The 57,671-nt window shown below is 59.0% G+C and carries 47 protein-coding genes and 1 tRNA gene (2 of these 48 only partly in view); 14 read left to right on the top strand and 34 right to left on the bottom strand.

Annotated features, from left to right (window positions below; genetic code table 11):
- From pyk to G5221_RS04855, 3 genes are all read left to right on the top strand, one after another.
- A protein-coding gene (gene pyk / locus G5221_RS04865; RefSeq protein ID WP_266134250.1) for a pyruvate kinase crosses the window boundary here: on the top strand, positions 1-374 show its 3' portion. The gene continues 1,066 nt to the left of window position 1, outside the view; 374 of the gene's 1,440 nt are visible here — the last part of the coding sequence; its start codon lies beyond the left edge, outside the window; the stop codon is at positions 372-374.
- A gap of 203 nt (positions 375-577) precedes the next feature.
- Complete coding sequence (befA, locus tag G5221_RS04860; protein ID WP_005347598.1) at positions 578-1,354, top strand: beta cell expansion factor BefA; 777 nt, start codon at positions 578-580, stop codon at positions 1,352-1,354.
- A gap of 224 nt (positions 1,355-1,578) precedes the next feature.
- The gene (locus tag G5221_RS04855; RefSeq protein WP_421262913.1) at positions 1,579-3,915 is read left to right on the top strand and encodes a YgiQ family radical SAM protein; all 2,337 of its coding nucleotides are present in this window, start codon (positions 1,579-1,581) and stop codon (positions 3,913-3,915) included.
- A gap of 101 nt (positions 3,916-4,016) precedes the next feature.
- Here the strand turns inward: G5221_RS04855 and G5221_RS04850 are convergent, their stop codons facing one another.
- The 4 genes from G5221_RS04850 to G5221_RS04835 all read right to left on the bottom strand — a co-directional run bounded on the left by G5221_RS04850 (position 4,017) and on the right by G5221_RS04835 (position 11,077).
- Positions 4,017-7,283, bottom strand: coding sequence for a hypothetical protein (locus G5221_RS04850; RefSeq protein WP_421262912.1), 3,267 nt, complete (start codon positions 7,281-7,283; stop codon positions 4,017-4,019).
- Positions 7,284-7,680: 397 nt separating this feature from the next.
- Complete coding sequence (locus tag G5221_RS04845; RefSeq protein ID WP_421262911.1) at positions 7,681-9,180, bottom strand: histidine-type phosphatase; 1,500 nt, start codon at positions 9,178-9,180, stop codon at positions 7,681-7,683.
- A 286-nt stretch (positions 9,181-9,466) separates the two neighbouring features.
- On the bottom strand, positions 9,467-10,045 hold the full coding sequence (locus tag G5221_RS04840) for a hypothetical protein (protein ID WP_421262910.1): 579 nt from the start codon (positions 10,043-10,045) through the stop codon (positions 9,467-9,469).
- A gap of 423 nt (positions 10,046-10,468) precedes the next feature.
- The gene (locus G5221_RS04835) at positions 10,469-11,077 is read right to left on the bottom strand and encodes a short chain dehydrogenase (RefSeq protein WP_043818848.1); all 609 of its coding nucleotides are present in this window, start codon (positions 11,075-11,077) and stop codon (positions 10,469-10,471) included.
- Positions 11,078-11,182: 105 nt separating this feature from the next.
- Between G5221_RS04835 and G5221_RS04830 the strand changes: the two genes are divergently transcribed.
- A complete protein-coding gene (locus G5221_RS04830) occupies positions 11,183-12,064 on the top strand; it encodes a LysR family transcriptional regulator (RefSeq protein ID WP_376898777.1) in 882 nt (293 codons plus the stop codon).
- Positions 12,065-12,192: 128 nt separating this feature from the next.
- Positions 12,193-13,107, top strand: a complete 915-nt coding sequence (locus tag G5221_RS04825; RefSeq protein WP_421262909.1) for a Gfo/Idh/MocA family protein — start codon at positions 12,193-12,195, stop codon at positions 13,105-13,107.
- Positions 13,108-13,218: 111 nt separating this feature from the next.
- Here the strand turns inward: G5221_RS04825 and G5221_RS04820 are convergent, their stop codons facing one another.
- The 3 genes from G5221_RS04820 to G5221_RS04810 form a co-directional block, all read right to left on the bottom strand.
- Positions 13,219-13,569 (bottom strand): TusE/DsrC/DsvC family sulfur relay protein, encoded by a 351-nt coding sequence (locus G5221_RS04820; RefSeq protein ID WP_019446869.1) that lies wholly within the window; start codon positions 13,567-13,569, stop codon positions 13,219-13,221.
- A 24-nt stretch (positions 13,570-13,593) separates the two neighbouring features.
- On the bottom strand, positions 13,594-15,747 hold the full coding sequence (gene yccS, locus G5221_RS04815; protein ID WP_227342213.1) for a YccS family putative transporter: 2,154 nt from the start codon (positions 15,745-15,747) through the stop codon (positions 13,594-13,596).
- Positions 15,748-15,911: 164 nt separating this feature from the next.
- On the bottom strand, positions 15,912-16,568 hold the full coding sequence (locus G5221_RS04810) for a Bax inhibitor-1/YccA family protein (protein WP_005338308.1): 657 nt from the start codon (positions 16,566-16,568) through the stop codon (positions 15,912-15,914).
- Positions 16,569-16,776: 208 nt separating this feature from the next.
- On the opposite strand from G5221_RS04810, the gene G5221_RS04805 reads away from it, so the two are divergent.
- Positions 16,777-16,864 (top strand) — tRNA-Ser (locus G5221_RS04805).
- A gap of 139 nt (positions 16,865-17,003) precedes the next feature.
- Here the strand turns inward: G5221_RS04805 and exeN are convergent.
- From exeN to G5221_RS04715, 18 genes are all read right to left on the bottom strand, one after another.
- Positions 17,004-17,771 (bottom strand): GspN family type II secretion system protein ExeN, encoded by a 768-nt coding sequence (gene exeN / locus G5221_RS04800; RefSeq protein ID WP_266134242.1) that lies wholly within the window; start codon positions 17,769-17,771, stop codon positions 17,004-17,006.
- A complete protein-coding gene (exeM, locus tag G5221_RS04795; protein WP_005338305.1) occupies positions 17,768-18,259 on the bottom strand; it encodes a GspM family type II secretion system protein ExeM in 492 nt (163 codons plus the stop codon). Before exeM ends, exeN begins: the two co-directional genes overlap by 4 nt.
- Positions 18,256-19,440: a GspL family type II secretion system protein ExeL gene (gene exeL / locus G5221_RS04790; protein ID WP_266134241.1), complete on the bottom strand. Its 1,185-nt coding sequence runs from the start codon at positions 19,438-19,440 to the stop codon at positions 18,256-18,258. Before exeL ends, exeM begins: the two co-directional genes overlap by 4 nt.
- 122 nt (positions 19,441-19,562) lie before the next feature.
- Positions 19,563-20,564, bottom strand: a complete 1,002-nt coding sequence (gene exeK, locus G5221_RS04785) for a GspK family T2SS minor pseudopilin variant ExeK (protein WP_266134240.1) — start codon at positions 20,562-20,564, stop codon at positions 19,563-19,565.
- Positions 20,554-21,300, bottom strand: coding sequence for a type II secretion system minor pseudopilin GspJ (gspJ, locus tag G5221_RS04780; protein WP_266134239.1), 747 nt, complete (start codon positions 21,298-21,300; stop codon positions 20,554-20,556). Before gspJ ends, exeK begins: the two co-directional genes overlap by 11 nt.
- Positions 21,297-21,656 (bottom strand): GspI family T2SS minor pseudopilin variant ExeI, encoded by a 360-nt coding sequence (gene exeI, locus G5221_RS04775; RefSeq protein ID WP_257697135.1) that lies wholly within the window; start codon positions 21,654-21,656, stop codon positions 21,297-21,299. The genes gspJ and exeI overlap by 4 nt, the downstream gene beginning before the upstream one ends.
- Positions 21,657-21,738: 82 nt before the next feature.
- Entirely contained in the window at positions 21,739-22,299 is a 561-nt protein-coding gene (gene exeH / locus G5221_RS04770) for a GspH family T2SS minor pseudopilin variant ExeH (RefSeq protein ID WP_266134238.1), read from the bottom strand.
- Entirely contained in the window at positions 22,296-22,415 is a 120-nt protein-coding gene (locus G5221_RS04765) for a type II secretion system protein (RefSeq protein ID WP_083617148.1), read from the bottom strand. Before G5221_RS04765 ends, exeH begins: the two co-directional genes overlap by 4 nt.
- Positions 22,416-22,462: 47 nt before the next feature.
- Positions 22,463-22,894: a GspG family T2SS major pseudopilin variant ExeG gene (gene exeG, locus G5221_RS04760; RefSeq protein WP_005338297.1), complete on the bottom strand. Its 432-nt coding sequence runs from the start codon at positions 22,892-22,894 to the stop codon at positions 22,463-22,465.
- Positions 22,895-22,991: 97 nt separating this feature from the next.
- The gene (gene exeF / locus G5221_RS04755; protein ID WP_005338296.1) at positions 22,992-24,212 is read right to left on the bottom strand and encodes a GspF family T2SS innner membrane protein variant ExeF; all 1,221 of its coding nucleotides are present in this window, start codon (positions 24,210-24,212) and stop codon (positions 22,992-22,994) included.
- Between the two features lies 1 nt (position 24,213).
- Complete coding sequence (gene exeE, locus G5221_RS04750; protein ID WP_421262908.1) at positions 24,214-25,719, bottom strand: GspE family T2SS ATPase variant ExeE; 1,506 nt, start codon at positions 25,717-25,719, stop codon at positions 24,214-24,216.
- A complete protein-coding gene (exeD, locus tag G5221_RS04745; RefSeq protein ID WP_421262907.1) occupies positions 25,719-27,758 on the bottom strand; it encodes a GspD family T2SS secretin variant ExeD in 2,040 nt (679 codons plus the stop codon). Before exeD ends, exeE begins: the two co-directional genes overlap by 1 nt.
- A 21-nt stretch (positions 27,759-27,779) precedes the next feature.
- The gene (gene exeC / locus G5221_RS04740) at positions 27,780-28,622 is read right to left on the bottom strand and encodes a GspC family type II secretion system variant ExeC (RefSeq protein ID WP_421203080.1); all 843 of its coding nucleotides are present in this window, start codon (positions 28,620-28,622) and stop codon (positions 27,780-27,782) included.
- Positions 28,623-28,843: 221 nt separating this feature from the next.
- Positions 28,844-29,530 (bottom strand): type II secretion system assembly factor GspB, encoded by a 687-nt coding sequence (gspB, locus tag G5221_RS04735; protein WP_421262906.1) that lies wholly within the window; start codon positions 29,528-29,530, stop codon positions 28,844-28,846.
- Entirely contained in the window at positions 29,530-31,098 is a 1,569-nt protein-coding gene (locus G5221_RS04730; protein WP_216953162.1) for an ExeA family protein, read from the bottom strand. The genes gspB and G5221_RS04730 overlap by 1 nt, the downstream gene beginning before the upstream one ends.
- A gap of 377 nt (positions 31,099-31,475) precedes the next feature.
- The gene (locus G5221_RS04725) at positions 31,476-32,597 is read right to left on the bottom strand and encodes a beta-ketoacyl-ACP synthase III (protein WP_421221357.1); all 1,122 of its coding nucleotides are present in this window, start codon (positions 32,595-32,597) and stop codon (positions 31,476-31,478) included.
- 54 nt (positions 32,598-32,651) lie between these two features.
- Positions 32,652-33,815 (bottom strand): vWA domain-containing protein, encoded by a 1,164-nt coding sequence (locus G5221_RS04720; protein ID WP_421262905.1) that lies wholly within the window; start codon positions 33,813-33,815, stop codon positions 32,652-32,654.
- 3 nt (positions 33,816-33,818) lie between these two features.
- A complete protein-coding gene (locus G5221_RS04715; RefSeq protein WP_013723987.1) occupies positions 33,819-34,661 on the bottom strand; it encodes an AAA family ATPase in 843 nt (280 codons plus the stop codon).
- Positions 34,662-34,820: 159 nt separating this feature from the next.
- Here G5221_RS04715 and cysK point away from each other — a divergent pair, with 159 nt between their 5' ends.
- From cysK to crr, 4 genes are all read left to right on the top strand, one after another.
- Positions 34,821-35,789 carry a cysteine synthase A gene (gene cysK / locus G5221_RS04710; RefSeq protein WP_076495664.1) on the top strand — a complete coding sequence of 323 codons (969 nt, stop codon included), beginning with the start codon at positions 34,821-34,823 and terminating at the stop codon, positions 35,787-35,789.
- Positions 35,790-36,229: 440 nt separating this feature from the next.
- Positions 36,230-36,487, top strand: a complete 258-nt coding sequence (locus G5221_RS04705) for an HPr family phosphocarrier protein (protein ID WP_005338266.1) — start codon at positions 36,230-36,232, stop codon at positions 36,485-36,487.
- A 46-nt stretch (positions 36,488-36,533) separates the two neighbouring features.
- Positions 36,534-38,261 carry a phosphoenolpyruvate-protein phosphotransferase PtsI gene (ptsI, locus tag G5221_RS04700; RefSeq protein ID WP_266134235.1) on the top strand — a complete coding sequence of 576 codons (1,728 nt, stop codon included), beginning with the start codon at positions 36,534-36,536 and terminating at the stop codon, positions 38,259-38,261.
- 44 nt (positions 38,262-38,305) lie between these two features.
- Positions 38,306-38,815 (top strand): PTS glucose transporter subunit IIA, encoded by a 510-nt coding sequence (gene crr / locus G5221_RS04695; RefSeq protein ID WP_216953167.1) that lies wholly within the window; start codon positions 38,306-38,308, stop codon positions 38,813-38,815.
- A 99-nt stretch (positions 38,816-38,914) separates the two neighbouring features.
- On the opposite strand, the gene G5221_RS04690 is transcribed toward crr, so the two are convergent.
- From G5221_RS04690 to pykF, 3 genes are all read right to left on the bottom strand, one after another.
- Positions 38,915-39,847: a GGDEF domain-containing protein gene (locus tag G5221_RS04690; protein ID WP_266134234.1), complete on the bottom strand. Its 933-nt coding sequence runs from the start codon at positions 39,845-39,847 to the stop codon at positions 38,915-38,917.
- Between the two features lie 182 nt (positions 39,848-40,029).
- Positions 40,030-43,359, bottom strand: coding sequence for a mechanosensitive channel MscK (mscK, locus tag G5221_RS04685; protein ID WP_421262904.1), 3,330 nt, complete (start codon positions 43,357-43,359; stop codon positions 40,030-40,032).
- Between the two features lie 150 nt (positions 43,360-43,509).
- On the bottom strand, positions 43,510-44,922 hold the full coding sequence (gene pykF / locus G5221_RS04680; RefSeq protein WP_031227651.1) for a pyruvate kinase PykF: 1,413 nt from the start codon (positions 44,920-44,922) through the stop codon (positions 43,510-43,512).
- Positions 44,923-45,230: 308 nt separating this feature from the next.
- Between pykF and G5221_RS04675 the strand changes: the two genes are divergently transcribed.
- Both G5221_RS04675 and G5221_RS04670 read left to right on the top strand, forming a co-directional pair.
- Positions 45,231-45,473 carry a hypothetical protein gene (locus G5221_RS04675; protein WP_266134228.1) on the top strand — a complete coding sequence of 81 codons (243 nt, stop codon included), beginning with the start codon at positions 45,231-45,233 and terminating at the stop codon, positions 45,471-45,473.
- Between the two features lie 167 nt (positions 45,474-45,640).
- On the top strand, positions 45,641-46,405 hold the full coding sequence (locus G5221_RS04670; protein WP_266134227.1) for a DODA-type extradiol aromatic ring-opening family dioxygenase: 765 nt from the start codon (positions 45,641-45,643) through the stop codon (positions 46,403-46,405).
- A gap of 93 nt (positions 46,406-46,498) precedes the next feature.
- On the opposite strand, the gene G5221_RS04665 is transcribed toward G5221_RS04670, so the two are convergent.
- From G5221_RS04665 to G5221_RS04655, 3 genes are all read right to left on the bottom strand, one after another.
- Positions 46,499-50,251 (bottom strand): AAA family ATPase, encoded by a 3,753-nt coding sequence (locus tag G5221_RS04665; RefSeq protein ID WP_266134226.1) that lies wholly within the window; start codon positions 50,249-50,251, stop codon positions 46,499-46,501.
- Positions 50,248-51,474, bottom strand: a complete 1,227-nt coding sequence (locus tag G5221_RS04660) for an exonuclease SbcCD subunit D C-terminal domain-containing protein (protein ID WP_421262903.1) — start codon at positions 51,472-51,474, stop codon at positions 50,248-50,250. The genes G5221_RS04665 and G5221_RS04660 overlap by 4 nt, the downstream gene beginning before the upstream one ends.
- Positions 51,475-51,577: 103 nt before the next feature.
- Positions 51,578-52,006 carry a GNAT family N-acetyltransferase gene (locus G5221_RS04655; RefSeq protein ID WP_005338252.1) on the bottom strand — a complete coding sequence of 143 codons (429 nt, stop codon included), beginning with the start codon at positions 52,004-52,006 and terminating at the stop codon, positions 51,578-51,580.
- Between the two features lie 177 nt (positions 52,007-52,183).
- Between G5221_RS04655 and rdgC the strand changes: the two genes are divergently transcribed.
- Both rdgC and ggt read left to right on the top strand, forming a co-directional pair.
- Positions 52,184-53,095: a recombination-associated protein RdgC gene (rdgC, locus tag G5221_RS04650; protein WP_005347467.1), complete on the top strand. Its 912-nt coding sequence runs from the start codon at positions 52,184-52,186 to the stop codon at positions 53,093-53,095.
- A gap of 191 nt (positions 53,096-53,286) precedes the next feature.
- Positions 53,287-55,068 (top strand): gamma-glutamyltransferase, encoded by a 1,782-nt coding sequence (gene ggt / locus G5221_RS04645; protein WP_421262902.1) that lies wholly within the window; start codon positions 53,287-53,289, stop codon positions 55,066-55,068.
- A 54-nt stretch (positions 55,069-55,122) separates the two neighbouring features.
- Here the strand turns inward: ggt and G5221_RS04640 are convergent, their stop codons facing one another.
- From G5221_RS04640 to G5221_RS04630, 3 genes are all read right to left on the bottom strand, one after another.
- Positions 55,123-55,593: an FKBP-type peptidyl-prolyl cis-trans isomerase gene (locus G5221_RS04640; protein ID WP_005347462.1), complete on the bottom strand. Its 471-nt coding sequence runs from the start codon at positions 55,591-55,593 to the stop codon at positions 55,123-55,125.
- Positions 55,594-55,767: 174 nt separating this feature from the next.
- The gene (locus tag G5221_RS04635; protein ID WP_005359054.1) at positions 55,768-56,916 is read right to left on the bottom strand and encodes a sodium:phosphate symporter; all 1,149 of its coding nucleotides are present in this window, start codon (positions 56,914-56,916) and stop codon (positions 55,768-55,770) included.
- A 314-nt stretch (positions 56,917-57,230) separates the two neighbouring features.
- Positions 57,231-57,671, bottom strand: partial view of an APC family permease gene (locus tag G5221_RS04630; RefSeq protein WP_021230506.1) — the end only. The gene runs 906 nt beyond the window's last position; only the last 441 of its 1,347 coding nucleotides appear in the window; its start codon lies off the right edge, out of view; it ends in the stop codon at positions 57,231-57,233.

Here is a 57,671-nt window from a genome sequence, read left to right as displayed (position 1 = left end):
CCTCGGTGGAAGAGGCGGTTGCCATGTCCACCATGTACGCAGCCAACCACCTGGAAGGGGTCAAGGCGATCGTGGCGCTGACCGAATCGGGCACCACGCCGCTGCTGATGTCCCGTATCAGCTCCGGTCTGCCGATCTTCGCCATGTCCCCCCACAACAAGACCCTGGCCTGGGCCAACCTCTACCGTGGTGTGACCCCGGTGCTGTTCGACGGTGACGAGACCAAACCGGTCTACGAAGTGTGCCGCGACGCGCTGGCCGTGCTCAAGGATAAGGGGCTGCTGCAAAGCGGGGACATGGTACTGCTGACCCACGGTGACAAGATGGAAACCGTCGGCAGTACCAACACCTGCAAGGTGATGATGGTCGAATAAGCCCGTCCGGTTTTACAGTGTTCAACAAGGCTGCTCCTCTCTGATGAGCAGCCTTTTTATTTCGGGCTGTGGCGGGATAAACAGGACTCAATGATTGCTTAACCCGATTCCCCTTCCGATAATGCGGGAGTGGTTTTCACCGGGTAGCCTGTTGTAGGGGATCGCAGGATAACCCAGACACTCGACAATACGGGAGTGAAAAAATGAACAAGCGTAACTGGTTGCTGGCCCTGTCACTGACGTTGGTGGTGTCACCCAGCCATGCCGACTGGGAGAAACTGAAGGCTGCCGCCGCCGATCTCGGCACCGCCGTGAGTGAGACTGGCAAGGAGGTATGGCAGGATGTCAGCGACTTCTCCAAAAAGAGCTGGGCCTCCATCTCTGCCTGGGGTGAAGAGGCGTTCAACACCGCCGGGGTCTGGACCGACAAGAGCATCGCCACCGGCAAGGAGTGGCTGAAGGTAGCCGACAAGAAGCTCGACGAGATGCTGGAGCCCAAAACCCCGCAAGAGGCGCGGGTGGCGCTCAACACCATGGCCGACACGGCACTGGTGCGCCTGTTCAATGAACAGCCTTCAGCCAAGTTGCTGTTTGACAAGGCGTATGGCTACGCAGTATTCGATTCGCGCAAGTTCTCCCTGATGCTGCATACCAATCAGGGCGCCGGGGTGGCCATCAATCGCAAGAGTGGCAAACACACCTATATGAAGATGTTTGGCGCGGGGCTGGCGGCCGGTATCGGTGGCAAGTTCTATCAGCAGGTGATCCTGTTTGAAGACAAGGCCAGATTCGATGCCTTCGTGACCCAGGGGTGGGAGGCCACTTCCGAAGTGGGTGTGGTAGCTGGCAAGGAGAGCGCCGAGCTGACCGCCAAATACAACGGTGGCATGGCCATCTACCAGATCGGCGAGAAGGGATTGCTGTTCGATGCCAACATCTCCGGCTCCAAATACTGGATCGACAAGGATCTGAGTCAGTAACCATTCAGGCGGTGAGCCCCCCGCATTGGCCCGGCTCACCGTGCGGCAGTTGCAGTCAAAGATCGCCCGCACTCATCCTGCGGGCGTGCTTGTTTGTGGTGGCGTGATGCGGATGTTGGATGGCAAAGCGCCTTTTCCCGCGCGAATGCTGGGGACAAAAAGCCATCGCTCCCCTTGGCCGCAACCGGTATAATGCGCGACCCGAATTTTTCCAGGTGTTCAAAATGCAGCCGGTACCCAACCTTTTCTCCTATCCCCGCTATTGGGCCGAGTGCTACGGCACGGCGCCCTTCCTGCCCATGTCCCGCAAAGAGATGGACAAGCTGGGTTGGGACAGCTGCGACGTCATTCTGGTGACGGGGGATGCCTACGTGGATCACCCGAGCTTCGGCATGGCGGTCATCGGCCGCATGCTGGAGGCGCAGGGCTTTCGGGTCGGCATCATCGCCCAGCCGGACTGGTCATCTAAGGATGACTTTATGCGTCTGGGCAAACCGAACCTCTTCTTCGGGGTGACCGCGGGCAACATGGACTCCATGATCAACCGCTACACCTCCGACAAGAAGCTGCGCCACGACGACGCCTATACCCCGGGGGATGTGGGTGGCAAGCGGCCGGATCGCGCCACCCTGGTCTATACCCAGCGCTGCAAGGAGGCCTTCAAGGAGGTGCCCGTCGTTATCGGCGGCATCGAGGCATCCTTACGCCGTATCGCCCACTACGACTACTGGTCCGAGACCATCCGACGCTCCATCCTGCTCGATGCCAAGGCCGATATCCTGATCTACGGCAACGCCGAGCGGCCGCTGGTGGAAGTGGCTCACCGCATCGCTGCGGGGGAGACCATCGACACCATGCAGGATATTCGCGGCACTGCCGTCATCCGCAAGGAGCCGCTGCCGGGCTGGAAAGGGGTGGATTCGAGCAAGCTCGACCAGATTGGCCGCATCGATCCCATCATGAACCCTTATATGGAAGGGGCCCCATGCTCTGACGATGCGACCGAAGCGGCCCCTGCCGCGCAGGAAGCCCAGCCTGTGCTGGTGCAGCCGCCCAAGCCCAAGCCGTGGGAAAAAACCTATGTGAAGCTGCCGGCATTCGAGCGGGTGAAAGAGGACAAGGTGCTCTACGCCCACGCCTCGCGCATTCTGCACCACGAGACCAACCCCGGCTGTGCGCGCGCCCTGTCGCAGGCTCACGGCGATCGCATCGTCTGGGTCAACCCGCCTGCTTTCCCGCTGGAAACCGAGGAGATGGACGGCGTATTCGGCCTGCCCTACCAGCGGGTGCCGCATCCGGCCTATGGCAACGAGAAGATCCCCGCCTTCGAGATGATCAAGACCTCGGTCAACATCATGCGCGGCTGCTTTGGCGGCTGCTCCTTCTGCTCCATCACCGAGCACGAAGGGCGCATCATCCAGAGCCGCTCGGAAGAGTCGATCCTGAAAGAGATCGAAGATATCCGCGACAAGGTGCCGGGCTTTACCGGCGTCATCTCGGATCTCGGCGGCCCCACCGCCAACATGTACAAGCTGCGCTGCAAGAGCCCCAAGGCCGAGCAGACCTGCCGTCGCGCCTCCTGTGTCTGGCCCACCATCTGCCCGCACATGGACACCGACCACAGCCCGACCATCAACCTCTATCGCAAGGCGCGCGACCTCAAGGGGATCAAGAAGATCCTCATCGCCTCCGGCGTGCGTTACGACATCGCGGTGGAAGATCCCCGCTATATCAAGGAGCTGGCCAAGTACCACGTCGGCGGCTACCTCAAGATCGCGCCGGAACACACCGAGGAGGGGCCGCTCTCCAAGATGATGAAGCCGGGCATGGGCAGCTACTACCAGTTCAAGGAGCTGTTCGACAAATACTCCAAAGAGGCGGGCAAGCAGCAGTACCTGATCCCCTACTTTATCTCCGCCCACCCGGGCACCACAGATGAAGACATGGTCAATCTGGCGCTCTGGGTCAAAGAGAACCGCTTCAAGCTCGATCAGGTGCAGAACTTCTACCCGTCGCCGCTCGCCAACGCCACCACCATGTATTACACGGAGAAAAACCCGTTAAACAAGGTGAGCCGCGAGGGGGGCGATGTGTTTGTCGCCAAGGGCGAGCGCCGTCGCCGCCTGCACAAGGCGCTGCTGCGCTACCACGATCCGGCTGGCTGGCCGATGATCCGCGAAGCCCTGCTCGCCATGGGCAAGGGCCACCTGATTGGCAACGGCCCCGGCTGTCTGGTGCCGCCAGAAGGTAGGAATGAGCGGCGCAACGAGCGCACCGCCAGCGGCAAGGGGATGAAACCGGCCCTGACTCGCCATAGCAACATCAGTCACCAGCGTGGCAATGGCACAGGCAGCAAGCCGGTGGGTTCCCAGCTGCAGAAAGGCGCTGGCAACGGCAAACCGGCCGCACAGGGCGAAGGCAAGAATGCTGGTAAGGGTAAACCTGCCGGAAAACCCGCTCATAAGGGCAAGGCGCCAACCCGCGCAGGCTCTGCCAAACCCGCCGCTCAGGGCGGCAAGCCTGCGGCCAAAGGAAATGGAGCCAAGCGACCGGCACGGTAATATTCTCTGATTGGAAAGCGATAGAAAACAAAAAGGCGACCAGATGGTCGCCTTTTTATTAGGGGGAAATTTAAACGATAACTATCTAATAAATTATTCTCTTAAATACTTTTGATTTCTGTTTGGATAATTTCCAAATCATCTGAAAAAACAATGTCCATCCAATAATTTATAGATAAAACTCCAACATTCTCGACTTCAGATGATTCGTAATGTATTTCAACAAATTGTGATTCATCTACCTTCCCAAACTCGATACATTTGAATGAATTATGGGATGTCAGGAAACTGCAATTTAAATCCGAGAAATGAATGCTATATACAATAATGTTTCCTATATGGCATAAATAATCCATTCCATAACCATCAATAAATGAGATGCTAAATTCATCAGAGATTTCTTTATTATGCCTGGCTTCGAAAACTAAATTATTTAACTCTGCGCATCCTGAAAGCAATATGGGGTTATTAATGCTTTTGCTCTGTTTTATAATATATCTTATATTGTCATCTGCACTATCATAAGATATTGAGTTGGATATTTTGCATTGTAATATCTTTCTTAAGATATTGGTTTTTATATCATTATCAGTTAATGTTTTTAACCAATCTTCCTCATTCATTGCTCTGTTTGCATCGATGTTCTTAGCAATGTTTTCTTTTAAATAGCCATTTATATTCAATTTAAATAAGTTGTTATTTAAACGACTCCCATTGAAATTAACAGATTCAAATAAATTCATCGGGAATTCTGTGGTATAGTCTTTATGTATAATCACTTCGGAACAAACTAAACCAAATTTTATTAGCACTTCTTCATCAATTTCGGCTTCTGCGACAATTTTATTTTTGCGTTGGTTTATCTGAGAAATGACATTTTGAATTGAGACTTTAAAGTTGTCTAGATTTTTATTAAATTCTTCTTTAGATATAAGAAATGTTTTATCTATTGTATCGGAAATCCTAATCCACTCATTTAAGTCACGAACAAGAGAGTCTTTATCTTGATGGCGGAATATATTTGAAAAAACAACTTCAAAGAATTTATGACTGAGTTGCCATTGGTTATTTGAGAATGAAACGGCGATTTCTACATAAGCACTAGTCATGCTATTAACATCATCGCGCCCCCAGCCAGAATAGATACGACCTGATACTCTTCGTTGCTCATTCACGCGGCTAAAGAGTTCAAGGTTTTTAGAAAGCCATGATCCATAACTATCAACACCATAATTTGGATAGTCTCGATGTCTAATATAGGCCATAAGGATATCACTAGCACTAGATATTGACTTCTCCCTATTACGTATTGATCCTGTTGGATGAATAGGATCACCTGAAAGCAGTGCTTTGACAAAACCCCTTAATTTAATATCGTCATTCAAGTTTGGCTTGAGTAGTATATAACAAGCCGTGATGATTCTAAGGTCAAATGCTGCATTCTTAAGTGCGATGTAGAATGCTGACTGAAGATTAAAATCACGATTGTTCAAAATTGTTATCCATGGCTCTTCATCTTGGTTCTTAAATAAAAAATTGTGAGTAACCAATTCTGAGATCCACGTATACTCTAAATAGTTCTGATCATAAGATCTGACCGATAGCTTCTCATGCCAGTTGTTTAGCATATCAACGCCCCAGCCTGTAGCCTCAATATTGTTATATCTCAAAGCTGATATGATCGTATGAGCTGTGAATTCTAGGTGAGTAAGTAATAGGGGCAGTGTATCTTTGAGGTCATCGATATTTTTGTTTTTAGGCTCAAGATGATCAAGCCAGGACTCCCATGCTCCCACAAAATGAAAAAGTACATCCTCATACTTATTAGCTATTCTAATATCTAATGATGATGAACTGTATGATCGCCATTCCATTAATAGCGACCAAGTATAGTAACTTCCTTGAATTAAGGAATGGCCTTCACGATCAACTAATTTTTCTCGACCCCAGAATATACGTTTGTGTAGATAAATAATCTCATCAAAAAAATCTATGTTATCTGGTATTAACTCAACAGCTGACTTTGCGACCTCATAGTATTGAATCATTATTTCGTCTAGATAGCTTCTACTAAAAAAACTTGCCGTAGGTAATAATATCCAGTTGTCATCTTTATTATCATCATTAAAAAAACTTAAGGCAGAAGATATTTCTATATGCCATTTTACAATGTTTGATAATGAATCTTTAAATTCGCTAAAATTTTTTTCTCTAATTGAGTCATTTGTGCTGCCAACAAAACCAAGCATCATCGATGTAAGGCTTTTATCAAGGCTCTCATCGTGTTTTTTTGTTTTAAAACTGAATTTGATTAATGCTTTTGATAGCCATCCAACTTTTATTCCTGTATATCTAAAAAGAACAAGTTTTCTCTCATTCTTAGTAGTGAGGATAGGTTGCAGAACAAATTTTATTTCAACGTTTAAATCAATATCTGGCCAAGAGATACCAATATTATTTGTTAGCCATTTGCCAATGTGATGGTTTTTTATAAAGTGAGCAAGCTTTATTTTATAGTAATAGTATTGAATGATTTTATTTATTATTGAAAAATAGACATTGCTAACGTGGGCTTGATCTTTTGAAGACGATGTAATTTCACTATATTTATCACTATTATAGTCATACGTGCTAATTTTAAGGATTTTTTCATCGGGGTTTGCTAAGAGATCATTTTTAATGCTATTAATTAATAGCAAGGTACGCATTCTATTCCTAATATCAATTTCACATAACTCATGAATTGTGAATCGGATAACTAATCTGTCCCGTTTTGTTTCATCAAGCATTAGAAAAGTAGAGACGAAAAACCAACACGTTAACAGCAGATTGAACGTTAACCAAAGAGCTGTTGTTATACATATTGCTAGGTAGGTTGATGTATTAACACCAGCCTTTAAAAAATATCCAATAATAATAAAAATTGAGAGACTTAGCCCACTCAAACCGGCAAACATAAAACCAGAGTACATTTGGTATATAGGGAATAATATTTTTTTTGCCGATTTGTTTTGAAATAAAATGCCAATTAAACCTATAACAAGGGGATAAACAACACCAACAATTGTTAGCTGGCCAGCTAGGAATCCATCTTGCCATTCAATGAGCTCTGGCCAATTAGGGAGATAAATTATAGCAATTGGAGCAATCTTACTTTTCCAAAGGAATAAGCTTGCGGTCAATAAAATGGCAAGAATAAACATCAATAGAATATAGTAATTATGTCTTTTAGACCAACGTAATATATTATATTCTAAGAAACTCCATTTACTGGATAGAAAAGTTTTGTTTTTATAAATGGTTTCATTAATATTTTTATGTACTTGATACTCAAGTGAATTTAATAATCTCTCAATTTTCAAAAACACTTAAATACCTCCAGTACCAAATATGCCACATTGCACCAAACCATTAGCATTAAAAGAAATATGGGACACCCATCTTTCTGTGTGAGGCCTATCACAACCAATTTCCACGCTACCGCCAGTGGATTACAGCTTCCAATATGCTCCCTTGATCCGCGATAGCAGCAACCCATCGCAGCTCAACAGGTTCTGAATGGCCATGGTAAGCCAAACGAAACTGCCGAGGCGAGCCTTAAAATGACTTAACTATCAGAAATTAATCGTTTTTTGAGCTTGATCAGCAAATGGAGCCGGAAGGCGGCTTTATCGCCATATCTCGCTTTGACAAGCAGGGAAGGGGAGTGAATTGGGGCGACCCGCTGGTCGCCCCTGGTGATTGCCATATTTGGCGCGCTAGGGGTTAGCCGTTATAGCCGTAGCAGCGCTTGAGCTCCTCGAAGTCGTAGTAGTGGCTGCTGCTCTGGTAGGGCTGGCAGCCCGCTTTAAAGGCGATCTCCTTTTCGTTGTAGAGCATCTTGACCAGCACTTGCCGTTGCCCGTTCTGATAGATATCCCACTGAATATTGGCGGTATAGGGGGAGACCCAGCCGCCGCGCCACTCGTTGTTCTGCTGGCTGAACAGCTGATCCGGGCTGGCCCCCTGACGGCTCCCTTCCAGCTTCATCAGGGCGGCGAGGGGGATAATAGCCTCGGCGTGGGCAAAGCGCAGGGTGGCCCGTCGGCTCTGCTCGCCCTCCACTACCTGACGCTGCACCTCGCCAAACAGGCCGTCGAGCAGCGGCTGGGCAATGGCGTAGGGGGCGCTCTGGTTGGCAAAGCTCGGCCCCTTCTCGTAGAAATCTTCCGCATCGGAGAGGTAGGAGAACCAGGCAGACTCTTCCGGGGTGAGGAACTGCTCCAGCGCCCAAGGCTCGCTGCCCTGAGCCTGCGCTTCGCGGATCATGCCGGGGCCGATGATAAAGAGGTTGTAGAGCATCAGGGCGGCATCCACCTCGTCGTGCACATAGGTCATGCCGCCATCTTCCGGGTTGACGGCGACAAACTCGACGCCGCCCGCCAGATAGTCGACAAAGCCCTTGCTGTAGATACGCTCCAGCATGCTGCGAGCCATCTCTTTGGTCTTGCTCAGGTTTTTAAGCTGATCCAGCGCTCTCGCCAGCTCGGGGGCCGGGGCGATTGCGGCATCTTCGTCGCCGATAAAGCGCTGGTAGCTCTCATAGGCGGGCAGGTAGCGGGCGTAATCCCCCTCGGGCGTGGTCTTGTGGAAGTAGAGCTCGAATTTGTTGACCAGCTTTTTGTCGATCTTCGAGGGGTCATCTTGCTTGAGGTAGCACTGCGCCGAGTCACTGACATAGCTCACGTCGCGCTTGAGGCTCTCCATAAAGTAGAAGGCGCTTTCGTTGGCCCTGTCCTTGCCCGAGGTGACCACCTTGATGCAGTGGGGCTCGCTGCTGTTGAGCAGGGTCGGCAGCCGCGCCGCCAGTCGGGTGGCGAGATTGGCGTGCTCCTCCTTGCCCAGCGCCGAGAGCAGGCCATAGCCCAGTTTCTGGTTGGCGGCAGTCACCAGATCGACCTTGCCTCCCAGCCCCTGCCCGAGGGGGGTGAGCGCCCCCTGACGCTGCGCCTCTTCCCAGACCAGCTTGGTCAGCACGTCATATTTCGGGCTGGAGAGGGAGCGCGAGCCGTGGCGCGCCACCATTTCGGTAAAGACCGGGCTGAACCCCTGGGGCGCTGGCTCGTAGCTCTCCGCCTGCTGCTGCGGGCTGTAGACCGCTTTGGTGCTGTATTGATAGGCGGTTTTGCCCTGGCTGTCGGCAGACGATTCGTTCTCTGACTGGCAGCCGCCAAGCAAGACCAGCGAGACGGCCAAAGCCACATAAGAAGAGCGCGGGAAAGTCATGATGTTCCTTATCTATCCATATGAAAAGTAAGTGAAAAACTCTATGACTTGAAAATGACCGCGGGATGTCAGCCAGATGACAGGCTGATGACTTCTGATAAAGCAGTAAGCAAGGGGAGGGGCAGAGGATGGCTATAGGGAGGGCAATAGAGGCTCAACCAACCACTGCGCCGGTCACGGCTGAGTGGTCAGTGAGCGCGTTTGGGATGGGGGCTTATTGTCTTACCTCCTGCCCCGTCATCTTGAGCCAAAGGGGGGCAATTAAAGGTTGCCAATTAAGGGTTGCTCAATACCACGCCAATAAGGCATCGAACATGCGGGTATGGGTCACTTGCAGGTTTGCCGCCTTGGTAGAAATGGCTGCGCTATAGAGCTGGACGCCGGGTTCGTTATGACTCTGCACCAGATAGTTTTTATGGCGACAGGTCCCGTAGAGGGAGAGGCTTTTTCTCGCGCAGTGGCCAAGAAACAGTACCCCACCAAGGCCGAGCATAAGGCCACATATATCCAGCTGATTGATATCCATCAGATTGACGGCGGGCAGGGCAAATTGTGCCTCGGCCTGCTGCGCGAGTTCATAGAGTGACACGGCAAACATGGCGCCGCAGAGCAGCAGTTTGAGGCGGGCGAGGCTGGTGAGTTTGGTCTGCATTATTTCCGGCGAGATAAAATAGAGATTCTCCAGATGTCGCCTCTGTTCCTTGATAAGGATCCCGCGCACATTGACATCAACCTCGACCTGGGTTGATTCGCGATAGACCAATCCCTGCTTTTCCCACTCGTCCGCCAGCATGGCAACCAGCACCGGATAGACGACAATGGCCAGGCCGCAATAGATCGGCAGCGCATGATATCCGCTGGACATCAGTCCAACTGACAATATTGCGAATATATAGGGCGACAAGGCTTTGAGTGCAATTGATGATTTCATCGTTATACATCCATAAATAACGCGTTTTATAAGTGCCGATAGCGCACAGGTAATAGTGGCCGCTCCAATAAGCAGCGGCCAAACAGGGCGTTGGTCAGCGGTAATCCATTCCTGCAAATGGCCTGAAATAGTCCCTTTGCTCGGTAACAGGGAGAAGAGCGCCATAGTAAGCCAAACGAGGCCACTCTGACAGTGACCCGGATGACATAAATCTGTGTGCCGCCGTCGAAATGAAATCATATTCTGTCGCTACTCCGGTTCCTCTATGCAAAAAGCCCCGAGAGCAGGGCGCTTTCGGGGAAGAGGAAAAACATCGACAAGGAATTACAAAGGCATTGGGGTCAGGCCTGAAAAAGATCAGGCATCGACATAGAGCACCTGACCGCTAATAAAGCCATCGACGGAGCGCTCAAACGCCTTGCCGACCAAAGCGCCCGGCACCGGCTGGAAGCCCGGCATCATCTCGCCATATACGTCCCACGCCTCTTCCAGTACGGTCGGGTTGACCACATTGATGCGAATGCCACGGGGCAGCTCGTGGGCCACGCACTGGACAAAGGTATCGATGGCGCCGCTGGTGGTGGCATCGGCAATGGCCAGCGGGATCGGCTTGATATTGAGGATGCCGGAGATCAGGGTGAAGGAGCCCCCCTGATTGATGTAGTTGAGGCCGACATTGACCAGATTGATCTGCCCCATCAGCTTGCTCTGGATGGTGGTTTGCCACTGCTCGTCACTCATCTCGCCAAAGGGGGCGTATTCGCAATAGCCGGCGGTATTGACCACCGCATCGAAGGAGCCCACGTTTTGGTAGAGCCGCTCGATGGACTCTCTGCTGGTGATATCCACCTGAAAATCACACCCCTCGCCGGAGCGGCTGGCGGTAATGACCTTGTGCTTGCCCAGACCACTGAGGGCGGCTTGCCCCATTTTCCCCTGAGCACCAATCAGAATGACAGTTTTCATCGTTAACCTCGCTTTGCTGGAAGAGCTGCAAGGTTAGAGAGCCACTGATACAATGTAAATAATGGGTGGTTTGTATGTGATACAACTTTAATTGGTGAGGTAAGGGTGGAGAAGATCGATATCAGGCAGATGCGGGTGCTGGTGCTGCTGGTGAGATACAAGAGTGTGTCGCGGGTGGCCGAGCTGCTGGAGATCTCCCAACAGGGGGTGAGCAGCCATCTGAAAAAGCTGCGCGATATCTTTCCCGCCGAGCTCTTTATCCGCCAGAGCGCCGGGTTGCAGCCGACCGACTACGCTTGCGAGCTGGCTGACAAGTTCGAGCAGATCCTGGCCGATATCGACGGGGTCTTTGTGGCTGCCCCCTTCGATCCCGCCAGCAGCGAGCGCACCTTCAGGGTGATGGCCAACGAATATGCCCAGCTCGCCATTATCCCAAGGCTGGCGAGCGCCCTGCGCACTCAGGCGCCCTCCATCCGGCTCGATGTGGTGGATTTTCAGGCCGAACTCCATCTGGACGCGCTGGCCAGTGGCGAGGTCGATCTGGTGATTGGCTTTGATGCCTATCTCGACCCGGGGTTGCTGCGCGCCACCCTGCGCCGGGATCACTACTGCTGCGTGCTGCGCCGCGACTCCCGATATCTTCCGGACAATGCTCTGCAGGATCTGGCGGCCATCCCCTTTGTGCAGTTCGCCAACAGCGTCGGCAATTTCGAAGGGCAGATGAGCCCGCAGCAGGTTGCCAGCGCGGCGGTGGCGACGCTCCCCTGTTACACCTCGCTGCAAGCCTTTATGTCGGTCAATGACGTAGCGGCCTGCATCCCGTCAGCCATCGCCGCCCTCGGGGATTTTCGCACCGTGGAGCTGGCCGGGGCGCCCCAGCCGTTCGAGGTGGTGGTCGGCAGACACCGCAAAAGTCAGGGCAATTTGGCCATCGAGTGGCTGGCCGAGGTGATCAAGTCGGTCTGCGATCTTGCCATGCCCGGATAACGTCGCCGTTTGCACAGAGCGGCCGCCACCAGCCAGTGCGCTAACGGCAGGCTGGATCTGCGGGACAAATCCTGAGATGGTGCGGGCAGTTATCCGCTTGTCCCGTTATCGAGTGAAAAGGAGTTGAGATGCGCATTGCCATGATTGGTCTGGGGGATATCGCCCAAAAAGCCTATCTGCCGCTGCTGGCGAGCGATGAGCGGGTTACCCCGCTGCTCTGCACCCGCAATCCAGCGGTGCTGGAAAAGCTCGCCCGCCAGTATCGGGTCGCCGAGTGTTTTACCGATGTGGCGGCCATGCTGGCCAGCCGCCCCGACGCCGTGATGATCCACGCCGCTACCGCGGTGCATCGCGAGCTGGCCGAACAGTGTTTGCGCGCGGGTATCCCCACCTTTGTCGACAAGCCCCTGTGCGACAATCTGGCCGAGGCCGAGGCGCTGGCCAACCTCGCCATCGCGCAAGATTGCGCCCTCTTTACCGGCTTTAACCGCCGCTATCTGCCCGCCATGGTCGAGGTGCGCGCCCAGCCGCTCACCGAGCTGAACTGGCAGAAACACCGCTTCGCCCTGCCGGGCAAGGCGCGGGATTTTATGTTCGATGACTTTATCCATGTGCTCGACAGCCTCTGCTTCTATGGCGGCGTGCCGCAGGGGGAGTTCCATGCGGTATTGCGACCGGATACGAAGGACAACAGCCTGCTGGCCGGGGTAAGCGTCAGCTGGCAGAGCGGCGATCGCGCCATCAGCGGCAGCATGAACCGCAGCACCGGGATCACCGAGGAGCGCATCGATGCCTACGGCGACAATCTCTCCCTGCACCTTGAGAATTGCACCCGCGGCAGCATCGCCCGCGACAAGGCAGCGCAGATGCTTGGCCCCAACGACTGGCAGCCGGTGCTGGCCCAGCGCGGCTTTGCTGCCATGCTGGAGCACTGGTATCAGCAGATTGAATCGGGCAAGGCCGATAGCGAGCTGATCGCCTCCTACCTGCATGGTCACCGGCTGGCAGAGCAGCTGGTGGCGCTGGCTGACAAGCGGGGATAAGGCGGGCTGGAAGCCTGAGATATATGAATGGGAGGTGCGCGAAGATGGCGCACCAAACACAACGGGGGCCGCAGTTGCGGCCCCCGTTGTTATGGGATGAGATGCATGGGATCAGATGCACTTTACCGGTTTGGGCAGGCCGCCAATTTTGGTTGCCTGCTTGGCTGGGCCTTCCGGGAACAGCTTGTAGAGGTAGCGGCTGTTGCCCTTCTCGGGGCCGTACTGCTTCTCCATCGCCTTGACCAGCGCGCGGATGGCGGGGGAGGTGTTGAACTCCAGATAGAAGGCGCGCACAAAGCGCACCACTTCCCAGTGCGGCTCCTCAAGCGTGATCCCCTCCTGCGCGGCCAGCACCAGCGCCAGCTCCTCGCTCCAGTCGTTGCTGTTGAGCAGGTAGCCCTTGGCATCGGTCTCGATGAGTTGGCCGTTGAATTCCAGCTGATGTTTTTCGGACGCAGACATGAGGGCTCCTCGCTAATGGGGCTATCAGGATTGGGCGGGCATGGTAGCGCCTTGATCCCCGGTGAGCAACCGGCTCTCGTTGGCCAAATGCAGCAGCTGATCCGCCAGCTCGCTGATCAGGTTGAGCTGCTGGGTCAGCATCAGCTGCTCCTCGCTGCTGTCCGGACTTATAACCGGGCACTGACCTCCGATGGAGCTGGAGGGGTTGCCCGCCAGATGACCGGCGGCCTGCTCCAGGGTGTGGCAGATGTGGTGGCGTACTTCATCCAGCCCGCTGATGGCCTCCAGCTTGTCACGATGGGCCCCCAGCGCCGAGATGTAGGAGAGCAGGGCGTGGTTGCGCCAGGTGAGGGTAAAGCAGAGATCGAGGAAGCGGCGGCGCTTTTGCGGCTCCACCAGCATGCTCTGCCAGGCGGTAGCCAGCTCGCTGTCCGCCAGATGGGCGCTCTTGCGCGCCACCCGATAGTCGATGGACTCGTCCCGTTGCTGCTTGAGGCTCGCCAGCACCGCCGAGAGGTAGCGGGCGTTTGCAGACAGCGAATTGGCGATCAGGGTCGGCAGCCGCTTGTACTGCCAGTCCGGCCAGAGCCAGGCCACCAGCCCGTAGGAGATCAGGCAGCCGAGCAGGGTATCGAGCAGCCGCGGCCCGAGGATCGCAAAGCCGATGCCATCGAGCAGGTTGAACGCCATCAGCACGTAGAGGGTGATAAAGCAGACTGCGGCGCTGTAGTTGTTGCGCACCTGGGTAAAGAAGAGGAAAGCGGCCAGCCCCATCACCACCAGCTGGACGTGCAGCTCGGGAAACAGCCAGAGCACCGGAATGCCCACCAGTATGCCGGCGAAGGTGCCGAGCATCCGCTGCACCAGTCGGCGGCGGGTGGCGCTGTAGCTGGGCTGGCAGACAAACAGCACGGTCAGCAAAATCCAGTAGCCCTTATCCATATCAAAGGTTTGCAGTATGCCGTAGCCGATCACCAGTCCGAGCGACAAACGCAGCGCGTGGCGAAACACCATGGAGTGCAAGGTGAGGTGCTGCTTGAGCTGGGCTAGCAGCGGCAGGCGGGGGGGGCGCGCCAGCGCTGGCAGATCCTGCTCCGGCTGCTCGGGGTTTTGCAGCACTTCGGCGCTGCCCAGCAACTGGTTGATGCTGGCCAGATTGCGGCGCAGGAATTTCATCGGCGTCAGCAGGGTTTTCGGGTAGTGCTGCTTGAGATTGGTGAACTCCAGCTGATCGCCTAGGGCCTCCAGCGTCCAGTGGATGCGCTTGTTATGGGCGTAGGGCTTGTGCACCAGAATGGCGTAACCCAGCCGCTGGCATGCCTCGGAGAGTTGCAGGAACACCTCCTGAAATCCTTCCAGTACGATGCCTTGCTTGAGCTCCGCTTCCAACCGGCTGTAGGGATAGTGGCTGGAGGTGGCGCGCTCGTGAATCTCCAGCGCCAGAAGATAGAGGCGCAGCAGGCTGGCCAGCTCGGGGCTCGCCGGATGGCGGCGGCTCAGGCGGGCGTTGAGGGCCGACTTGGTGAGGGTCAGCGCGCTCACCAGATTGATGTTGAGCTGGGCCAGATTGTGGCGAATGGCCTGGGCGCCGTGCTCGTCCGCCGGGAAGAAGCGGGACTTTTCCAGCAGGTAGCGGCCAAGGGCGAAGTAGCTCTGGGCCAGTTGCTCGTGCAGGGTCTTGTAGGGCAGCAGCCAGAGCCAGATAAACGAGACCAGCCCGTACCAGAGGGCGCCGGCGCCGAGTGCCAGCGGCTGGTAGAAGAGATCCGGCGCCTTGGCGGCCCCCAGCATGGTGTAGATGGCGATCAGCAGCGAGCCAAAGCTGATGGTGGCGTAGCGGGCACCGAGGGCCCCCACCATCACAAAGATAAAGGTGGAGCTGGCCAGCCCGATGGCAAACAGCCAGGGGGTGGGGTAGAGATACTGCACACAGAGGGACGCGAACATGAAGCAGATGAGCGTCATGGCGAGGTTTTTAAGGCGTCCCCACAGGCTGTCGTCGGTTTCGGCAATGGCACCCGCCACGACCCCGAGGGAGAGCAGCACGGTGAGCTGGATATTGCCGGTGGCCAGGGTGAAGGCGAGCAGACCGAGAATGGCCAGCAGCACCTTGAGAGCGAAGTAGATGTGACTATCGGTCAGCAGTCGGCGCAGCAGGCCAGAGAGATCCATCGGCATGAGACAGGTGAAACCCTTGATCGAAACGAGAGCGAGATAGTAACCCGCCAAGCGCGAAGTGGCCCTGATCCAAATCAGGGCCACTTCGCTTCATATCCTTGATTTACAACTTATCCTGACAAAAATCGGCGCCAATAAAAACCCCGCCGAAGCGGGGTTTCTGATTAGTTGCGGTTGCCGCCAAGCAGGCTCAGCAGGCTCAGGAAGATGTTGTAGATGGAGACATACAGGGTGACGGTGGCAGAGATGTAGTTGGTCTCGCCACCGCGCACGATCTGCTGGGTAGTCAGCAGGATGGCGCCGGAGGAGAACAGCATGAACATGGCGGACAGAGCCAGGCTCAGGGCGCTCATCTGCAGGAAAATGTTGGCAATCATGGCTACCAGCAGTACCCAGAAACCGACGAACAGCATGCCGCCGATGAAAGAGAGGTCACGCTTGGTGGTCAGGGCATAGGCCGACAGACCGAAGAAGGTGAGCGCGGTGCCGCCAAGGGCGGTCATCACGATCTCGCCACCACCATTGTTCATGTACATGTTGATGATGGGGCCCAGGCTATAGCCCAGCAGACCGGTCAGGGCGAAGGTGAAGACCAGCCCCATGCCGTTGTTGCGATTCTTCTCAGTCAGGAACATCAGACCGTAGACACCGATCAGGAACACGGCCCAGTGCAGCGGCGGCATGTTCATCACGGTAGCGACCCCCGCCACCACGGCAGAGAAGCCCAGAGTGAGGGAGAGCAGCATATAGGTGTTACGCAGCACCTTGTTGGTATCGCGTACGGCACTTTGGGTGCCAGTGTAGATAGAACGGGTATCCATCTTGGGTGTCCTCTTGATGTCCGGGTGAGACGGCGAGCAGCCGCCTCGTGATCGCTGTTTGTTACTGCATGTTTACGCATTGTATGTAGAACAAATAGGGATGACGAGGAACAATTTCAAGCCACCTGCCATTTTGCTCCCGCACACTATCCCACAGGAAATATGTATTGCATATGAACAAGGGCTTAGCGTAGTATGCACGCCGTTCGGAGGGGTGGCAGAGCGGCTGAATGCACCGGTCTTGAAAACCGGCGATGGGCGACCATCCGTGGGTTCAAATCCCACCTCCTCCGCCATATTCAAAGAGAAAGCCCAAGTGATTCAATCGCTTGGGCTTTTTTGTATCTGTCGTATCTGGTATTTCAACTGACATGTCACATGGACGATAAAAATGGCTCGGGTTGTCCCTGAGCCATTTTCACCTTGAATGAGGGCTTAGATCCGCCCCTGATAGCGCAGGGGGAAGCGGCCCTGACTGTCGGGCTGGCCGAGGAAGGGGAGCCCCTGCTGCATCTGTGGCGGCAGTGCCGGGCCCGGCTTCAGGGTGCCCTGGAACAGGTATTGGCCGTTGGGTTGCAGCTCGAGGCGACCGCTGGTCTGCACCGCATCGGAGCCCTGCTTGAGTTCGGCCACCAGTTTGGAGTCGAGGCAGGTGAGTTTCACCTCGGGGTCGGCCAGATCCAGCTTGCCCGCCGGGGTATCGGCGCTGGCGTTGTACCAGTCGAGGTTGCCGTAGAGGTTGTCGCACCAGGGGTTGCCCTGGGCAAACTGCTCCACTTTAAGCTGCAGCTGGCCGCTGACGGTGATCGGGATCGGCAGGCGCATCGGCACCCGGCTCAGCAACCAGGGGGCGGGAGCGTTGAGGGTCAGGTCCCGGCCGAAGGCGGCGCCATTCCAGCCGACAACGCCCTGACCATTGAGGCCGTTGCGATCGCCAAAGCGTATGGCCACTTCGGGGGCGAAGCGCAGCAGCGACCAGCCGTTGAGATCCCAGCGCAGCTGGTTTAACGATTCGCTGGCATATTGCAGTCGGGCGATCTGGCCACTCCAGAGGGTGCCGCTCACCCCTTCCAGTTTCAGCAGGTTGGCAACATTGGCAGGCAGCGGCAGATGGCGAGCCACCAGTGCCGCGGGCAGGGTGGCCAGCAGGAAGACCAGATAGGCGGCCAGAAACAGGCTGGCAATCAGGATGCGTTTTTTCATTGTGGACGACTCAACTGCAAACGTCTGACCTTGACCAGACCCGGGGCCAGATCCTCGCGGGCGATCTCGATGATTTGAACCTGAATACCGTGCTGCTCCACCAGCGTGGAGAGCCAGAGTAGCAAGTCATCGAATTGGACCGTGTCGATCCACACTTGCAGCTCCTGCGCCTGGGGTTGCAGCCGGGCAATCTTGATCTTGTGGTTGAAGGCGGTGCGGTTGACCACCCCTTCCAGGGTGCCGCTGGTGTCGATCTGGCGACCCGAGCCCCCCTGCATGGCCAGCACCTCTTCCCCCTTCTCCTTGAGCCAGGCGAGGGTCTGCTGCTGGTTTTGCACCTGCCGCTCCCGCTCTGCGATGCGGTTGGCGATGGGCTGCCAGACGCTCCAGTAGAAGAGACCGACCAGCAGCAGAACGCCGCCTGCGACCACCAGCCGCTGTTCCCGTGCTGTGATGCCGTGCCACCAGCTCTGCAATTTTTCCATCATGATGATTTACCCTTGAGCACCAGTGCGCCCTCTACCTTGCCCTCGGTGCTGCGCACCTCGCCTTGCTGTACCTCGAATTGCTTGCCAGCCAGCTCACGGAACCGCTCGATCTCGGCAAAGCCTGGGGCAGTCACCTGCAGCCTCAGCTCGCGGCGACTGGCATCAAAGCGCATCACCTGCGGCTTGAGGCCGGGTACTTCGGCAAAGGTGGGGGCCAGCTCGGTGAGCATCAGCAGCACGCCGTTTTGCGGGGCTTGTCCCATTTGTTGCAGATGCTGGTTCATCTGGCTGCGCACGTTCACGATGCGGCTCTCACCCGGGAAGATGCGGGTATAGACGGCACGGATCTCCGCTTTCAGCGCCTTGTCCTGCTCGGTGAGCTGATAGAGCTGCACCCCGCGCTGGCCGAGGGCCACCAGCAGCAACAAGCCTGCGGTGATGGCCACCTTGCGCCACTGCAACCAGTAGCGGGCATATTCGGTCTGGGGTCGATAGGGACCGGTCAGCAGGTTGGCGCGGCAGGTGAGTGCCCCTTTGGCCAGCAGCAGCATGGGGAGTTCAGGCTCCGCCGGCTGCCAGTTGGCGGCGGCAATGGCGGGCACCGGGGTGTGGCTGTGGATGGTGACTGGCTCGACTTCGGTTGCCAGCAAGATGGCCAGCAGCGGCTCGTCGGCGACGATCCCCTGACAAGGGCCCTGGCGTACCAGCCACTCGCTGCCGAGTTGCAGGGCAGACCAGCCATCAGCGGCCTGTGGCAGCGCCAGCACATCGGGCAGCAGTTGCAGGCTCTTGAGGCCAGCGGCATCGAGCCAGCCGAGCCACTCGGCCATCTTCTGCCGATCCACCGCCATCAGATCCACCTGCTGGCCCGCGTGGGCCAGTACCACCAGATGGAGCTCGTCCACGTCGGAGGCGATCTGCTCCTCCAGCAGGTAGGGGAGGGCCGCTGCCGACTGGCGGTTGTAGCGACCCGGCAGGGTGACGCGCCGGAAGATCAGATCGCTGCCCGGCACTAGCGTGACCACTGGGCGGCCACCGGCCCGATCCTGCAGCTCGCTCAGGGCATCGGCCGAGGGCAGGGTGCCGGAGGCGATGATCTCCTGCTCCTGACCGGACCAGACCAGCCAGGCCACGGGTTGTTGTTTATTGGTCCCCAGTCGGATGACCAGACTTTCGCTCACGCATCTCTCTCCTGCGATACCGGTTTGCAAAGGGCGTTGTGCGCCCTGGCAACCGGTGCGCAGCCCGCAGGCTGCATCCAACATCTCTCGTACCCGCAGGCGATGGCCTGCAGGTGCGCTGTTTATTCGGCGCCGCTACTGAGGCGGCGCAGTATCACCAGTTTATTGTCCTTGCCCCGCTGGAACAGGGTTTCGAGCCAGGCCCGGTTGTCGCCGACCTCGGCCACGACCCGGGCTTCGAAGAAGTCGCTCTTGACCACCAGCGCCTCTTTCAGCCCTTTCACCGAATCGACCGGAGCGAGCATGTCTGTCATCAGCTTGCTCTCTTTCCACCCCTTCTGTGGCCGCTCATTCAGTACCCGCTTGGCATCATCCAGCCCGATAGTGCCCAGATAGAGGGCAACCAGCAGCTCGGGGCGCTGGGGGGCAAGGGTATTGATATTGATCTTCAACTTGTCGTTGGGCAGGGTGCAGACGTAGGGGGCCAGTCTGGCATAGACCCTGGCCGTCACCCCGCGCACCGCCCGCAGCTCATCCTTGCCCAACATCCACTGGTTGGCGGTCAGGTAGGGTGGCTTGAGCCCCTCGTAATAGGCGTCCTCTGCGCCAAGGCTGGAGACCAGCACCGTATCCTTGTCGGTCCAGTCACGAATGGCATCGGTGAGCTGGGCCGCCTCGTAATCATCCATTGCCAGCTCCTTGAGCAGTTCGCGAAACACCTGCACCGGATAGGGCTGCTGCGCCAGCTCCTCGCCGCTTCCCGCCTTGGAGGCCACGCTCAGGCTGTTGAGGTTGAAGCAGGATTGCAGGTCGGTCACCTCGCCCTTGAGCTGGCCATCATCCACTGGAAACACCGTGTTCTTGCGGGCCCAGTTCTGGCTGAGGTTAACCACCTCGGGGTTGTCCTTGAAATCCTGCGTCAGCACCTTGCTTACCAGCGCTTCCGCCGAGAGGGCATACCACCATGCCTGTTTGCCTGTGGTGATGTTGGCGGTGCGGCGCAGCTCAAGCTGCAGGCGGCCGCTCATATTGCTGGCGATGATCACCATCACCGAGAGGATCAGCAGCACCACCAGCAGCGCCATGCCGCGCTGGCGACCGGGGGCGGCGAGATTAGCCCGCATTGGCGCCCCCTCCGTTCTGGCTGTCACCATTACCGCCATTGGTATTGCCGTTGTTGTTGTTGCCACCTTGGTCGGGGTTGCTGCTCTGGCTGTTCTCTTCGGCGCGCTGGCCACCGGCGCCAATCAGGAACTGACGGCGAATGGTGCCGTAATCTTCCAGATCCAGCTCCACTGCCAGCCCGTGGGGCAGCACGCTGCGCTGGGTCCACTCCTCTTTCCAGTTGCCCTTGTCGAAGAAGTAGAGGCGAAACGCCGTGACCCCTGTCAGCACCGGCTGGATGCGCGGCTCGGTGCCGATCACCGGATCCGGATAGAGGTAGCTCAGGCGCTCCAGCTTCTGATCCTTGAGGCGCCAGCCGACCCGCTGCAGATGGGAGCGGGGCAGCATGCCGTCCGGGTTGAGCCAGCCGCTGCGCATAAAGGCCATGCCCCAGTCATCGCTCTGCTGGCCGAACCGGGAGGCCGCCAGCAGCACCTTGTTGTTCTCCCCCTCGATGCGACCGCTGCGCGGCACCATCTGGGTGATGTCTCGCTCCAGCAGGGTGAAGGCGAGTTGCAGTTCGTTGAGGCGGGCCTCCTTGCGCTTGGCCACCTCGTCGCTGGTGAGCACCCCCTGCAGCACCTGATAGGCACCCATGCTGAGAGTGGCGAAGATGGCGATGGCCACCAGCATCTCAAGCAGGGTAAAACCGGCGTGACGGACGGGGCGAGGCGTGCGGGCGGAGTGCTGGGTCATCGGCTGATATAGGTCCGCATCATGGCGACCGGGTTCTCGGCCTTGGCCTCGGTGCGCACTTCCATATCGAGTGCCCGGAAGTTGTTGTCGGCGGTGGCGACGCCGCGATAGCGCCAGTACCAGGTGCTGCCCGCCATCTGCTCATCCCCTTCCACCCAGCTGTCACCGGGCCACTTGTTCTCGAGCTTCTGCTGCACCAGCTGGTTCTCCACCACCCAGGTGGCCAAGGTCTTCTCTTCCAGATAGTTGAGGGCCGAGAGGTGTTCGCTGGCGGTTTTCATTACCGCCAGACCCGCGATGGCAAAGACTGCCAGCGCTACCATCACTTCGAGTAAGGTCATGCCACGCGCGTTCATCGTGTCACCTGTTGAGGGTGTGGTTGGCACAGAAGTAGCGCCACCATCACACCTTTCTCAAACAACGTCATGCCGCGGGCGTTCATTCGCTCACCTCTTCATCTTCATCGCCGGTGAGCAGGGTGAGGCGGCCGAACTCGTCCCCCTTGACGATGCGGGTGTAGCGCATCTCGTCATCCTGCTGGGTGAAGGTGAGCACGAACGGGCTCAGCTCGCCGCCCGGGAAGATCAGCAGCTGTGGTGTGCGCTCCTTCTCGTCGCGCTTCTGTTCGGTTTTCTCGTCGGAGTCCGGCTGCCAGCCAAATCCTTCCAGCTCCAGTGCCAGCGTCATGTTCTCGGCCAGTTGTACCGGCCCCAACTGCTTGTCGCCAGTCACGGCCAGCCACTTGCGATCCTTGGCCTGACGCTGCATAAACTGCCAGCCGTTATCCTCGATGCGAATGCCTACCAGCCGACCATCCATCACCGCATACTCCTGTGCCAGCTGCAGCGTCGCCATCAGGCGACGCGCCTGCTTGTCCAGCTCCCGATCTCCTCTGGCGCCTCCCATGCTGAGGGTGACGGCGGTGGCCACCAGCCCCATCAGCATGGCGACCAGCAACACTTCCAGCAGAGTAAAACCGGCCTGGCGACTCGGTTTCATGGCGCCAGCCTCAACTGCATAGCGGTAGCCTCAAGCCGACCCATCAACATGGCAACGAGCAGCACCTCCAGCAGGGTAAAGCCGGATTGGCGACGAGCAGATGGCGCAGCCCTCATTCAGGCTGCTCCAGCAAGGCGGAGTGAATGCGCTGGCGGCACATCACTTATTGGAAATCCTTCAGGTTCCAGTTGCCGATGTCGTCATCGGTACCGGCTTCACCATCCAGACCCATGGAGAAGATGTCGATCTTGCCGAACTGGCCCGGGCTCAGCAGCTGGTACGGGTTGCCCCAGGGATCTTGCGGCAGGCGCTTGATGTAGCCGCCATCGCGGTAGCTGCGCGGCGCCGGATCGATGGAGGGCTTGGTCACCAGTGCATCCAGACCCTGTTCGGTGGTCGGGTAGCGGTTGTTGTCCAGCTTGTACATGTCGAGGGCGTTTTCCAGCGCCACGATATCGGAGACCGCTTTCTGCTGGTCAGCTTTCTCCTTGTTGCCCATCAGGTTGGGCACCACCAGACTGGCCAGAATGCCGAGGATCACGATGACCACCATGACTTCCAGCAGGGTAAAACCGGATTGACGACGTTTGTTCATGAGTTGCTCCGTAACGAATGAGATGGGATGGCCCATCAGAGAGTGATCACTGGGTGGGTTCGACGGGCCGCCAGCGGCGCCACCAAACACCGGAAACTTACATATTCACCATATTGTTGAGCTCGAGGATCGGCTGCAGGATCGACATCACGATAAACAGCACCACCCCGGCCATGGAGACCACCAGCATGGGTTCGAACACCCCGAGGGCGATATTGACCTGAGATTCAAACTCCCGATCCTGGTTGTCTGCCGCCCGCTCCAGCATGCTGTCGAGCTCACCGCTCTGCTCGCCGGAGGCGATCATGTGCAGCATCATGGGCGGGAAAATCTTGGTCTCGGTCAGCGACTTGCGCAGACTGGTCCCCTCGCGCACCCGTTCGGCGGCCTCGAGAATGCGCATTCTGGCAAAGTCGTTGGAGAGCACTTCGCCGGAGATCTTCATCCCCTCCAGCAGCGGCACCGCGCTGGCGTTGAGGATGCTTAAAGTACGGGCGAAGCGGGCGGTGTTGAGACCGCGACTGACCCGGCCAATCACCGGCAGACCGAGCAGTACCTGATGCCAGCGTCGGCGACGCTTTTCATCGGTGAGCCACCAGCGCCAGACAAAGCTGCCAAGGAAGATCAGCAGCAGAAACCAGAGGCCGTAGGCTTGCATCAGCTCGCTGGTACCGATGAGAAAACGGGTGGTGCCCGGCAGTTGCTGGCCCATGTGTTCAAACTGGGCCACCACCTTGGGTACCACGGCGGTAAGCAGGATCGAGATAACCCCGATGGCGACACAGGTGAGCACTATGGGGTAGATCATCGCCTGCAGCAGCTTGGTGCGCATGTGCTGGCGCTGCTCGGTGTAGTCGGCGAGGCGGTTGAGCACTTTTTCCAGATGGCCCGATTTTTCACCGGCCGCCACCATGGAGCGAAACAGCTGGTCGAACACATGGGGAAAAGCCCCCAGCGAGTCGGCCAGCGAATAACCTTCCACTACCTTGCTGCGCACGGTTGCCACCAGAGAGCGCAAGTGGGCCTTTTCGCACTGCTCGGCCACCGCCTTGAGCGCCTCTTCGATGGTGAGACCGGCGCCCACCAGAGTGGCCAGCTGGCGAGTGATCAGGGCCAGCTCGGCAGTGCTGGCACCACGACGAAACAGGGCGAAGCGGGTCGCTTCCCGTTTCGCCTTCTCGGTGGTCTCGTTCACCTCGAGGGGGGTGAGCCCCTGTTCACGCAGCAGCTGGCGTACCTGACGGGCCGAGTCGCCCTCCATCACACCGCTCTTGCTGCGCCCCTTGTTGTCGAGGGCCTTGTATTCGAATGCCGCCATCTCAATCTTCCCGGGTCACGCGCAGTACCTCTTCGAGGCTGGTCTGCCCCTTGAGGACCTTGTCGATGCCGTCACGGCGGATGCTGGGGGTGTGGCCGCGGATCAGCCGCTCGATGGCGAGCTCGCCGCTGGCGCTGTGAATGGCTTCACGCACCGCTTCATCGATCACCACCAGCTCGTGGATGCCGGTCCGGCCACGGTAGCCGGTGTGGTTGCACAGCTCGCAGCCGACCGGACGCCACACCTGCTGATCGGGGGCCAGCTCGATGCCCATGGCGAGGCGCTCCTGCTCGGTAATGGGGCGCGGGGCACGGCAATCGGGGCAGAGGGTGCGCACCAGCCGCTGGGCCAGCACCGCCAAGAGCGACGAGGAGAGCAGGAAGGGCTCGATCCCCATGTCCCGCATCCGGGTGATGGCGCCGATGGCGGTGTTGGTGTGCAGGGTCGACATCACCAGGTGGCCGGTCAGCGACGCCTGCACCGCAATCTGGGCGGTTTCAAGGTCACGAATTTCCCCCACCATCACTACGTCCGGATCCTGGCGCAGAATGGCGCGCAGGCCGCGGGCGAAGGTCATGTCCACCTTGGTGTTGACCTGGGTCTGGCCCACCCCTTCGAGGTCATATTCGATGGGGTCTTCCACCGTCAGGATGTTGCGATCCCGCGAGTTGATTTCTGACAGCGCCGCATAGAGGGTGGTGGATTTACCGGAACCGGTCGGGCCGGTGACCAGAATAATGCCGTGGGGCTTGCGAATAAGCTCGCTGATGATGGTGCGGTTGGCCGCGGTCATCCCCAGCTGCTTGAGCTCGAGGCGCACGTTGTTCTTGTCGAGCAGACGTAGTACCACCCGCTCGCCGTAGCTGGACGGCATGGTGGAGACCCGCACGTCGACGGCGCGACCGCCGATACGCAACGAGATACGGCCATCTTGCGGCACCCGCTTCTCGGCGATATCCATCCGCGACATCACCTTGATCCGCGAGACCAGGAGTGAGGCTAGCTTGCGATGGGGGCGCAGGATCTCCCGCAGTACCCCATCGATGCGAAAACGGATCACCAGTGCCCGCTCGAAGGTCTCGATATGGATATCGGAGGCCTCCTCCTTGATCGCCTCGCTCAACATGGCGTTGATGAGGCGAATGATGGGGGCGTCGTCATCGGCGTCCAGCAGATCTTCGCTTTGCGGCAGCTCTTCGGCCAGGGCGAAGAAGTCCATCTCGTTGCCGAGATCTTCCATCAGCTGGCGTGCCTCGGAGGAGTCGCGCTGGTAGTGAGCCATCAGCAGCTCTTCGAAGGCCTCGTTGTCGAGTTGCTCCACCGCGAAGCTGCAACCCGCTACCCGCCGCACTTCCAGCAGGGCTTGCGGGGTGACGCCGGGGCGGCACTGCAATACTGGTGCCCCCTCCCGCTCAATCAGGATCACCCCGAAGTTGCGGGCAAAGGCGAAGGGCAGCTCCGGCAGCGGGGGCGGCAACTCGCCGCCGTCAAGATGGTAGGCACTCATCAGGGACGGCTCTGCACAAAGGGGGTGGTACTTTCTACAGTGCTCTGCTGGCGAACCTTCATCTGTTCAACCTGCTTCTGCACTTCCTTTTGCAGCTCGGGCGACACCATCACATCCTGGCCATAGGCAGGCAGCACCTGACGTTTGGGCGAGGTGAGATAGCCCTCTTGCGCTGCATTATCCAACTGCTGAGCGCGGAACAGGGAGTATTTGTTGCTGGAGATACCAGAGTAGACATCGGCATCGCGCAAGATTGTGGGCCGGATAAAGACCATCAGGTTGCGCTTGCTCACCGTATTGGAGGTGGAGCGAAACAGGTAGCCCAGCACCGGAATATCGCCGAGTAGCGGGACTTTGGATACCTGTTCCAGAGTCTGATCATCCATCAGGCCACCCAAAACTACGGTCTCGCCACTTTTAACCAATACTGCGTTTTTCACTGTACGGGTGTCAAAGGTTGGACCGAGATTGGCCGAGCCTGGAGCCTGCTTCTGTGCCACGCTGGAGACCTCTTGCTCGATGGTGAGTAGCACCGAATCCCCTTCGTTGATTTGCGGAGTAACGGTTAGCTTGGTTCCGACTGTCTTGCGCTCGATGGTGTTGAAGATGTTGTCACCGGAGGTAGAACTTTGGGAACCGGTCTGGACAGGTACTTCCTGACCCACGTTGAACGACGCCTCTTTGTTGTCCATGGTGACGATGCTCGGGGTAGAGAGAATATCGTTCTTGGTATTGGAGGCCAGCGCCGTGGCCAGCATGGCCCAATCACCGTGATAAAAACCGGCGGCCATGCCGTTGAATTCTTTCAGCAGAGCTGCTGCGGTATCAGTGTTACCGTTCTGGTAATCTTTACCCGCGGCGATGGCGCCGCCAAGTGGCAAACCTGTGTTGTTAAACTGGGTACCACCACCATTGGCATTGCCCCACTGGACGCCGAGGTTAAGGCCGTCGTTATCCTGCATCTCGACGATGATCGCCTCCACCAGTACTTGGGCACGGCGGATATCGAGCTTGGCGATGACCTGTTCAAGTTCTGCCATCACATCCGGCTGGGCGGTGATGACCAGGGCATTGGTGGTCTCGTCGGCAGAGATGGCCAGCTTGCCACCGCCGATGCTGGCGCCACCTGTGGTTGCGCCGCCGCCCTTCTTGTCGGCCTCGATGCTGGAGCTGACGCCCTTGAGCACCTCGACCATGTCTTTGGCCTTGCCATATTTGAGGTAGAAGACCCGGGTGTTGCCCTGACTCTGCAGGTCGCGGTCGAGCTGGCGAACCATCTGGATGATGCGGGCGCGCGCTTTCGGCTCACCGCTCACCACCACCGAGTTGGTACGCTCGTCGGCCACCACCTTGGGCGACAGCAACAGGGAGGCGGTGCCCCCTTGTGGATTGCCATCCTTGTTGAGGTTGGTCACCAGCCGCACCATCTCGCCGGCCGAGGCATATCTCAGCTTGATGATGTCCACATCCTGATCGCCTGCGCGGTCGACCCGGTTCACCACTTCCACCAGACGGTTGACCACGGCGGCGCGGCCGGTGATGAGCAGCACGTTTGATGGCTCGTAGTGCACCACGTTGCCCCCACCGGCGTTGTCGTTGAGCTGGCGCAGCAGGGGAGCCAGTTCACGCACCGAGACGTTGCGTACCGGCACGACTCTGGTCACCATCTCGTCGCCCACTCCCGGGTTATTGCCATCCACCACCGGAATGGCGGAGGTTTTGGCATCCCGCGAGCGGAGCACCTTGAGCACGCCGTTATTCATCGGCACCACGGCAAAGCCGTAGACATCGAGCACACTCAGGAAGAACTGGTAGTACTGCTCCTCGTTGAGCAGGTCGTAGCTGCGCACGTTGATCTTGCCGCGCACCGAGGGCTCTATGATGATGGTCTTGTTGAGGTTTTTGCCCACCGTATTGATGAACTCTTCGATGTCGGCGTTCTTGAAGCTGGCAGAGTACTCGGTGGCCCAGGCTGAGCCCGCCATCATCAGAGCCGCTGCGATAGTGGCCAGACGCCAGCCTTTCCCTTTAGTGGTCATTATTGGTACGACTCCAAATCATTATTCTGACAAGCGCACATAGATGTCGAACTGTTCGCCCTGCCGCTCGACGGTTACTGTCATTTCCGTTGCGCCAGCCAGCTGCTGCATCGCCTGCATGGCTTGCATGTTGTCACGCAGATCCAGTCCGTTGATGCTGATGGCCAGATCATTGGCCTGCAGCCCGCTTTGGTTGAAAAATTCCGGATTGTTGCCCGGGTTGAGGCGATAACCGGCCATGCGGCCATCCATCTGAACCGGTGAAATATTGAGGTAATCAGTGATCTTGCCCGGATCGGCCATCAGCTCGCTGCGCAGAGAGCCAAGGAGAGTGGTATTTGTTGTTTGCGGTAGCGGCTTGCCATACTCCTCGCCATCCAGCATCAGGGTCTCGTCGCGGCCATCCCGCTCTATGATGACCCGATCCGGATAGACCTGCCGGATCCGCGCCTGGGTGCCGTCAATCATGTCGCCAACCCCGTAGGAGTTCTGGATGCCGGACATGGCGATGATGGCGATGGATTTGGCCGGATCTGAGCTGGCCAACACCCCGTTGAGCTGGGCATTGAGCTGGGTGCGCGGCGCATTGGCGGCCACGGCGGTTTTTGCCTGCGCCTTGGGGATCGCCTTGCCAAACAGCGCCAGTCGGCTCACCTCGCCCAATTCAAGGCGCGGACTGCTCTGGCCGCTGACCGCCACGGTGGAGGGTTGCCACGGCTGGCTGGATTGCGGGTTTGCCAGAGTGAGCAAGCGCCAGGTGAGGGCTGCGCTCTGCTGGGCCAGCATCAGCAGCAGCGCCAGAAAGAACACTCCGGTGACGCGAGTCAAAGGAAGCTGCCGGCACCGGGCCAGCAGCAGGGTCAAGATGTCATCCCTGAATCGTAGCGTCATATTAATCAACAAATTCCAGGCTCTGGGGCGGCTGCGTATTGTGTACGGCTGCGTGCTGTGACACAACGGGTCGGGGCGCACCAAACCGTAAAAATGGATATTTCATCACACCGTAAACCTTTGAATGCTCATAAAAGTGGCACTCAGGCGAGGTGCATCCTGCTTGCCAGCGATTATCAGGGGAAGGTGTGTACTCACCCTTGCCAATCCTGCAACGCCTTGAGGGTTACGCTCTGGCCTCCGACATCCAGCACAATGTACTGCTGGTCGATGGTGGCGAGCACGACCCCGGGGGCTATTTCGCTCCCTTCCCGGTATTCGCGGCCATTGAGCACCACGGCCCGCTTGGCCGGATTGGATGAGAACACATGGGAGCCATAGCTGAATGCGGGCACTTGCTGGCGAACCGAAAGCGGAGCGGCATTCAGCGACATCAACTGGGCCGGCTGCACGCTTTGGGAAACTGTACCCGATTCCTGTTGCAGCGGTGTTTCGTTGAGGGCGCGCATCAGCTGTTCGGCCAAGGTTGGTCGACTGGCTGCCGGATTGCTGGCAGCCGCTGCGACCCTGGGCTGCTGCACTACAGGTTCCGGCAGGGGCGGGGGCAGCGGACGGGTCACCATCGCCTTGGGCTCAACCCGCACGAAGGGGGAGGCAATCACCTCTTTTACCTCCACCTTCTCCTTGATGGGACTCAGATGGATTAGATGCCAGCCATAGTTGGCACCCGCCCCCAGCAGCAGGGCAAGGGGCGCCAGCAACCAGCCGACGCGACGCGCGGGTTGCGCCTCCTCGCGGGCTATCGCCAACCCCATGGCGGGAATATGGCTCTGTTGCGAAGGCTGCTGGGCACGGCGCAGGGCATTGAGCAGGGTAGACATCAGGAGGTCTCCTCCAGTCTTGGCATGGGTTCGCCGGAGAGTGCGTTGAGCCGCAGCAGGGTGTTGCTGCCAGCGATGCCGTCAGGGGTGAGCCCCTGATCCCGCTGGAACTGCTGCAGTTTGTTCTTGAGCTCGCCATCGAAACGGCGCACCTTGCGTTCGGGTTGTTGCAATGCTCGGCTCAGAGCGTTGTCGAGCCACTGGATCTGGGTCTGTCCGGCATTGCTGGCGATCAGGCTGACGCCCCCTTTCGGCATGCGCCAGAGCAGGGTATAGCTGCCACCCCAGTTGTCGCTGAGCCACTGGCGATCCACTTGCCAGCTTTGGTTGCCGATCATCAGGCTGGCCTTGCTTGGCCCCAGATTGACCAGAGTCGCGTAGTAGAGGCCGCCAGTCTGGTCAGTGAGCGTGATCATGGCGGGATGCTGCAGGGCGCGCAGCTCCTCGAGGCTTGCCTCTCCCTCCTGGCAGCGCAGACCGGCGCGAGGGGCGTTGTCACAGGTGGCATCGAACGGTTCCGGTTCATAGCCCCAGACCCGATAGAGATTCTGCATGGCGCTCTCGGGGTCGAGGGCCTGATTGATCGCCTCGGTCAACTGTTCCTGTTGTTCGGCGGTCTCGTCAACGGTGACAGGCACCTCGACCTTGACCACAGGCCGTTCGGGGAATACGCCGAAAAATTGCCAACCCCACCAGCCTGCAGCTACCAGCAAGGCGCCAGCCAGTGTCACCATCAGACCGGAAAGCCAGCTCCCCTCATCACGGACGCCGCTCACCTCGAACGCTGCCTGGCTGATGTCGCCATGAACAATCTTGTAGCTGCCACGGGCGAAGGCGGCGAGCAGGGCGCGATCGCAGATGAGGTTGATCAGGCGCGGAATGCCGCCGGAGAGCCGATGCAGCGTCTGGATCGCTCTGGGGGTAAAAATGGGCTGCACACAACCGGCTACTTGCAGCCGGAAGCGGACGTAGGCATCCACATCGGTGGCGGAGAGGGGCAGCAGGTGGTAGCGGGCGGTGATGCGCTGGGCCAGTTGGCGCAACAGGGGCTGGCGCAGCATCTGTTGCAGTTCGGGTTGGCCGATCAGCACGATTTGCAGCAGTTTTTTCTCGTCGGTTTCCAGGTTGGTGAGCAGACGCAACTGCTCCAACACCCCGGGCAACAGATGTTGGGCCTCATCCACCAGTACCACGCTGCGCTTGCCTGCGGTCAGGTTGGCCAGCAGGTGGTCGCGGATCAGGTCGAACAGTTGCTTGATCCCGGCCTCGGCGGGGTAGGGGAGTTGAAACTCGTCGCAGATGGCTGCCAGCAGATCCCGTTCGGTCAGGGAGGGGTTGAGGATGTAGGCGATCTCGGTATCTGCTGGCAACTGCTGCAGCAGGCAACGGGAGACGGTGGTTTTGCCGGTGCCCACTTCGCCGGTCAGCAGCACAAAGCCGCCACCATCCTGCAATCCGTAGTTGAGGTGAGCAAGGGCTTCGCCGTGGCGCTCACTCATATAGAGGTATTTGGGATTGGGCGAGATGGAGAAAGGCGGTTCCGATAGGCCGAAGAACTGTGTGTACATGAGGGGATTCTTTTGTAGCCGGCGACAGATAAGAAATGTCTCCGGATGATAGCAAACCTCGAATTCATTGGAAGCCATCATTGGCAAAGGATGACAAATTGCAGCCTTTTCCTGTCATCTTGTGATCCAGATATCGCCCCGTTGCACCATGGTACTCAAAAATTGCAACCAATCTGAAAAATAAGTTTTTCATCAATGGCTTGTCGGTATGCGTTGTCACAGTAGTCCGGTGTTTTCGGATCAATAGTCATGGTCTGGCCACTATTTATGCCCGTTTTCTCCTCTCGTAAGGGTGAACCGAGAGAGGGGCTAGCGGCGAAACAGCGCCAAACCCCAATCAGAGTACAGGGCGCGGGCCACTCTCCCCGCGCACTCTGTTACTGTCGTTGTAGCAGCAGGCTACCGATGGAGTAGCCGGCGCCAAACGAGCAGAGGACGCCGCGCGCCCCCGCAGGAAGGTCGCGATTGTACAGATGAAACGCGATGATGGAACCCGCCGAGCTGGTATTACCATAGCTATCAAGAATGACCGGCGCCTCCTGCTGGCTGGCATCGTGGCCCAGCAGCTTGCGGCCGATGAACTGGTTCATGGTGAGGTTGGCCTGATGGAGCCAGAGCCGGTTCAGGCTCTCGGCGGGCCAGCCCTGCTCATCGAGCTGGTTGGCAATCTGGTCGCACACCAGTGGCAACACCTCCTTGAATACCTTGCGCCCCTGCTGGCGAAACAGCTTGTCGTCACTGTAGCGGGTACGCGGGCTCAGCCGGTTCAGAAAGCCGAAGTTGTTGCGGATGTTGTTGGAGTATTGGGTCACCAGCTTGCTGGCTACCAGCTGCCACGGATTGGCCACCTTGCAATCGGCCTCCCGCTCCAGCAGCACCGCGGTGCAGGCATCGCCGAAGATAAAGTGACTGTCTCTGTCCCGGAAATTGAGGTGTCCCGAGCAGATCTCCGGATTGACTACCAGCGCCAGTTTGGCGGTGCCTGCCGCCAGCATATCGGCGGCTGTCTTGATGCCGAAGGTGGCAGACGAGCAGGCCACGTTCATGTCAAAGGCCATGCCGCTCGCCCCCAGATAATGCTGCAGCTCGATGGCCAGCGCTGGGTAGGGGCGCGGCATGTTGGAGGCGGCGACGATGACCAAGTCGATCTCTCCCGGCTCGCGACCGGCGGCGATCAGTGCCTGCTCGGCGGCGGCCACCGCCATCTCCACCATGATGGAGGGCATCTCGTCGGGCCGCTCCGCCAGCAGCGGTTGCATGATATCGGGATTGAGTACTCCCTCGCGGCTCACCAGATAACGGCTCTTGATGCCGGATGCCTTCTCGATGAACTCGCAGCTGGAGTGCTGCTTGGCGGGAAGCTGGCCGGCATCGATGGCGGAGGCGTTCTCCTCGTTGTAGAGATCCACATACTGGTTGAAGGCGGCCACCAGCTCTTCATTGCTGACGGCAAAGGGTGGGGTATAGAGGCCTGAGCCACTGATCACGATAGAGGTCATCTTTGCTCCTCGCCGGGTGCGTTCCCGGCTTGTCGGTTTATAGGGTAGAGAGGGTTAGAGCTGGTTGATCGCCGCAGCGAGACCCGCCAGGGTCAGCGGATGCATCCGTCCGCCAACCACGTCATTCATCAGTTTGATGGAGGGATGCCAGAGCCACTCCCGCCGCGGGGTGGGATTGATCCACACCAGTTTGGGAAAGTGCTGCTGCAAGCGGGTGAGCCACACCTGACCCGACTCCTCGTTCCACTGCTCGACACTGCCGCCCGGCCAGGTGATCTCGTAGGGGCCCATGGTGGCATCCCCCACCAGGATCACCCGGTAGTCGCTGCCATAGGTGCGCAGCAGCCGCAGGGTATCGAACCGCTCCTCAAAGCGGCGGGCGTTATCCTTCCAGACGAAGTCGTAGAGGCAGTTGTGAAAATAGAAGTACTCCAGATGCTTGAACTCGTGGCGCAGGGCGGAGAAGAGGCGCTGCACCTCGGCCACGTGGGCATCCATGGAGCCTCCGACATCGAAAAAGACCAACAGTTTGACCCCGTTGTGGCGCTCGGGCCGCAGCTTCACATCGAGCCAGCCCTGGCGGGCAGAACTTTTTATGGTGTCGTCGAGATCCAGCTCGTCGGGATTGCCTTTGCGCACCCAGCGTCTTAGCTTGCGCAGCGCCAGCTGGATGGCGCGCTGGCCTAGCGGCGAGTCGTCGCTGAAGTTGCGATAGTGGCGGGCCTCCCACACCTTGGTCGCCTTGCCGTGCTGCCCTTCTCCACCCATGCGGATGCCCTCGGGGTGAAAACCGCCGTGGCCAAACGGGCTGCTGCCACCGGTTCCCACCCACTTGTTGCCACCGGCGTGGCGCTCTTTCTGCTCGCGTAATCGCTGGTTAAGGGTTTCCAGCAGCTTGTCGAGTCCGCCGAGGGATGTGAGCAGCGCCTTCTCCTCTGGGCTCAACAGCCGTTCGAACTCCTTGCGCAGCAACTCCTCGGGCAGGCTCTCTGGCAGCAGAGGAATGGCTTCCAGCCCTTCGTAGTATTCGGCGAAGGCGCGATCGAAGCGATCGTAGTGGGCCTCGTCTTTTACCAGCAGGCAGCGGGAGAGCTGGTAGAACTCGTCCATATCGACAGCGGCCAGCCGGGCTACCAGTGCGGCGTGCAAGTCCAGCAGCTCGCGCAGGCTGCAGGGGAGCTTGTGGCGGCGCAGGTGGGTAAAAAAGTCGATCAGCATGGGTCAGCTGCCGCGTCGGGCCAGAAAGGCGAGCTTCTCGAAGAGATGCAAATCCTGCTCGGTCTTGAGCAGAGCGCCATATAGCGCGGGCACCAGCTTGCCGGGCTCGCGGGCGCGCATCGCTTCGGGGGCGATATCGTCGGCCAAGAGCAGGCGGATCCAGTCCAGCAGCTCCGAGGTGGAGGGTTTCTTGCGCAGTCCCTCTACCTCGCGCAGCTCGAAGAAGAGATCCATTGCCTCGCCAAGCAGGCTCTCCTTGAGGTCGGGGTAGTGGAGTTTGACGATGGCCTGCATCTCGGCCTTGTCGGGGAAGCGGATGTAGTGGAAGAAACAGCGGCGCAGGAAGGCATCCGGCAGCTCTTTTTCGTTGTTGGAGGTGATGATGACCACCGGACGCTGGCGCGCCTTGACTCGCTCGCCGGTCTCGTAGACGTCGAACTCCATCCGGTCCAGCTCCAGCAGCAGATCGTTGGGGAATTCGATGTCGGCCTTGTCGATCTCGTCGATCAGCAGCACAGGTCGCTGCTCGGCGCTGAAGGCCTGCCACAACTTGCCTTTACGAATGTAGTGGCTGATATCGGCCACTCTGGGGTCGCCGAGCTGGGAGTCCCGCAGCCGGGCCACCGCATCATATTCGTAGAGTCCCTGCTGGGCCTTGGTGGTGGACTTGATATGCCAGGCAATGAGATCGGTGCCGAGATGGTCGGCGACCGCTTCCGCCAGCACCGTCTTGCCGGTGCCCGGCTCCCCTTTGATCAGCAGCGGTTTTTCGAGGGTGATGGCGGCATTGACCGCCATCTTCAATGCATCGGAGGCGAGATACTGGCTGCTTCCTGAAAATCCCATAACGTCGGTTCCTTTGACGATTGGCGCCCGGAGTCAGGGGCCAGAGAGAATAAGCTCTATATGTTGTAATACCATATGGTTATAACGAATAGTCACTTCTCATTCAGAAACCACAGGGTAATCTTGTTTCATCGTCGTAACAAACACAGGGATAGCACCATGAGCAAAATTTTTGAGGACAACAGCCAGACTATCGGTCACACCCCGCTGGTTCGTCTCAACCGTGTTACCAAAGGCCGCGTGCTGGCCAAGATCGAGAGCCGCAACCCCAGCTTCAGCGTCAAGTGCCGTATCGGTGCCAACCTGATCTGGGATGCCGAGAAGCGCGGTATCCTGACCAAGGGTAAGGAGATTATCGAGCCCACCAGCGGCAACACGGGTATTGCTCTGGCCTTTGTCGCGGCAGCTCGCGGCTATCCCATCACCCTGACCATGCCGGCCACCATGAGCCTGGAGCGCCGCAAGTTGCTCAAGGCGCTCGGTGCCAATCTGGTGCTGACCGAAGGGCCGCTCGGCATGAAAGGAGCCATTGCCAAGGCCAACGAGATCCTCGAATCCGAGCCGGGCAAGTATGTGTTGCTGCAACAGTTTGAAAACCCGGCTAACCCGGAGATCCACGAAAAGACCACCGGCCCCGAGATTTGGGATGCCACTGACGGCAAGGTGGATGTGTTCGTGGCCGGGGTCGGTACCGGTGGCACCATTACCGGTGTCTCCCGCTATCTGAAGCAGACTAAAGGCAAGGCGGTGGTCTCTGTTGCGGTCGAACCGGCCGAGTCGCCGGTCATCAGCCAGAAGCTGGCCGGGGAAGAGATCAAACCGGGCCCCCACAAGATCCAGGGGATCGGCGCCGGCTTTATCCCGGGCAACCTGGATCTCTCCCTCATCGATCGGGTGGAGAAGGTGACCAGCGATGAAGCCATCGAGATGGCTCGCCGCCTGATGGAGGAGGAGGGGATCCTGGCCGGTATCAGCTCCGGTGCTGCGGTGGTGGCTGCCAGCCGTCTGGCCGAGCTGCCGGAATTTGCGGGCAAAACCATTGTGGTCATCCTGCCGAGCGCGGCAGAGCGTTACCTCTCCAGCGCCCTGTTTGCCGGGGTGTTCAGCGAGCAGGAACTGCAGCAGTAACTGATCGGAATCTTTCAAAACAGCGGCGCTCCCAGGAGCGCCGCTTCTTTATGGGCTAGACTCAACCCCTGTTAGTGTCACTTGATCCTTATTTTTTGGGGTAAAATAACAAGTTCCGGAGTGAGAAAAAAAGCAGACATTCCGCTCTAAATCTCATATCCTGTGCGGCGTCACGCGGTGTTTGCTGGCTCGGTATCACAAAGTAACAAAGTGTTATTTTTCGTTATAAAATAATTTCAGGCCAGTCCTGATGCGGCTTGTAGCCCAATAACTGAAAATTGCCAACCAGCGCGCCGATTACTGCACAGAAACTTGACCTGGATTAAACCATTGCGGGTCTGCTTTCGTTACTTTACAACATATCCATACTGACACGGTGGGTCAGGTTGCTTCAAAAACGACCAATCCACCAAAAAATATCAATAATATGGGGTGAAACCATGTACGAGAAGTCTGTTGTTATTACTGCTGAAAACGGCCTGCACACCCGTCCGGCAGCTCAGTTCGTGAAAGAAGCCAAAGAATTCCAAAGCGAGATCACTGTGGTCTCCGGTGGCAAGTCCGCCAGCGCCAAGAGCCTGTTCAAGCTGCAGACCCTGGGCCTGACCAAGGGCACCAACGTAACCATCCAGGCTGACGGCCCGGATGCCCAGCAAGCTGTTGAGAAGCTGGTTGCCCTGATGGACGAGCTGGAGTAATCCAGCTTTAGATTCCTCCCCCACAGTCGTTTTAATAGGAAGGATTATGATATCTGGCATTCTTGCGTCCCCCGGTATCGCATTCGGTAAGGCGCTTCTTCTTAAAGAAGATGAAATCGTTATCAATCAGGGCAAAATCTCTGCTGATCAGATTGATGGCGAGATCAACCGTTTCCTCGAAGCTCGTACCAAGTCAGCTGCCCAGCTGGAAGCCATCAAAGAGATGGCCGGTCGCACCTTCGGTGAGGAAAAAGAGGCCATCTTCGAAGGCCACATCATGTTGCTCGAAGATGAGGAGCTGGAAGGGGATATCAAATCCTTCATCAAAGAGAACAAGGCTTCCGCTGACAAAGCCATCTATGAGGTGATCGAACAGTACGCCAAGATGATGGCCGAGCTGGATGACCCTTATCTGCGCGAACGCGCTACCGACTTCCGTGACATCGGTACCCGTCTGGTCAAGAACGTACTGGGCATCGCCGTTGTCAACCTGAGCACCATCGACGAAGAGGTGATCCTGGTCGCCAAAGACCTGACCCCGTCTGAAACCGCTCAAATCAACCTGAAATATGTGCTGGGTTTCGTCACCGACATCGGTGGCCGTACCTCTCACACCTCCATCATGGCCCGCTCCCTGGAGCTGCCGGCCGTGGTAGGCACCAACGACATCACCGAGCGCGTCAAGAACGGTGACATGCTGGTGCTGGATGCGATCAACAACCAGATCATCATCAATCCGACCGCTGAACAGCTGACCGAAGCCAAGAAGTTCCAGGCTCAGTTCCAGGCCGAGAAAGATGAGCTGGCCAAGCTGAAAGATCTGCCAGCCATCACGCTGGATGGTCACCAGGTCGAAGTGTGCGCCAACATCGGTACCGTCAAGGATACCGAAGGTGCCATACGCAATGGCGCCGAAGGCGTGGGCCTGTACCGTACCGAGTTCCTGTTCATGGATCGTGACGCGCTGCCGACCGAAGAAGAGCAGTTCAAAGCCTACAAAGAAGTGGCCGAAGCGATGCCGGATCAGCCGATCATCGTGCGCACCATGGACATTGGCGGCGACAAAGAGCTGCCGTACATGAATTTCCCGAAAGAGATGAACCCCTTCCTGGGCTGGCGTGCCGTGCGTATTTTCTTCGACCGCGAAGACATCATGCACGCTCAGCTGCGGGCAATTCTGCGTGCGTCTGCCTTCGGCAAACTGCGCATCATGTTCCCGATGATCATCTCTGTCGAAGAGTTCCGTAGCCTGAAAGTTACCGTAGAGACGCTGAAAGCCGAATTGCGTGCCGAAGGCAAAGCCTTTGATGAATCCATCGAAGTGGGTATCATGATCGAGACCCCGGCCGCTGCCGTGATGGCTCATCATCTGGCCAAGGAAGTGGATTTCTTCAGTATCGGTACCAACGACCTGACCCAGTACACCCTGGCTGTCGATCGTGGTAACGAGATGATCTCCGCTATGTACAACCCGCTGTCACCCTCCGTCCTGACCCTGATCAAGATGGTTATCGATGCGTCCCACGCCGAAGGCAAGTGGACCGGTATGTGTGGTGAACTGGCTGGTGACGAGCGCGCCACTCTGCTGCTGCTGGGTATGGGTCTGGATGAGTTCTCCATGAGCGCCATCTCTGTACCGCGTATCAAGAAGCTTATCCGCAACACCAGCTTCGAAGATGTGAAGGCAATGGCTGACCAGGCATTGAGCTTTGCCACCGCTGCTGAAATCGAAGCGTGCGTAGATAACTTTATCAAGCAGAAGGCAGTCTGCTAAGATCGGCTGCAAACAGCGACAAATCATCTTTAGGAGCTTTTACTATGGGTCTGTTCGACAAACTGAAGAAACTGGTGTCCGACGATAGCGCTGATACCGGCGGCATCGAAATCTTTGCTCCGCTGTCTGGCGAAATCGTGCCGATCGAAGATGTGCCTGACGTTGTCTTCGCCGAGAAGATCGTGGGTGACGGCATCGCTATCAAGCCGGCTGGCAACAAGATGGTTGCTCCGTGCGACGGCACCATCGGCAAAATCTTCGAGACCAACCATGCGTTCTCTCTGGAGTCCGACTCTGGTATCGAGCTGTTCGTTCACTTCGGTATCGACACCGTTGAACTGAAAGGCGAAGGCTTCAAGCGTATCGCTCAGGAAGGCCAGCAGGTCAAGCGCGGTGACACCATCATCGAATTCGATCTGGCCGTTCTGGAAGCAAAAGCCAAATCTACCCTGACTCCGGTGGTCATCTCCAACATGGACGAGATCAAAGAGCTGGTGAAGATGACTGGTGCCGTGACTGTGGGCGAGACTCCGGTTATCCGCATCAAGAAGTAATGGTCGGCTGGCCTATGCCAGTTGCCGCAGTAAAAAACCGAAGCCTGGTGCTTCGGTTTTTTTATGGTTGCGTGCGAGCTTCCCTTTCTGGCTATCAGGCTATTGTGCCGACATGACCACCCGGTTACGTCCCTGCTCCTTCGCCTGATAAAGGGCTCGGTCTGCCATCATCAGCAGATAGTCGATGCTCTCCTGACCCTTCATGCCGGCACACCCCAGACTGATGGTTAGCGCGATCTGTTCTCCTTGCCATGGCAAGCGGGTGGTACTGACATGCTGGCGCAGTTGCTCGGCACGTTGTGCCGCCTGCTCAATGCTGCAGTCTGGCAGGATCAACAGAAACTCCTCTCCACCCCAACGGGCCAGGCTTTCCCCGGGCAACAACTGGCCCGCCATGGCATGGGCGACGGCGCAGAGTGCGGCATCGCCCGCAGGATGGCCGTAGCGGTCGTTGACCTGCTTGAAATGGTCGATATCTCCCAACACCACCGAGAGGGGCTGGCCCTGCAACCAGAGAGCCTGCAGCTGTTGCTGGGCGCCACGCCGGTTGGTCAGTTCGGTGAGGGGATCGGTGCAGGAGAGGCGGCTCACCTCTTCTACCATGCATTGCAGGTCGTGGATATCGCGAAAGGTGACGATATGGCTATCCGGGATGGCATCTGCCCCCAGCTGGGCGGTGACGATAAACCAGCGAGAGTGGCCACTCTTGCATCGGATCAGCGCCGGCATCTCGGCGACCTCCAGTCCATGGTGCAGGCTCTGCTCTATCTGGTTATGCCAAGCCTGAATTACCGAGTTGCGATAGCTCTCATCGGGATAGGCGAGGTGAAACCAGCTCTCCATGTCCGGCAGATCCTGCAGCTCATAGCCCAGCTGTTCGCGAAAGGCCCTGTTGAGGAAGAGATGGCGACGCAGGGGGATCCGGTCGGGTGACATATGACCCTGGCTGGCTGTCGACTCGGACACCAGGATTGGGAGCGGGATCACATCAAAGGAGCGAAACAGAATGTGCTCTAGTTGTTGGTCATCCATGGGCGAAAACGCGGCTCCCTGCTCTCCCGTTCGTCAGCCTACATTAGGTGAGAGACCGCAGCGGGTAAACTCATTTATCACTCTCCGGCGGTTGCCTGAGTGGACGGTCGTGGCAACGGGAACATAAAAATGCCGCTCACCTGGGTGAGCGGCTGTTGTCATCAGATCAGTGCAGTTCGCTATCAGGCTGGCTGCTTGCCATCTTCCGCGGGCGGCGGCAGGGCGGCGGAGTTGGACTCCACCTTCTGCTCTTCGCCTTGCATGTTCTTGATGTAGACATCCATCTGGTTGAAGGCGATCTCGATGCCGTTCTCGCGGAACAGCTGGTCGATCTTGCGGTTCAACTCGTCCACCGCCGGGTTGCGATCCCCCAGTTCGCTCACGAAGAAGCGCAGCTCGTGATCCAGGGTGCTGGCGCCAAAGGTGAGGAAGTAGACGATGGGAGCCGGGTCTTTCAGTACCCGACTGTTTTCGTCGGCCGCCTGTTTGAGCAGGGTGCGGGTCAGTTCCAGATCCGAGCCATACGCCACGCCCACCCGCACGATCACCCGGGTGACGGTGTCACTCAGCGACCAGTTGATGAGCCGTTCTGTCATCAGCTGCTGGTTGGGGATGATCACCTCTTTGCGGTCGAAGTCGGTCAGGGTGGTGGCGCGAATACGGATCCGCGAGACGGTACCGGAGAAGGAGCCGATGGTGACGGTGTCACCGATCCGCACCGGACGCTCGAACAGGATGATGATGCCGGAGACGAAGTTGGAGAGGATCTCCTTCATGCCGAAACCGATACCGACTGACAGACCACCCGCTACCCACTGCAGCTTGTCCCACTGAACACCCATCATGGAGAGAGCGGTGAGGGAACCAAAGCCGATCAGTACGTAGTTGAGCATGGTGGTGATGGCGTAGGCGGTCCCCTGAGCCAGGTTGAGCTTGGAGAGCACCAGCACCTCCAGCAAGCCCGGCAGGTTGCGCGCCAGTGACCATGCACCGCCGAGCAGCAGGAAGCCGATCAGCACGTCACTCAGGCTGATGGGGAAGAGCACGGCGTTGGCGCCGGTGCCTTCACTGCGGTGCCACAGCACCATGCTGTCGAGGTAGGAGAAGACCGCGACCAGATCGGACCAGAGCCAGTAGAAGGCGACGCCGAAGATCAGCATCAGCACGGTACGGGTCAGACGCAGGGACTGCTGGCTGACATCCTCCAGATCCATGGGCTGCTCTTCGATGGATTCGCCACCTTCCGCATCTTCCGAAGATTTGTGCTCACGCTTGGCCACCGCACGACGGTAGGCCAGACGACGGGCAGCCAGCTCCAGACCACGCAGGGCGGTGCGGTAGACCAGGCTCCAGATGATGATGAGGTAGAAGGATTCGATCAGGCGACCGGTCAGCTTCAGCGCGGTGTAGTAGTAACCGAGCACCGCCAGCACGATCAGCGCCACCGGTGCCAGCGCCAGGGCAATGGCGATCAGCGACTTCTGCATGCTCGCCTCGCCCTTGATGCGGGCGCGGGAGATGGGGAACACCAGATAGGCGGCCAGCCCCAGCAGGGTCAGGGTCATGGCCTGACCGATCACGTCGTTGCCCAGGGTGGAGGGTTCAACCACCGCCTTGGTCGCGAGCATGATGAGCGGCAGCAGTGGCAACCAGATGTAGCGCATGCTGTTGCGCTTGGCCTGCAGCTCCGCTTTCGGGATCCGGAAGTGGGTTTCGGCGATGCCGCCCGGGCGCATCACCGCCAGATAGACGCTGAACACCAGATAACCGAGGGCGAGGTTCAGGGTGATCTGGAACATCAGCTTGGGACTGAGCAGACCGCAGTAGGTGAGCAGCAGACCGCCAGCCAGAATGAACATGCTGCCCGGCAGGCGTTGCAGCACGGTATAGAACAGGGCGCGCGGGGTATGCCACTGGCTGTCCTGACGGAAACGGCCAAGGTCCTTGGTGATCTTCTTCTCGCGCTCAACCAGCGCCGGACGTTTCCAGACCAGCAGGCCGCCGATCAGCAGCAGCGGGAAGGCGAGCAGGGAGATCCCCAAGAGCTCTTCGCGCCAGCGTTTCCAGTCCGGTTTCAATACCCAGTCGGAGGCCTGTTTGTAGGCCTGGGCGGGCCAGCTGATAAACCACTTGCTGTCGATGGGCTTATTGCTGCTTACCCAGAAGATATGTTGCTGCAGGGTAAATTCGATAGAGGCATAGACCCGCGCCAGCTGCTGCTGGGTCAGCTGCAGGCTGATGGCGTTGGTGAGCTGGCTGTCGAGTTGGCGGTTGAGCTGATCGAGCAGATTGATGCGGGTGTCGAGCAGCTTGGCAAGGCTCTCCTTGTCCTCCTCGCTGACCGGATCCTTGCTGCCAGCGATCAGATTGTCCAGATAGAGGTTCTTCTGGAACAGCTGGTCACGCTGCTGGCTCAGTTCAAACTGGGCCAGATGGAGATCGGCGATCTGCTCTTCCAGGTTTTTGACGGCGATGGTGGGCGCCGCTTCCAGCTGCTGGTAGAGCTGATAGAGGATGCGTGACAGCAGCAGATTGCCTTTGAGCATCTGCACCTGTTCATTGAGGTTGCGCTCGGTCTGGATGCCGCGCTCCAGCCAGCTCTTGGCTTGCAGGTTTTTCTGTACTAGCGAGTTGAGGCTGGTGGTGGCACCGATGAGCTGCTGGCTGAGCTGGTGATTGAGCTCCTGCTCTTTTTGCACCAGCGGGCTGTCTTCGGTCGCCACCAGTTCACCGGTCTGCTCGGCGGTTTTTTCGGTGTCGCCAAGGCGCTTGGCGCTGCTCTGATCCTGCAACAGCTGCAGTTTCTGCTCTTCGCTGGCGAGACGGGCACTCTGGTAGTCGCGCTGCTTGATCGCCAGATCCTGCATGCTGGTTCGGTTATCCAGCTCCTTTTGCAGGTGGGCCAGCTGCAGGTCGAGCAGGGCCAGCTCGGCACCGAGCTTCATCTTCTCGGCGCTGGAGACGCTTTCACCGGCGTTGAGGCGGGTACGGATCTCCTGACTGCGCTGGTAGGCGCGGCTCATGCTGGCTTGGGCGCGCTCCGGCAGGGTCTGCAAGCTGGTGAGCTGGCTGCCGATGGCGCCGAGGGCCTCTTGGGCCGCCTGCATGTTGGCCAGCACTTCCGGCTGACGGCTGTCGAGCTCTGCCAGACTCATGCTGGCGTATTCGCTCTTGATCTGCTCGGCACTCTTGCCCTTGGTCAGGGCATCAAGCTTGGCGCTGATCTCTCTGAGCTCGGTGGGCAGGTTGCGGATCCGCTGGGCCTGGGTCTTGGCCTTCGCCTCTTCCTTGTCGATGCTGTCGAGCAGTCCGAGGGTTTCGGTCAGCAACTTCTGATCCGCTTGCTGACTGACGGTCAGGGTCTCTGATTTACCCAGACCATCCAGCGCTCGCTGAACTGCGTTGCGAGAGGGGACATCTTGCGCCATGGCTTGCGGGACGCAGAGGCTGGCGAGGAGACAGAGCAGCGGCAACAGGGTGGCCGAGACTCTTTTAAAACGTATTGAGGGCATATAACTTCCGGGTTATTACGCGATATTCGGGAGATTTCCCGCATAGATTAAATTCGCGTGGATTCTAACACCGGGCTTGTCAGGTAAGCAGGGGGGAGGGACAAAAAAAACGGCGCCCGCAGGCGCCGTTTTCAACTCGTTCAGCTCTGATTAAAGAACGTGAACAGAAGCGGTGTTGGTGGTGCCGCTCGGTACCAGAGCACCGGAGACCATCACAACCACGTCACCTTTCAGACCCATGCCGATTTCCAGCGCGGCTTCTTTACCGATGCGATAGAAATCGTCGGTAGAGGCGATGCTGTCAACCACGTGAGCAACCACACCCTTGGTCAGAACCAGCTGGGCAGCAGTTTTCTTGTTGGTGGTGATCGCCAGGATCCAGGCTTTCGGGAAGTACTTGCGAATGGCCTTGGCAGATTTGCCGCCTTCGGTAGCGACCACGATCAGCGGGGCGTCCAGCTTCTCGGAGGTCTCTACGGCGCCTTTACATACGGCTTCGGTGATGCGCAGCTTGTTGCTGTCGTTGGCAGCAGACAGGTTGGACGGCATCACGGCATCGGTACGCTCGCAGATGGTGGCCATGATGGTTACGGCTTCCAGCGGGTACTTACCCTTGGCGGATTCACCGGACAGCATCACTGCGTCGGTACCGTCCAGGATGGCGTTGGCCACGTCACCAGCTTCGGCGCGGGTCGGACGCGGGTTCTTGATCATGGAGTCCAGCATCTGGGTGGCAGTGATAACCACTTTGCGGGCTTTGTTGCACTTGGCGATGATCATCTTCTGGGCGAAGATAACTTCTTCAACCGGGATCTCTACACCCATGTCGCCACGAGCAACCATGATGCCGTCGGAAACAGCCAGGATCTCGTCGAAGTTGTCCAGACCTTCCTGGTTTTCGATCTTGGAGATGATCTGGATGTTCTCGCCACCGTGGGCTTTCAGGTGCTCACGGATTTCCAGAACGTCTTCTTTCTTACGGATGAAAGAAGCAGCAACGAAATCAACGCCTTGCTCGCAACCGAAGATCAGGTCGCGCTTGTCTTTCTCGGCCAGGGCCGGCAGCTTGATGGAGACGCCCGGCAGGTTAACGCCTTTGTTCTCGCCCAGGTCACCGTTGTTCAGCACTTTACAGATAACTTCGCGCTCGGTGATTTCGATGACGTCCAGACCGATCAGGCCGTCATCAACCAGAATGCGGTTGCCGACGCGCAGATCGTTGGCGAAACCGGCATAGGTCACAGCCACTTTGTCTTTGTTGCCAACCACGGTCTGGTCGGTGGTGAAGGTGAAAGTCTGGCCAGCGACCAGCGCGACGTCGTTGCCGCCTTCCAGCTTCATGGTACGGATTTCCGGACCCTTGGTGTCCAGCAGGATAGCTGCGTGCTTGCCGGTCTCGGCCATCACAGCGCGCAGGTTGCTGATGCGGCTGCCGTGCTCGGCGTAGTCACCGTGGGAGAAGTTCAGGCGCATGACGTTCATGCCGGCGTCCAGCATTTTGGCCAGCATTTCTTTGGATTCGGTCTTCGGACCGATGGTGCAGACAATTTTGGTCTTTTTCATGTCAATCTTCATGGTTAAGGAATTTCCGCCGAGCAATATACACCAGTTTTTGGAATCTTTTTATGATCCAGAAACAACGTTTTGACCAGATAACGTTTTCTTTTCAGGGATAACGTTTTCCTGTGAGTCACATTTTAGAGCATACGGCCACAGGTTCGGGCTGAAGGGATACAAATGTTGCCATCTGTGGTTGTTTGGCCGGGTTGAGGTTCAGATGTTGTAAAATGACCACCCGTCCGCTGTCACCGTCTTGTCACCGGCTTGCGCAAAAATGTTAGTTCATTGGCGCACGGGTGAAGGAGGCCGGGATGAAAAACAGCCATGAAACCGGATGGGCTCTGCTCTTGCTGGGCGCCGCCCTGCTGCTGGTTCAGACACTGCCAGCCCGCTACTGGCCTGACAATGCCGGTCTGCTGGCGATCTTCTCCCATCCGGTGAAAGGGGAGGCGGCCGCCGAGGGATTGGCGTGGCGAGAGTGGCAGGATCACAGTGCAGCGACCCGGATGGCGCTTCGTGCAGCCCGACCGCTGCCGGAAGCGCCGCAGCCTTGATATCTATTGCCGATTACCTGTCGTGAAGGCGTGAAATTATCAACCATTAGTTGATAGTTATTATCTATCTTGCTGGATTGTTCACCTTTAATGGCAGGGGGATAATCGATTCCAACAGCGATATCCCCTCCGATATCGCCCCCTGATACCTTGTTGGAGTCCGCTTTATGTCCCTCGCCCCTGTCTGGTTTATCTCTCACGGCGCACCGGATCTGGTGCTGCGTGAGCAACCCGCCACCCGCTTTCTGCGAACCCTGCGTCTGGGTGAGCTCAAGGGGCTGGTGGTCATCTCCGCCCACTGGTTCAGCCGCGAGCTACAGATCAACGTCGAGCCCAAACCGGCCTTGATGTACGACTTTTACGGTTTTCCCGAGCCCCTCTACCGGATGCGCTGGCCTGCCAGCAGCCCCGAGTGGCTGCAACAAGGGGTGAGCGACCAGCTGGCACTGGCCGGACTGACCGCCACCCCGGTGCGGCGCGAGCTGGATCACGGGGTCTGGTCGCCGCTCTCCCTGATCGACCCAAACAGCGAGATCCCGCTGGTGCAGATCTCCATTCCCGCGAGTTTCACCCCGGCCCAGTTGTGGCAACTGGGAGAGGTATTGGGGGCGCTGCGCAGTCAGGGGATTGGCATCCTCGCCTCCGGTGCCATCACCCACAACCTGCGGGCGCTGGCACCGGAAGGTTCGCCGGTGCCAGAGTGGGCCAGCCAGTTTGTCGACTGGCTGGAGCAGAAGATGGCCGACGAGGATCGTCTGGCGCTGCTCGACTATCGCCAGCAGGCTCCAGGCGCGGTGGAGTCCCATCCCCACGATGACCACCTGCGCCCGCTCTTTGTGGCGTTGGGGGCGGCCGATGGTGTGGTGCCGACCCGGCTGCACGAGAGCTGGGATGGCGGCAGCCTCTATATGGGGGCCTACCGCTTCGGCTGATAGCCTCTCAACAAGACCCCGCCAATTGGCGGGGTCTTGTTGTTTACGGCGTGGGGGTTGAGCCGATGGTATTGGTGATGGAACTGATGCTACTCAGGGGACCACCACCCGGCTTTCGCCACCGCCGAGGGCTTCGACCCTGATCTGCACGCCAATCCGCTCCACCAGCGTCTGGACGTGGGAGATGACCCCGATCTGGCGACCGGCGGCCTGCAGGGAGTCGAGGCTGGCGAGCGCCAGATCCAGACTGTCCGGATCCAGGGTGCCAAACCCCTCGTCGATAAAGAGCGACTCGACCTGGGTCTGCCGTGACGAGAGGCTGGAGAGGGCCAGCGCCAGCGCCAGCGACACCAGAAAACTCTCGCCACCGGAGAGGGAGTCCACCGAACGCACCTCGTCCCCCATGTCGAGATCCACCACTTGCAGCGCCAGATCGGTGCCGGGTACCCGCTCCAGCCGGTAGCGCGGTGATAGTTCGGCGAGCTGGGCGTTGGCCTCCAGCAGCAGACGCTCGAGGGTGAGGCTCTGGGCGAAGGTGCGGAATTTGGCGCCGTTGGCTTGCCCAATCAGATCGCACAGCTGTTGCCAGTGATCCGCGACTGCCTGCTGGGCGGCCAGCTCCTGCTGCAGGCTGCCCGCCTTGAGAGCGGCTGCTTCGGCCTGTGCCAGCTTGCTCTTGCACTCGAACAGCAGCTCTTCAAGGGCGCGACAGCGGGCATCGAGCGCCACCAGTTGATCGCTCAGCTCTGCATCCGGCAGGGCGGCCAGCTCGGGGTGATGCTCGCGATAGCGATCCCGCTTGCTCTCCTCCAGTGCCAGCGCCCGTTGCCGCTCGGCAAGGCGGGTGCGCGCCTCGCCAACCGTATCCTCCAGCCCTTGCAGGGCAGTGCGGTGAGCCTTGAGTTCATCGGGGGTGATGGCGAGCAGGCGGCGCAGGTCGTACTCGGCAATGCCGAGGGTACTGGCGTGGGCAGCCCAGCGCCCCAGCACCTCCCGCTTGCGGCGGCTGCTGGTCTGCTTTTCCTGCTCCACATGAGTGAGGCGGGTCTTGAGTTCGGTCTGCCGCTCCCGCAGAGCGCGGGCGCCGCTTTGCATCAGCTCCAGTTCGCTGGCGAGTTGTTGCAGCCGCTGTTGCCAGCGGCTCTCGACCAGCGGGATCTCCTCGCCATTCAGACAGGCGGCGCGGCTGGTGAGCAGCCCCTGACGCTGCTGTTCGTGCTCCTTGTAGTCCCGCTCCAGCTTGTGTAGTAGCTCGCGCTGGGTCTGCAGGCGCGCTTCCTGTGCGCTCAGGGCCGGGGTGAGGCTGGCGATCTCGCTGGCCAGCCGCTCCCACTCGCTCTGGCCGTGCAGCCAGGCTTCGCAGGCTCGCTGCCACTCGTGCCACTGCTGGCTGCCGAGCCACTGGCGCCACGGTTGGCCGCCCATCTGCTCGTCGAGGCGGTGGGCGCCTTGCTCAAGGCGCTGGCGCAGGGTCGCCTCCTGCTCGCCCATCCCCTTCACTTCCCCTTCCAGTGCGATGCGCTGGCGGTCGGCCTCCTGCCACTGCTGGTCAAACTGCTGGTGCTGGGCAGCCAACTGGCTAAGTTGCTGACGCACCCCTTGCAGCTGTTGTTGGCCAAGCTGGGCCTGACGCAGCTGCTGCTGGCTCTGGGCCAACCCCTGCTCCAGCGCCTGGCCACGGCCAAGCAATGTGCTCATCAGCTCGTTCCACTCAATGGGGCTTTGGCGCAGCGGCAGCGAATGGCCGAGCAGGGTATCGCCCCCCAGCTGTTGCCAGCGCTGGGTCAGCTGCTCGGCGCGGGTTTCCAGCTCCGGCAGATGTTGCTGACGCACCGCCAGCTGGCGGGCCAGCTCCTGACGTTCGCTCTCGCACTGAATGTATTGATGGTTGAGCCGTTCCCACTCCAGTTCGAGGCTGCGGGCCCGCTCCGCCAGCTGACCCAGGATCCCCGCCACCTGAGGCTGGCTCTGGCTGTAGGGGTGCTCTCCGGAACCGCACAGCGGGCAAGGTTCTCCATCGCTCAGGATATGGCGATACTGCTCGAAGCTGGCGATGGCGCGGGACTGCTCCAGCGCATGGCGCGCCTCATCCCGCTGCAGGGCGAGCCGCTCGCGGGCGGGGGCCAGCTCTTCGCCTAGGGTGGCGAGCTTGCCCAGCGCCTGCTCCAGCTGGGCAATCTCCTGCTGCAAGCGGCCATGCTGTTCGCCGTGGTTGCGGCCGTAATCGGCCAGCTCCAGCAACTGGCGCAGCTGACCCAGCTGTTCGGTCTGCTGCTGCCACTGCTCCTGCGCCTTGGCGAGGCGGCTCTCCCACTGCTGCTCCTGCAGCTCGTTCTGTTGCTGTTGCAGCCGAGCTTGTTCATGTTGCCAGTAGTCGCGCTCCTGCTGACCTTGCTCCAGCTGGCGCAACAACTGCTGCAGGGTGCGCAGCTTGTGATCCCGCAGGGTGAGCAGCTGTTGTAGCTTGTCGGCATCCTCGGCCCAATCCTGCATGGCGGTGAGCAGGGGCTGCCACTGGCGAGCAACCGGTGCCAGCTCCTTGTGCTCTTCGAGCCAGAGTCCCCACTGCTGGTGCTGCTGCTTGAGCAGTTCTACCTGTCGGCTCTGCTCGCGCCAGCCCTGCTCCAGCGTGAGTTGCACTTCTCGCTCCTGTGCCCCCTCCTGCTGGATCTTCTGCAACTGCTGCACTTTTTCCCGGATGCGGGTATCGAGCTCCTGCGCCCGCTTGAGTTCGGGTTGCAGGGCGCCCCATTCCCGCTCGGCGGCGATCTTCTCAGCCAGCAGCTGCTGCTCGGTCAGCGCGCTCTGCTGGGTCTGCTCCTCGAGTTTGGCCAGCTCAGGCCCCAGTTCGGCGATCACCTTCTCCTGCTGCTGCACTTCCAGAGTGAGGCGGGCCAGCTCGTCGTGATCGGCGCGGGCCACCTGGGCCTGCTCGGCGCGGGCAAACTCGTCGCGCTCGGGCGCAGCGGCGCCGTGGGCCTGCAGGGCGGCATCTAGCACCGCCTGTCCCTCGGCGCAGCCTTGCAACTGGGCGGCAATGCGGCTATTGAGGTCGCGCAGATCCTGCATCAACTGCTGCTGTTGCTGCTCGTGTTTGAGGGTGGTAGAGAGGCTCACCTGCTGGCTTACCCACTGTTCGCGGGTCGCTTCATCCATCAGCGCCACGTCGCCGAGGCGCTGGGCGATGGTGGCCAGCTTCTGCTGCTCTTCCCGCGCCCGTTCATAGGTCTGGATGGAGATGGCGGAGTAGAGCTCGGTGCCGGTCATCCGTTCGAGCAGGGCGGAGCGCTCGTTGGCATCCGATTTGAGGAAGGCGGCAAATTCCCCCTGCGGCAGGATCACCGCGCGGCGGAACTGCTCCCAAGAGAGACCCACCAGCTCGTCGATGCGATCCTGCAGCTCCCGCTTGCTGCCGGAGAAAACCTGCCCCGACGCCACATCGGTCAGGGTGCGCTCCTGCGCCTGAAAGCGCCCTTCCGAGCGGTTGCGTGCCCGGCGTACCGCCCAGCGGGCCAGCCAGATGCGGCCATCACAGCCGCGAAATTGCACCTCGGCAAAGCCGCTGGCGTGACCGCGGCTGAGGATGCCGCGCACATCGTTGGCCTTGAGTTTCTCCTCGTCATCCATGCGGCCCACTTCGGCCACGTTCTTGCGATTGGCGATAAAGCGCGGCATTTCGTCGTATAAGGCCAGACAAATGGCGTCGAGCAATGTGCTCTTGCCCGCGCCGGTATTGCCGGTGATGGCAAACAGGCCGGCAGCGCCGAGCGCCCCCCTGGTAAAGTCGATGGTGAAGGTGCCGGTCAGACTGGCCAGATTCTCACCAGACAGAGACAAGATTTTCATTGGTTTGACTCCTTCACCTGCTCCAGGATCTCTTCAAACGAGGCAACCAGCCCAGCCTCGGGCTCCCCTTCAAACTGGCGCTGATAGCAGAGGCGAAACACCTCGGTGGGGGAGAGCTCATCGAGCCTGCGCCGCTCGCGACCATCGGCCAGCCCTTCGCCCGAGCCCTGATACTGGGTGCTGATGCGGGCCAGACGCACCGGCTTGTCTGCGATGGCCGCCAGAATACGCTCGCGGATGCGGGCTTCTGGCTTGGGCAGCAGCAGCCGTACTTCGAGGAAAGGCTGTGCTTCTTGTGGACAATCAGGCAGCTCGAGCGATGCGATGGCTTTGAGTGCGTCGTCGAGGCTGCTCTGGGGCAGGCGGATCATCTCCACCGCGCGGGGTACCGGGATCCGCTCCAGCCCGGCCAGTTTCCCCTCTGAAAAGGTCACTTCCAGCACCTGATGGTTGTAGTTGGCTTCGGCCAGCGAAAGCGGCAGCGGCGAGCCGCTGTAGTGCACCCCCTCGGCCGGGCTCTGGGCCAGATGGAGGTGACCGAGCGCCGTGTAGTCGGCACCGGCAAAGAGTTCGGCAGGCAGTGCGTGTTGGTTGCCGCCGAGCACCCGCCGCTCCGACAGCTCCGAGAGCTGGCCCGCCGCCAGATAGGCATGGCCCATGGCGATGAGCGGCAGACCCTCCCCGCAGCGGGCGCGCCCTTCGGCCAATACCTCGGCGTAGATTTGGCGTACCCCTTCGATCAGCCGGTCCTGCCCTTCTTCCAACGGCTCCACCCGCAGATCGCTGCTGCGCAGGAACGGCACGGCGGCGCACCAGGCAGCAATCTTGCCTTCTTTGTCTTGCAGCGGTACCAGCAGGCGGTCGGTCTCGAGCTTGCCCTCACTGTCGCGGCTGATGCTGCCCACCAGATGCAGATCAAAGGCGCGCAGCAGCTCGTGGGGGGCATCGAGCTTGGAGGGGGAGTCGTGGTTGCCGCCGATCAGCACCATGTTGAGGTGGGGCATCTCGGCGCGCAGCCGCGCCAGAAAACGGTAGAGTTGTTGCCAGGCGCTGGCGGGGGGATTGGCGGTATCAAACAGATCGCCCGCCACCAGCAGGGCGTCGATCTCGCGCGCCTTGAGGGTGTCGCTCAGCCAGTCGAGAAAGGCATCGTGTTCAAAACGGCGGTCATGACCATGAAGTTGGTGGCCAAGGTGCCAGTCGGCGGTATGGAGGATTTTCATTGGAAAGCAGCCCGGTTGCAGGGACGGTGCCTGTGGCACCCGATGGTGACAAGATGAGGATGCCCCGTGCTTTTTTCAAGTAAAACAGGGGGCTGGCATCGATTCAGGCAGGTTCGCAGCACATCCGGTATTGGGGGTGGCCGGTAAGGGGATCGGACTCCTCGGCCTCGATGACGAAGCCGTGTCGGCGATAGAAACGCACCGCCTGATCATTCTCGACAAAGACCCGGGCGTGGAGCGACGCCCCCTGACGCTTGGCCTCCTGCAGCAGGGCGTGGCCGACGCCGCGGCCCTGACGGTCGGGGCGTACGAACAGGGCGGCGAGATAGTTGTCCACCAGTGCCATGAAACCGAGCAGATCGCCGCGCTCCTCGAACACCCAGATGGCGGCGCGATCGAGATAGCGGGTACGCAGATCCTCCTGGGCCTGCCACCAGCAGGAGGCATCGACGAAATCGTGGGCCTGCAGGGAGGCCAGCAACCAGATTTCGACGATCTCTTCCATGTCTTCCGGGCGACTGGGCCGCAACATACCTTCATCCTTATTAACAATTTACTTTCGCAGTCTAGGAGAACTTGATGAACAAACAGGTGACATAAATGAGACCCTGTGAGGTCGATCGCCCTTTATTTAGCGAGAATGATTGGCTGATCACAAAGCGCCTCTCTAGTACAATGCCCGCCGGACAATCTAGAGACCGAGGACGCCATGTGGTTTAAAAACCTGCAGATTTATCGCTTTACCCGCCCCTTTGACCTGACCGTGGATCAGCTGGAAACCCAGCTGGAAGCCTGTGCCTTCACCCCTTGCGGCAGTCAGGACATCTCCCGTTTCGGGTGGGTCAAGCCCCTTGGCAAATTCGGCTCAACCCTGACCCACTCTGCCTCCGGCCACATCCTCATCTGCGCCCGCAAAGAGGAGAAGATGCTGCCCGGTACCGTGGTCAAGGAGATGCTGGCCGAGAAGGTAGAGGCGATCGAGTTCGAACAGGGACGCGCCCTCAAGAAGAAAGAGAAGGAGGCCTTGAAAGAGGAGATCCTCCACACCCTGCTGCCCCGTGCCTTCAGTCGTACCAGCCAGACCTTCGCCTGGATCAATCCGGCCGACAATTTGATGGTGGTGGACGCAGGTTCTGCCAAGAAGGCGGACGATCTGCTGGCGCTGCTGCGCAAATCCATCGGCTCCCTGCCGGTGGTGCCGGTGGCTCTCAAGAACCCGCCCGAGATCACCATGACCGAGTGGTTGAACGAGGGCAATCTGCCTGCCTCCTTCACTCTGGAAGATGAAGCTGAGCTGCGCAGTGCCATGGAGCACGGCGGCATCATCCGCTGCAAGCAGCAGGATCTGATGACGGATGAAATCAAGAACCACCTGGCCAACGACAAGCTGGTGACCAAGCTGGCCCTCAACTGGGGCGAGACAGTCAGCTTCGTGCTGGGGGATGATCTCTCCATCAAGCGTCTGAAATTCAGCGAAGAGCTGCGCGAGCAGAACGACGACGTCACCAGCGAAGATCCGGCCGCCCGTCTGGATGCCGACTTCGCGCTGGTCACCGCCGAGCTGTCCCAGTTTATCCCGGCGCTGTTTGCCGCCCTGGGTGGCGAAGAGCAGTCCATCTAACCGGACATGCGCCTGTTTGGCCTCTGCCATCCCATCGTAAAAGCCGCCTTCGGGCGGTTTTTTTATACCTATTGCGGATAGCCATTATTGATAGATGAGTAAGATATTGATCTTGTTCAATAACTTGAGCTGTCAGCGCCAATCGTGACATAGTCCCTCTTCATGGTCATAAAACAGACAAGGAGAATGTCATGTTGCGCAAACCTCTGGGGCTGGCTGTCGCCCTTGCCCTGCTGGCCGGTTGTGCCAGTGACAGCGGCTTTCACTACACCCCGCCAGCCCAGACCCTGATCGCGCCGGAGGCGGCCAGTGGCTGGACCGACAAGCAGGGCTGGCAGGGCCATGACTTCATGGTGGCGGCCGCCAACCCGCTGGCGGTGGATGCGGGCTACCAGATCATCAAGGCCGGTGGCAGTGCCGTCGATGCCGCCATTGCGGTGCAGCTGGTGTTGACGCTGGTGGAGCCGCAATCCTCCGGGATCGGTGGCGGAACGCTGCTGCTGGTGTGGGATGGCCGCAAGGTGAGTGCGGTGGATGGCCGCGAGACGGCGCCGGCCGCTGCCACCGACCAGCTGTTTATGCAAGATGGCAAGCCGCTGGCGTTTTATGACGGGGTGGTGGGGGGCCGCTCGGTCGGCGTTCCCGGCACCCTGCGCGCTCTGGCACTGGCCCATCAGCGTTATGGCAAGTTGCCCTGGGCTGCGCTGTTCGAGCCTGCCATCACGCTGGCAGAGCAAGGATTTGTGATAAGTCCACGGCTGGCCACATTGCTGGCCAAGGATCCCTATCTGGCACGGGATCCGGAGGCGCGAGCCTACTTCTATCAGGCGGATGGCAGCCCCAAAACGGCGGGTACCCGGCTGACCAACCCGGCGCTGGCCAAGGTGCTGCGCACTCTGGCAACGGAGGGGGCGGATGCCTTCTATCGGGGGCCGCTGGCGGATGCCATGGTGGCCAAGGTACGCCAGCATCCCACCAATCCCGGGGTACTGGCGGCCACCGATCTGGCCAGCTATCAGGCCAAACTGCGGGATGGCCTCTGCTTTGACTATCGCCAGAGCAAGATCTGCGGTTTCCCCACTCCCTCATCCGGCACTCTGGCGCTCGGCCAGATTTTCGGCATGCTGGAGAGCCGCGATATGGCGGCCCTCAAGCCGATCACCACGAAGGAGGGGGGGCTGGCTGCCTCCAGCGAGGCTATCCACCTCTACAGCGAAGCGGCGCGTCTGGCCTTCGCCGATCGCAACCAGTACGTCGCAGACAGCGATTTTGTCAGCGTGCCGGTGAAGGGGCTGCTGGACAAGGGCTATCTGGCCGAACGCGGCAAGCTTGTCGGTCAGCTTTCCATGGGGATTGCCAAGCCCGGTACGCCGTCACTGGCGCTGGCGCGCGGCAAGGATGCGACTCCGGAACTCCCCTCGACCAGCCATGTCTCGATCGTCGACAAGGCGGGGATGGCCATCTCCATGACCAGCTCCATCGAGGATGGTTTCGGATCGCGTCAGATGGTCAACGGCTACCTGCTCAACAACCAGCTCACCGATTTCTCCTTCACCTCGGTGGATGCCGCCGGTCTGCCGGTGGCAAACCGGGTGGAGCCGGGCAAGCGGCCCCGCTCCTCCATGTCACCCCTGCTGGTGTTTGACAAGCCAAGCGGCGAGCTGACCATGACGCTGGGCTCGCCGGGGGGCTCCGCCATCATCAACTATGTGGGCAAGACCCTGCTCGGTACTCAGGATTGGGGCCTGAACCTGCAACAGGCCATCAACCTGCCCAACTTTGGCAGCCGCAACGGCCCCACCGAGCTGGAAGCGGGACGCACCCCCATGTCGGTGGTCGAGGGATTGAAGGAGAGGGGACACGAGGTGGTATTGAACGAGCAGACCTCCGGCCTGCAGGGGGTTGAGCGCAACGCTGGCGGCTGGTTTGGCGCTGCGGATCCGCGCCGGGAAGGGATCGCCAAGGGGGAGTGAGGTTCCCATAGCAACAAGGCCAGCATGATGCTGGCCTTGTTGCTGATGGTGCGTTTATTGGATGCCCAACAGTTCCACGTCGAAGATCAGGACTGATCCCGGCGGGATTTTGCCAGCGGCGCGGTCGCCGTAGGCGAGGTTGGCGGGGATGTAGAAACGGGTCTTCTCACCTTCCACCATCAGCTGTACCCCTTCGGTCCAGCCAGCGATCACCTGATTGAGGCCAAACTCGATGGGCTCGCCACGGGCGACCGAGCTGTCAAAGACGGTGCCGTCCAGCAGCTTGCCCTCGTAATGCACCTTCACCTTGCTGGTGGCGGTGGGGTGAACGGTGCCGGTGCCCGGGGTCAGCACTTCGTACTGCAGGCCGGAGGCGGTGGTGGTTACCAGCGGCTTCTCCTTGTTGCTGGCGAGGAACTCGGCGCCAATCCGCACGTTGTCAGCCGCCAGCTTCTTGTTGTTGCTGCTGGAGTAGAAGTAGTAGGCCACACCGGCGATGAGCAGCGCGATCAGTATGAATTTCATCGGTTTTTCCTGTTCCATGAAATGTAAAAAGTGCAATGAGGACGCCATCTTATCGCGCACCGCCCCTGATGGCGAGCCACAGGGCGGGAGGATGTGAGCGGGCAGGCAAAGCCCGGCGAGCTGGGCGCAAAAAGGGGCGAGTCGCTGACTCGCCCCTTTTCATGGCAGCTGCGCTTACTTGGCGGCCACCATCATCAGGGCGGGCAGGGCGAAGAAGAGACCCGTTACATAACCCAGAGCCAGCAGCTTGTTCTCGCTGCCTACCCGGGCCAGCCCCTCGGCGGCGCGCACCGGCAGGTCGCGCAGGAAGGGGATGCCATAGATGATGACCACGGCAAAGAGGTTGAACAGCACGTGGACCAGCGCGATGGTCAGGGCCAGCTGGGCACCGGCTCCGCTGATGGCGGTGGCAGCCAGCAGGGCGGTGATGGTGGTGCCGATATTGGCCCCCAGGGTGAAGGGGTAGAGCTGACGGGTGCTGAACACGCCGCCGCCGGCCAGCGGGATCATCAGGCTGGTGGTGGTGGAGGAGGACTGCACCATGATGGTCACCAGCGCACCGGAGGTGATGCCGGTCAGCGGGCCACGGCCCAGCGCCTTGTGCAGCACCTCTTTGGCACGGCCAACCAGTACCTGTTGCAGCACTTTGCCCAGATAAGTGACGCAGGCGAGGATCAGCAGGATACCGATGACGATAGTGGCGATGGCGGCACCCTTGCCCGGCAGGAAGGCAACGGCGCTGTCAATCAGCTGCTGGGCCGGTGCGGTCAGCGGCTTCATGAAATCCATGCCCTTCATCGACATGTTGGCGGAGCCTACCAGCAGGTTGGCCAGCCACTCGGCGCTATGTTGCAGCAGGCCGAACATCAGCTCCAGCGGCAGGAAGATGAACACCGCCAGCAGGTTGAAGAAGTCGTGCACGGTGGCGGCGGCGAAAGCGCGGCGGAACTCAGCGCGATCCCGCACATGGCCCATGGAGACAATGGTGTTGGTGATGGTGGTGCCGAGGTTGGCACCCATCACCATGGGGATGGCCATGCTGATGGGCAGGCCGCCAGCCACCAGACCGACGATCACCGAGGTGACGGTGCTGGAGGATTGCACCAGCGCGGTAGCGAGAATACCCAGCAGCAGGGCGACAAAGGGGTTGTTGGCAAAGGCGAAGATCTGGGCTGCGCCCTCGGCGCCGCCGGAGAAATCTTTGAAGCCGTGGGAGATGGCGCCCACGGCAACCAGGATCAGGTAGACCAGTACGATGACACTCATCCAGTTGAACAGGGCGCGGGTCGCGGGCGGCTGTGACAAGGAGTGATGGTGTTGCATAAAGCCTCTTGAGACGGTCGTTCCGTCTTGGGTTGTTGATGACCCGCGCATTTAATCAGTGATAAATGACAGAAATATGACAAGGTGACACTTTTATGATGGTTTTATGACTTGCCTGGGTGGTTTGCACCGCTATTCGATGCTTGGTGTGGAGGGAATTATAGCTGGTGGATCCAATCGTCCTATCTCTTCCGTGTCAGTCCACACAGGAAGCAGGAGAGTGAGGTGGCAATAGTCGAGCCCCGTATTCAGCTCATCAAATAGCAGAAGGGGAGCCATGGCTCCCCTTCTGTCTATCCGTTATCCGCAGAGGATCAGGCGTCAGCCGCCTCTTCGTACTGGCGGAACGGGATGCGGAACACCGCCAGACGCAGGAACAGATAGGTTGCGCCGAGGCCCGCCCAGATCAGGCCCAGCTCCAGCGAGCTCTGCTCCAGGTTGATCCACAGAGCACCGATGGTGGCGGCGCCGAGCAACGGCATCAACAGGTAGATGACGTGATCCTTGAGGGTCTTGTTGCGCTTCTCGCGCACCCAGAACTGACCGATCACCGACAGGTTGACGAAGCTGAAGGCCACCAGTGCGCCGAAGTTGACCAGCGCCAGCGCGGTATCCAGATCAAACGACACGGCGGAGAGGGCCAGACCGCCCACCATCAGCACGTTGATAGCCGGAGTACGGTATTTCGGGTGGATGTAGCCAAATACCCGCTCCGGGATCATGCGGTCACGACCCATCACGTAGAGGATGCGCGA

Source organism: Aeromonas sp. 602200 (assembly GCF_049173895.1).
Lineage (GTDB): Bacteria > Pseudomonadota > Gammaproteobacteria > Enterobacterales > Aeromonadaceae > Aeromonas > Aeromonas veronii_A.
This window is presented reverse-complemented; position numbering and strand designations above follow the sequence as displayed.

Coding starts and splice junctions, on each gene's coding strand:
- befA (WP_005347598.1), top strand. CDS start 578: ATGAACAAGCGTAACTGGTTGCTGGCCCTGTCACTGACGTTGGTGGTG.
- G5221_RS04855 (WP_421262913.1), top strand. CDS start 1,579: ATGCAGCCGGTACCCAACCTTTTCTCCTATCCCCGCTATTGGGCCGAG.
- G5221_RS04845 (WP_421262911.1), bottom strand. CDS start 9,180: ATGACTTTCCCGCGCTCTTCTTATGTGGCTTTGGCCGTCTCGCTGGTC.
- G5221_RS04840 (WP_421262910.1), bottom strand. CDS start 10,045: ATGTCCAGCGGATATCATGCGCTGCCGATCTATTGCGGCCTGGCCATT.
- G5221_RS04835 (WP_043818848.1), bottom strand. CDS start 11,077: ATGAAAACTGTCATTCTGATTGGTGCTCAGGGGAAAATGGGGCAAGCC.
- G5221_RS04825 (WP_421262909.1), top strand. CDS start 12,193: ATGCGCATTGCCATGATTGGTCTGGGGGATATCGCCCAAAAAGCCTAT.
- G5221_RS04820 (WP_019446869.1), bottom strand. CDS start 13,569: ATGTCTGCGTCCGAAAAACATCAGCTGGAATTCAACGGCCAACTCATC.
- yccS (WP_227342213.1), bottom strand. CDS start 15,747: ATGCCGATGGATCTCTCTGGCCTGCTGCGCCGACTGCTGACCGATAGT.
- G5221_RS04810 (WP_005338308.1), bottom strand. CDS start 16,568: ATGGATACCCGTTCTATCTACACTGGCACCCAAAGTGCCGTACGCGAT.
- exeN (WP_266134242.1), bottom strand. CDS start 17,771: ATGAAAAAACGCATCCTGATTGCCAGCCTGTTTCTGGCCGCCTATCTG.
- exeM (WP_005338305.1), bottom strand. CDS start 18,259: ATGATGGAAAAATTGCAGAGCTGGTGGCACGGCATCACAGCACGGGAA.
- exeK (WP_266134240.1), bottom strand. CDS start 20,564: ATGCGGGCTAATCTCGCCGCCCCCGGTCGCCAGCGCGGCATGGCGCTG.
- gspJ (WP_266134239.1), bottom strand. CDS start 21,300: ATGACCCAGCACTCCGCCCGCACGCCTCGCCCCGTCCGTCACGCCGGT.
- exeI (WP_257697135.1), bottom strand. CDS start 21,656: ATGAACGCGCGTGGCATGACCTTACTCGAAGTGATGGTAGCGCTGGCA.
- exeH (WP_266134238.1), bottom strand. CDS start 22,299: ATGAAACCGAGTCGCCAGGCCGGTTTTACTCTGCTGGAAGTGTTGCTG.
- G5221_RS04765 (WP_083617148.1), bottom strand. CDS start 22,415: ATGAGGGCTGCGCCATCTGCTCGTCGCCAATCCGGCTTTACCCTGCTG.
- exeG (WP_005338297.1), bottom strand. CDS start 22,894: ATGAACAAACGTCGTCAATCCGGTTTTACCCTGCTGGAAGTCATGGTG.
- exeF (WP_005338296.1), bottom strand. CDS start 24,212: ATGGCGGCATTCGAATACAAGGCCCTCGACAACAAGGGGCGCAGCAAG.
- exeE (WP_421262908.1), bottom strand. CDS start 25,719: ATGAGTGCCTACCATCTTGACGGCGGCGAGTTGCCGCCCCCGCTGCCG.
- exeD (WP_421262907.1), bottom strand. CDS start 27,758: ATGACCACTAAAGGGAAAGGCTGGCGTCTGGCCACTATCGCAGCGGCT.
- gspB (WP_421262906.1), bottom strand. CDS start 29,530: ATGTCTACCCTGCTCAATGCCCTGCGCCGTGCCCAGCAGCCTTCGCAA.
- G5221_RS04730 (WP_216953162.1), bottom strand. CDS start 31,098: ATGTACACACAGTTCTTCGGCCTATCGGAACCGCCTTTCTCCATCTCG.
- G5221_RS04725 (WP_421221357.1), bottom strand. CDS start 32,597: ATGACCTCTATCGTGATCAGTGGCTCAGGCCTCTATACCCCACCCTTT.
- G5221_RS04720 (WP_421262905.1), bottom strand. CDS start 33,815: ATGCTGATCGACTTTTTTACCCACCTGCGCCGCCACAAGCTCCCCTGC.
- G5221_RS04715 (WP_013723987.1), bottom strand. CDS start 34,661: ATGGGATTTTCAGGAAGCAGCCAGTATCTCGCCTCCGATGCATTGAAG.
- cysK (WP_076495664.1), top strand. CDS start 34,821: ATGAGCAAAATTTTTGAGGACAACAGCCAGACTATCGGTCACACCCCG.
- G5221_RS04705 (WP_005338266.1), top strand. CDS start 36,230: ATGTACGAGAAGTCTGTTGTTATTACTGCTGAAAACGGCCTGCACACC.
- ptsI (WP_266134235.1), top strand. CDS start 36,534: ATGATATCTGGCATTCTTGCGTCCCCCGGTATCGCATTCGGTAAGGCG.
- crr (WP_216953167.1), top strand. CDS start 38,306: ATGGGTCTGTTCGACAAACTGAAGAAACTGGTGTCCGACGATAGCGCT.
- G5221_RS04690 (WP_266134234.1), bottom strand. CDS start 39,847: ATGGATGACCAACAACTAGAGCACATTCTGTTTCGCTCCTTTGATGTG.
- mscK (WP_421262904.1), bottom strand. CDS start 43,359: ATGCCCTCAATACGTTTTAAAAGAGTCTCGGCCACCCTGTTGCCGCTG.
- pykF (WP_031227651.1), bottom strand. CDS start 44,922: ATGAAAAAGACCAAAATTGTCTGCACCATCGGTCCGAAGACCGAATCC.
- G5221_RS04675 (WP_266134228.1), top strand. CDS start 45,231: ATGAAAAACAGCCATGAAACCGGATGGGCTCTGCTCTTGCTGGGCGCC.
- G5221_RS04670 (WP_266134227.1), top strand. CDS start 45,641: ATGTCCCTCGCCCCTGTCTGGTTTATCTCTCACGGCGCACCGGATCTG.
- G5221_RS04665 (WP_266134226.1), bottom strand. CDS start 50,251: ATGAAAATCTTGTCTCTGTCTGGTGAGAATCTGGCCAGTCTGACCGGC.
- G5221_RS04660 (WP_421262903.1), bottom strand. CDS start 51,474: ATGAAAATCCTCCATACCGCCGACTGGCACCTTGGCCACCAACTTCAT.
- G5221_RS04655 (WP_005338252.1), bottom strand. CDS start 52,006: ATGTTGCGGCCCAGTCGCCCGGAAGACATGGAAGAGATCGTCGAAATC.
- rdgC (WP_005347467.1), top strand. CDS start 52,184: ATGTGGTTTAAAAACCTGCAGATTTATCGCTTTACCCGCCCCTTTGAC.
- ggt (WP_421262902.1), top strand. CDS start 53,287: ATGTTGCGCAAACCTCTGGGGCTGGCTGTCGCCCTTGCCCTGCTGGCC.
- G5221_RS04640 (WP_005347462.1), bottom strand. CDS start 55,593: ATGAAATTCATACTGATCGCGCTGCTCATCGCCGGTGTGGCCTACTAC.
- G5221_RS04635 (WP_005359054.1), bottom strand. CDS start 56,916: ATGCAACACCATCACTCCTTGTCACAGCCGCCCGCGACCCGCGCCCTG.